This window comes from Streptomyces sp. NBC_01463, assembly GCA_036227345.1.
Taxonomy (GTDB): Bacteria; Actinomycetota; Actinomycetes; order Streptomycetales; family Streptomycetaceae; genus Streptomyces.
The window spans coordinates 2,703,883-2,761,553 of the sequence record CP109468.1 but is presented as its reverse complement, the minus strand read 5'-3'; the positions used below and the strand labels follow the sequence as shown (position 1 = coordinate 2,761,553).

General features: G+C 71.4%; 50 protein-coding genes and 1 riboswitch (2 of these 51 only partly in view). Of the genes, 33 read left to right on the top strand and 17 right to left on the bottom strand.

The genetic code is table 11. From position 1 onward, the window contains the following. A protein-coding gene (locus OG521_11955; protein WUW21461.1) for a response regulator transcription factor crosses the window boundary here: on the top strand, nt 1-6 show its 3' portion. Its footprint begins 645 nt before the window's first position; only the last 6 of its 651 coding nucleotides appear in the window; the start codon falls outside the window, past its left edge; it ends in the stop codon at nt 4-6. Nucleotides 7-30: 24 nt separating this feature from the next. Here the strand turns inward: OG521_11955 and glgX are convergent, their stop codons facing one another. Beyond that, nucleotides 31-2,295 carry a glycogen debranching protein GlgX gene (gene glgX / locus OG521_11950; GenBank protein WUW21460.1) on the bottom strand — a complete coding sequence of 755 codons (2,265 nt, stop codon included), beginning with the start codon at nt 2,293-2,295 and terminating at the stop codon, nt 31-33. A gap of 153 nt (nt 2,296-2,448) precedes the next feature. Between glgX and OG521_11945 the strand changes: the two genes are divergently transcribed. From OG521_11945 to OG521_11920, 6 genes are all read left to right on the top strand, one after another. Then, nucleotides 2,449-3,681 carry an Ig-like domain-containing protein gene (locus OG521_11945; protein ID WUW21459.1) on the top strand — a complete coding sequence of 411 codons (1,233 nt, stop codon included), beginning with the start codon at nt 2,449-2,451 and terminating at the stop codon, nt 3,679-3,681. A gap of 268 nt (nt 3,682-3,949) precedes the next feature. Next, nucleotides 3,950-5,203 carry an Ig-like domain-containing protein gene (locus tag OG521_11940; protein WUW21458.1) on the top strand — a complete coding sequence of 418 codons (1,254 nt, stop codon included), beginning with the start codon at nt 3,950-3,952 and terminating at the stop codon, nt 5,201-5,203. 249 nt (nt 5,204-5,452) lie between these two features. Then, the gene (locus OG521_11935; GenBank protein WUW21457.1) at nt 5,453-6,220 is read left to right on the top strand and encodes an enoyl-CoA hydratase-related protein; all 768 of its coding nucleotides are present in this window, start codon (nt 5,453-5,455) and stop codon (nt 6,218-6,220) included. A 251-nt stretch (nt 6,221-6,471) separates the two neighbouring features. After that, entirely contained in the window at nt 6,472-6,987 is a 516-nt protein-coding gene (locus tag OG521_11930) for an ATP-binding protein (GenBank protein WUW21456.1), read from the top strand. Between the two features lie 395 nt (nt 6,988-7,382). Further along, nucleotides 7,383-8,189, top strand: a complete 807-nt coding sequence (locus OG521_11925) for a polysaccharide deacetylase family protein (protein WUW21455.1) — start codon at nt 7,383-7,385, stop codon at nt 8,187-8,189. Continuing rightward, complete coding sequence (locus OG521_11920) at nt 8,189-9,382, top strand: beta-propeller fold lactonase family protein (GenBank protein WUW21454.1); 1,194 nt, start codon at nt 8,189-8,191, stop codon at nt 9,380-9,382. Before OG521_11925 ends, OG521_11920 begins: the two co-directional genes overlap by 1 nt. A gap of 28 nt (nt 9,383-9,410) precedes the next feature. Here the strand turns inward: OG521_11920 and OG521_11915 are convergent, their stop codons facing one another. Beyond that, the gene (locus OG521_11915) at nt 9,411-10,049 is read right to left on the bottom strand and encodes a GNAT family N-acetyltransferase (GenBank protein WUW21453.1); all 639 of its coding nucleotides are present in this window, start codon (nt 10,047-10,049) and stop codon (nt 9,411-9,413) included. A 142-nt stretch (nt 10,050-10,191) separates the two neighbouring features. On the opposite strand from OG521_11915, the gene OG521_11910 reads away from it, so the two are divergent. Continuing rightward, on the top strand, nt 10,192-10,401 hold the full coding sequence (locus tag OG521_11910; protein WUW21452.1) for an EF-hand domain-containing protein: 210 nt from the start codon (nt 10,192-10,194) through the stop codon (nt 10,399-10,401). Here OG521_11910 and OG521_11905 read toward each other — a convergent pair. After that, a complete protein-coding gene (locus tag OG521_11905) occupies nt 10,367-10,924 on the bottom strand; it encodes an STAS domain-containing protein (protein ID WUW21451.1) in 558 nt (185 codons plus the stop codon). The two genes, OG521_11910 and OG521_11905, sit on opposite strands and share 35 nt — an antisense overlap. Before the next feature lie 238 nt (nt 10,925-11,162). Here OG521_11905 and OG521_11900 point away from each other — a divergent pair, with 238 nt between their 5' ends. Next, entirely contained in the window at nt 11,163-12,125 is a 963-nt protein-coding gene (locus tag OG521_11900; GenBank protein ID WUW21450.1) for a CopD family protein, read from the top strand. Nucleotides 12,126-12,186: 61 nt separating this feature from the next. Here OG521_11900 and OG521_11895 read toward each other — a convergent pair whose 3' ends face one another. Together OG521_11895 and OG521_11890 are read right to left on the bottom strand one after the other, a co-directional pair. Next, complete coding sequence (locus OG521_11895) at nt 12,187-13,683, bottom strand: carboxylesterase family protein (protein WUW21449.1); 1,497 nt, start codon at nt 13,681-13,683, stop codon at nt 12,187-12,189. Nucleotides 13,684-13,914: 231 nt separating this feature from the next. After that, on the bottom strand, nt 13,915-14,895 hold the full coding sequence (locus OG521_11890) for a terpene synthase family protein (protein ID WUW26651.1): 981 nt from the start codon (nt 14,893-14,895) through the stop codon (nt 13,915-13,917). Between the two features lie 777 nt (nt 14,896-15,672). Here OG521_11890 and OG521_11885 point away from each other — a divergent pair. The 4 genes from OG521_11885 to fxsT all read left to right on the top strand — a co-directional run bounded on the left by OG521_11885 (nt 15,673) and on the right by fxsT (nt 24,091). After that, the gene (locus tag OG521_11885; protein ID WUW21448.1) at nt 15,673-16,953 is read left to right on the top strand and encodes a hypothetical protein; all 1,281 of its coding nucleotides are present in this window, start codon (nt 15,673-15,675) and stop codon (nt 16,951-16,953) included. Between the two features lie 69 nt (nt 16,954-17,022). Continuing rightward, nucleotides 17,023-18,624 carry a hypothetical protein gene (locus tag OG521_11880; protein ID WUW21447.1) on the top strand — a complete coding sequence of 534 codons (1,602 nt, stop codon included), beginning with the start codon at nt 17,023-17,025 and terminating at the stop codon, nt 18,622-18,624. Beyond that, the gene (locus OG521_11875; protein WUW21446.1) at nt 18,621-19,661 is read left to right on the top strand and encodes a MoxR family ATPase; all 1,041 of its coding nucleotides are present in this window, start codon (nt 18,621-18,623) and stop codon (nt 19,659-19,661) included. The genes OG521_11880 and OG521_11875 overlap by 4 nt, the downstream gene beginning before the upstream one ends. Beyond that, on the top strand, nt 19,658-24,091 hold the full coding sequence (fxsT, locus tag OG521_11870; protein ID WUW21445.1) for an FxSxx-COOH system tetratricopeptide repeat protein: 4,434 nt from the start codon (nt 19,658-19,660) through the stop codon (nt 24,089-24,091). The genes OG521_11875 and fxsT overlap by 4 nt, the downstream gene beginning before the upstream one ends. On the opposite strand, the gene OG521_11865 is transcribed toward fxsT, so the two are convergent. The 7 genes from OG521_11865 to gcvT all read right to left on the bottom strand — a co-directional run bounded on the left by OG521_11865 (nt 24,088) and on the right by gcvT (nt 33,180). Continuing rightward, nucleotides 24,088-25,824: an HEXXH motif-containing putative peptide modification protein gene (locus tag OG521_11865; GenBank protein WUW21444.1), complete on the bottom strand. Its 1,737-nt coding sequence runs from the start codon at nt 25,822-25,824 to the stop codon at nt 24,088-24,090. The two genes, fxsT and OG521_11865, sit on opposite strands and share 4 nt — an antisense overlap. A 516-nt stretch (nt 25,825-26,340) precedes the next feature. Then, on the bottom strand, nt 26,341-27,408 hold the full coding sequence (locus tag OG521_11860; protein WUW21443.1) for a caspase family protein: 1,068 nt from the start codon (nt 27,406-27,408) through the stop codon (nt 26,341-26,343). A 162-nt stretch (nt 27,409-27,570) separates the two neighbouring features. Next, on the bottom strand, nt 27,571-28,557 hold the full coding sequence (locus OG521_11855) for an alpha/beta hydrolase (GenBank protein ID WUW21442.1): 987 nt from the start codon (nt 28,555-28,557) through the stop codon (nt 27,571-27,573). Between the two features lie 139 nt (nt 28,558-28,696). Further along, complete coding sequence (locus tag OG521_11850) at nt 28,697-30,079, bottom strand: L-serine ammonia-lyase (GenBank protein WUW21441.1); 1,383 nt, start codon at nt 30,077-30,079, stop codon at nt 28,697-28,699. Nucleotides 30,080-30,315: 236 nt separating this feature from the next. Continuing rightward, nucleotides 30,316-31,575, bottom strand: coding sequence for a serine hydroxymethyltransferase (locus tag OG521_11845; GenBank protein WUW21440.1), 1,260 nt, complete (start codon nt 31,573-31,575; stop codon nt 30,316-30,318). Between the two features lie 19 nt (nt 31,576-31,594). After that, nucleotides 31,595-31,972, bottom strand: a complete 378-nt coding sequence (gcvH, locus tag OG521_11840; protein WUW21439.1) for a glycine cleavage system protein GcvH — start codon at nt 31,970-31,972, stop codon at nt 31,595-31,597. 92 nt (nt 31,973-32,064) lie between these two features. After that, nucleotides 32,065-33,180, bottom strand: coding sequence for a glycine cleavage system aminomethyltransferase GcvT (gcvT, locus tag OG521_11835; protein WUW21438.1), 1,116 nt, complete (start codon nt 33,178-33,180; stop codon nt 32,065-32,067). 143 nt (nt 33,181-33,323) lie between these two features. Continuing rightward, a riboswitch (glycine riboswitch) is annotated at nt 33,324-33,416 on the bottom strand. 167 nt (nt 33,417-33,583) lie between these two features. On the opposite strand from gcvT, the gene OG521_11830 reads away from it, so the two are divergent. The 11 genes from OG521_11830 to OG521_11780 all read left to right on the top strand — a co-directional run bounded on the left by OG521_11830 (nt 33,584) and on the right by OG521_11780 (nt 45,636). Next, nucleotides 33,584-34,270 (top strand): ATP-binding protein, encoded by a 687-nt coding sequence (locus tag OG521_11830; GenBank protein WUW21437.1) that lies wholly within the window; start codon nt 33,584-33,586, stop codon nt 34,268-34,270. Nucleotides 34,271-34,459: 189 nt separating this feature from the next. Further along, nucleotides 34,460-35,230 carry an enhanced serine sensitivity protein SseB gene (locus OG521_11825; GenBank protein ID WUW21436.1) on the top strand — a complete coding sequence of 257 codons (771 nt, stop codon included), beginning with the start codon at nt 34,460-34,462 and terminating at the stop codon, nt 35,228-35,230. A 154-nt stretch (nt 35,231-35,384) separates the two neighbouring features. After that, a complete protein-coding gene (locus OG521_11820; GenBank protein ID WUW21435.1) occupies nt 35,385-36,191 on the top strand; it encodes an enhanced serine sensitivity protein SseB C-terminal domain-containing protein in 807 nt (268 codons plus the stop codon). Between the two features lie 417 nt (nt 36,192-36,608). Next, the gene (locus OG521_11815) at nt 36,609-37,607 is read left to right on the top strand and encodes an ABC transporter permease (protein ID WUW21434.1); all 999 of its coding nucleotides are present in this window, start codon (nt 36,609-36,611) and stop codon (nt 37,605-37,607) included. Between the two features lie 69 nt (nt 37,608-37,676). Then, nucleotides 37,677-39,443 (top strand): ABC transporter substrate-binding protein, encoded by a 1,767-nt coding sequence (locus OG521_11810; protein WUW21433.1) that lies wholly within the window; start codon nt 37,677-37,679, stop codon nt 39,441-39,443. 140 nt (nt 39,444-39,583) lie between these two features. Next, complete coding sequence (locus tag OG521_11805) at nt 39,584-40,594, top strand: ABC transporter permease (protein WUW21432.1); 1,011 nt, start codon at nt 39,584-39,586, stop codon at nt 40,592-40,594. Further along, complete coding sequence (locus tag OG521_11800; protein WUW21431.1) at nt 40,591-41,685, top strand: ABC transporter ATP-binding protein; 1,095 nt, start codon at nt 40,591-40,593, stop codon at nt 41,683-41,685. The genes OG521_11805 and OG521_11800 overlap by 4 nt, the downstream gene beginning before the upstream one ends. A gap of 68 nt (nt 41,686-41,753) precedes the next feature. Next, entirely contained in the window at nt 41,754-42,959 is a 1,206-nt protein-coding gene (locus OG521_11795) for a dipeptide ABC transporter ATP-binding protein (protein WUW26650.1), read from the top strand. Nucleotides 42,960-42,977: 18 nt separating this feature from the next. After that, a complete protein-coding gene (locus OG521_11790) occupies nt 42,978-43,637 on the top strand; it encodes a trimeric intracellular cation channel family protein (GenBank protein WUW21430.1) in 660 nt (219 codons plus the stop codon). Between the two features lie 73 nt (nt 43,638-43,710). Then, a complete protein-coding gene (locus OG521_11785) occupies nt 43,711-44,577 on the top strand; it encodes a thioesterase family protein (GenBank protein ID WUW21429.1) in 867 nt (288 codons plus the stop codon). 66 nt (nt 44,578-44,643) lie between these two features. Further along, nucleotides 44,644-45,636 carry a YafY family transcriptional regulator gene (locus OG521_11780; protein ID WUW21428.1) on the top strand — a complete coding sequence of 331 codons (993 nt, stop codon included), beginning with the start codon at nt 44,644-44,646 and terminating at the stop codon, nt 45,634-45,636. Here OG521_11780 and OG521_11775 read toward each other — a convergent pair. Then, nucleotides 45,584-46,447 carry an alpha/beta hydrolase gene (locus OG521_11775; protein ID WUW21427.1) on the bottom strand — a complete coding sequence of 288 codons (864 nt, stop codon included), beginning with the start codon at nt 46,445-46,447 and terminating at the stop codon, nt 45,584-45,586. The genes OG521_11780 and OG521_11775 overlap by 53 nt on opposite strands. Before the next feature lie 43 nt (nt 46,448-46,490). After that, nucleotides 46,491-47,132: a TetR family transcriptional regulator gene (locus tag OG521_11770; protein ID WUW21426.1), complete on the bottom strand. Its 642-nt coding sequence runs from the start codon at nt 47,130-47,132 to the stop codon at nt 46,491-46,493. Between the two features lie 134 nt (nt 47,133-47,266). Here OG521_11770 and OG521_11765 point away from each other — a divergent pair, with 134 nt between their 5' ends. From OG521_11765 to OG521_11755, 3 genes are all read left to right on the top strand, one after another. After that, on the top strand, nt 47,267-47,428 hold the full coding sequence (locus OG521_11765; GenBank protein ID WUW21425.1) for a hypothetical protein: 162 nt from the start codon (nt 47,267-47,269) through the stop codon (nt 47,426-47,428). 70 nt (nt 47,429-47,498) lie between these two features. Next, entirely contained in the window at nt 47,499-47,846 is a 348-nt protein-coding gene (locus OG521_11760; GenBank protein ID WUW21424.1) for a DUF4190 domain-containing protein, read from the top strand. A 141-nt stretch (nt 47,847-47,987) separates the two neighbouring features. Continuing rightward, nucleotides 47,988-49,157: a cysteine desulfurase gene (locus OG521_11755; GenBank protein ID WUW21423.1), complete on the top strand. Its 1,170-nt coding sequence runs from the start codon at nt 47,988-47,990 to the stop codon at nt 49,155-49,157. A 24-nt stretch (nt 49,158-49,181) separates the two neighbouring features. Here the strand turns inward: OG521_11755 and OG521_11750 are convergent, their stop codons facing one another. Then, nucleotides 49,182-49,859 carry an N-acetylmuramoyl-L-alanine amidase gene (locus OG521_11750; GenBank protein ID WUW21422.1) on the bottom strand — a complete coding sequence of 226 codons (678 nt, stop codon included), beginning with the start codon at nt 49,857-49,859 and terminating at the stop codon, nt 49,182-49,184. A 61-nt stretch (nt 49,860-49,920) separates the two neighbouring features. Here OG521_11750 and mnmA point away from each other — a divergent pair, with 61 nt between their 5' ends. Beyond that, a complete protein-coding gene (gene mnmA, locus OG521_11745) occupies nt 49,921-51,051 on the top strand; it encodes a tRNA 2-thiouridine(34) synthase MnmA (protein WUW21421.1) in 1,131 nt (376 codons plus the stop codon). 92 nt (nt 51,052-51,143) lie between these two features. On the opposite strand, the gene OG521_11740 is transcribed toward mnmA, so the two are convergent. Both OG521_11740 and OG521_11735 read right to left on the bottom strand, forming a co-directional pair. Then, nucleotides 51,144-51,944, bottom strand: coding sequence for an alpha/beta hydrolase (locus tag OG521_11740; GenBank protein ID WUW21420.1), 801 nt, complete (start codon nt 51,942-51,944; stop codon nt 51,144-51,146). A gap of 107 nt (nt 51,945-52,051) precedes the next feature. Then, nucleotides 52,052-52,387: a DUF427 domain-containing protein gene (locus OG521_11735; protein ID WUW21419.1), complete on the bottom strand. Its 336-nt coding sequence runs from the start codon at nt 52,385-52,387 to the stop codon at nt 52,052-52,054. A 77-nt stretch (nt 52,388-52,464) separates the two neighbouring features. On the opposite strand from OG521_11735, the gene OG521_11730 reads away from it, so the two are divergent. The 5 genes from OG521_11730 to OG521_11710 all read left to right on the top strand — a co-directional run. Next, the gene (locus OG521_11730; protein WUW21418.1) at nt 52,465-53,004 is read left to right on the top strand and encodes a TIGR00730 family Rossman fold protein; all 540 of its coding nucleotides are present in this window, start codon (nt 52,465-52,467) and stop codon (nt 53,002-53,004) included. A 39-nt stretch (nt 53,005-53,043) separates the two neighbouring features. Beyond that, complete coding sequence (locus OG521_11725; GenBank protein ID WUW21417.1) at nt 53,044-53,733, top strand: SDR family oxidoreductase; 690 nt, start codon at nt 53,044-53,046, stop codon at nt 53,731-53,733. 69 nt (nt 53,734-53,802) lie between these two features. Next, nucleotides 53,803-54,828 (top strand): methionine synthase, encoded by a 1,026-nt coding sequence (locus OG521_11720; protein ID WUW21416.1) that lies wholly within the window; start codon nt 53,803-53,805, stop codon nt 54,826-54,828. A gap of 30 nt (nt 54,829-54,858) precedes the next feature. Continuing rightward, entirely contained in the window at nt 54,859-57,069 is a 2,211-nt protein-coding gene (gene ligA, locus OG521_11715) for an NAD-dependent DNA ligase LigA (GenBank protein ID WUW21415.1), read from the top strand. Nucleotides 57,070-57,339: 270 nt separating this feature from the next. Then, on the top strand, nt 57,340-57,671 hold the beginning of the coding sequence (locus OG521_11710) for a bifunctional diguanylate cyclase/phosphodiesterase (GenBank protein WUW21414.1). Its footprint extends 1,819 nt past the window's final position; the window shows 332 of its 2,151 coding nt (coding positions 1-332); it begins with the start codon at nt 57,340-57,342; the stop codon falls past the right edge of the window.

Sequence of the window (57,671 nt, the reverse complement as noted above, 5' to 3'; positions counted from 1 at the left end):
GGCTGACCGCCTCCCGGCCCCCGTCCCGCGTCAGGACCTCACCCGCAGCAGCAGGACCGACCGCGCCGGCACCGTGAGCGATGCGTCGCCCCGGTGGACCGTGCCGGGCGCGGCGGACTGGTCCTCCAGCGAGGTGTCCAGGACCAGTTCGTAGGCGTCCGCCCACGGCGGACCCGGCAGCAGGAAGTCCGCCGGCCGGTCCCCGGCGTGCAGGACCGCCAGGAAGCTGTCGTCGGTCACCTGCTCGCCCCGCGCGTCCCGGCCCGGGATGTCCCGCCCGGAGAGGTAGAGCCCGACCGTCGCCGCCGGCGCGTACCAGTCCTCCTCCGTCATCTCCGCTCCCTGCCGGGTGAACCACGCCAGGTCCCGCAGCCCGTCCGGGGCCTGCGCCCGCCCGGAGAAGAACGCCCGGCGGCGCAGCACCGGATGGGTGTGGCGCAGCTCCAGCACCCGGGCCGTCAGCTCGGTCAGCTCCCGCCACTGCGGCTGCTCCAGGAGCGACCAGTCCAGCCAGCTGACCTCGTTGTCCTGGCAGTAGGCGTTGTTGTTGCCGCCCTGGGTGCGGCCCATCTCGTCGCCCGCGACGAGCATCGGCACACCGGTCGACAGCAGCAGCGTGGTGAGGAGGTTGCGCAGCTGGCGGCGGCGCAGCGCGTTGACCGTGCCGTCGTCGGTCTCGCCCTCGGCGCCGCAGTTCCAGGCCCGGTTGTCCGACGTCCCGTCCCGGTTGCCCTCGCCGTTGGCCTCGTTGTGCTTCTGCTCGTAACTCACCAGGTCGCGCAGGGTGAACCCGTCGTGCGCCGTGATGAAGTTGACGGAGGCGTACGGGCGGCGGCCGCCCCACGCGTACAGATCGCTCGACCCGGTCAGCCGGTAGCCGAGATCCCGTACGTCGGGCAGCGCACCGCGCCAGAAGTCGCGGACGGCGTCGCGGTAGCGGTCGTTCCACTCCGTCCACAGCGGCGGGAAGGCCCCCACCTGGTAGCCGCCGTTGCCGACGTCCCACGGCTCGGCGATCAGCTTCACCCGGCGCAGCACCGGGTCCTGGGCGATCACCGCGAGGAACGGGGACAGCATGTCGACGTCGTGCATCGAGCGGGCGAGCGCCGCCGCCAGGTCGAAACGGAATCCGTCGACGCCCATCTCCGTCACCCAGTACCGCAGCGAGTCCGTGATCAGCCGCAGCACGTTCGGCTGCACCACGTGCAGGGTGTTGCCGCACCCCGTGTAGTCCGCGTATCTGCGGGCGTCGGGCTGGAGCCGGTAGTAGCCGCGGTTGTCGATGCCGCGGAGCGACAGCATCGGACCCAGCTCGCCGGCCTCCGCGGTGTGGTTGTAGACGACGTCGAGGATCACCTCGATGCCCGCGTCGTGCAGGGCACGGACCATCCGCTTGAACTCGCCGACCTGCTGGCCGGCCGTGCCGCTCGCGGAGTATCCGGCGTGCGGGGCGAAGTAGCCGATCGAGTTGTAGCCCCAGTAGTTGTGCAGCCCGCGCCGCAGCAGATGGTCCTCGTGGGCGAACTGATGCACCGGGAGCAGCTCCACGGCCGTCACCCCGAGGCGCTTCAGATGGCCGATGGCCGCGGGGTGCGCGAGCCCGGCGTAGGTGCCGCGCAGCTCCTCGGGGATCCCCGGGTGGCGTGCGGTGAAGCCGCGCACGTGCAGCTCGTAGATGACGGAGTCCGCCCAGGGCGTCTTGGGGCGGCGGTCCTCGGCCCAGTCGTCGTCATCGTGGACGACCACTCCCTTGGGGACGTACGGAGCGGAGTCCCGTTCGTCGCGCACGGTGTCGGCCACCTGCTGCTGGGGCCAGTCCCTCACATGGCCGTACACCTCCGCCGGAAGGGTGAAATCGCCGTCCACGGCCCTGGCGTACGGATCGAGCAGCAGCTTCGCCGCGTTCCACCGGGCGCCCGTCCACGGATCCCAGCGGCCGTGCACCCGGTAGCCGTACCGCCGGCCCGGCCGCACCCCGGGCACGAAGCCGTGCCAGACCTCGTGGGTCAGCTCGGTCAGCGCGAGCCGCGTCTCCGTGCCGTCCTCGTCGAAGAGACAGAGCTCGACGGCCTCCGCCCCGCCGGCCCAGAGGGCGAAATTGGTGCCCGCGACCCCGTCGGGGCCTACCCGGAAGCGGGCTCCCAGCGGCATCGGGGCCCCCGGCCACACGGCGGGCGGCCGCTGTGCCGGCTCGGCGGACCGCCCGGTTCCGGCGGCGGGCGCCCGCTCCACCGCGGACCCGGCCGGTCGCGTCTCCGTCTTCGGCACTGCCTCCTGCTCGGCTGCGCTCGACACCTGCTCGCCTCCCGCGGCTCGTGGGACCGGCACCGAAAGGGGGGCGCGCGGCGTCCCGGCCGCGGCTCCCCGAGTGTGGTCGTCCCCTCTGTTCTGCCCACGACGGGGCCCGCACTCACGTTTCCCCCGGCCCGCCCCCGTCGTTGGGGGGACGTGAACCACGTAGCGAAGAAGGCAGGGGCGAGCCCGGCGACCGTGAAGGCCCGGTCGGGACTGCTCGCCGTACTGGCCGTACTGGCTGTTCTGACCGGCTGCTCGGGTACGGATTCGATCATCGGCGGGAAACCCCGCTCCCCGCAGGAGGCCATCCGGATCACCCCGCGGGACGGGGCCGAGGACATCGGGCCGGACGGCCGGGTGGAGGTGAAGGTGCCCGACGGGCGGCTGGAGAGCGTGCGGGTGATGCGGATCGAGGACGCCCAGCAGCAGGAGGTGCGGGGCCTGATCGCCGAGGACGGGCTGTCCTGGTCGCCGCAGGGGACGTCCGGCCGGCTCGGACTCGCCGCCAAGTACAGCGTCGACGCGGTGGCGGTGGACGGCTCGGGCCACCGCTCGGCCCGCCACACCACCTTCACGACGGTGGTCCCCGAGCACCGCTTCATCGGCTACTTCAAACCGGAGAACCGGTCGACGGTCGGCACCGGCATGATCGTCTCCTTCGCGTTCAACCGGCCCGTCACCCGCCGGGCGGCCGTGCAGCGGGCCATCCGGGTGACGGCCGATCCGGCGGTCGAGGTGGCGGGGCACTGGTTCGGCGACAAGCGCCTGGACTTCCGTCCCGCCGCGTACTGGCAGCCGGGCACCGAGGTGACCGTCGAGGTCGGGCTGCGTGACGTGGAGGGCGCGCCCGGGGTGTTCGGCAGCCAGCGCAAGACGGTCAGGTTCACCATCGGCCGGGAGCAGGTGTCCCGGGTGGACTCGGCGGCGCACACGATGGAGGTGCGCCGGGACGGGCAGCTGGTCTCCACCGTCCCGATCACCGCGGGTTCCCCGACGACGACCACGTACAACGGGAGGATGGTCGTCAGTGAGATGCACGAGGTGACGCGGATGGACGGCCGGACCGTCGGCTTCGGCGGCGAGTACGACATCAAGGACGTCCCGCACGCGATCCGGCTCACCGAGTCCGGCACCTTCCTGCACGGCAACTACTGGTCGGACGAGGACATCTTCGGCTCGACCAACGTCAGCCACGGCTGCATCGGGCTGCGGGACGTGCAGGGCGGCAGCGGCTCCACCCCGGCCGGCTGGTTCTTCGACCGGACGCTCATCGGGGACGTCGTCGAGGTCGTCAACTCCAAGGACAAGAAGGTCGCGCCGGACAACGGGCTGGGCGGCTGGAACCTGGACTGGAAGGCGTGGAAGGCGGGTTCCGCACTCCGTTGACACCCGGGGGCGCACTCCGGCGCGTACGGACGGCGCGGCCGCAACGGCCGCGCCGTCCGCCGTACCGGGGTCCGCGACGGCCGCACCGCCTGCGACCAGGTGAACTCCTGGGACCAGTTGGGACGGAACGGTGACATTACGGAGGAGATCTGCCCGCAGTCGGTGTGATTATCTTTCGCTGAGCGCGCACGTGTAGCGCGCGGGGGCGGGAGCCTGCACGCTCCCAGGGTCTTGGCGGGGCCAGGCCGTGCGAGGGGAGACGACCACATTGAACGGGCAGCCGATATCGGGGGCATCGGCCGGGGCCGACAGCAGGAGGCGGGGGCGTGGGGCCACCGGTCTGCTGGCTCTGGTGCTGGGTGCGCTGCTGTTGCTGGTGACGGCATGCGGCGGGGGCGACACCGACGGCGGGAGCAAGGGCGGCAAGGCCGCCGGGGCGAGGACGGACGACACCGCGGCCTCGCAGGCCGTCGTGAACATCGTGCCGAAGGACGGGGCCGACTCGGTCGCGACGAGCGGTGCGCTGAAGATCTCGGCCGAGCAGGGGAAGCTGGCCACGGTCAAGGTCTCGGACCCCAAGGGTGCCGAGGTCGAGGGGAAGATCGCGGCGGACGGCGCGAGCTGGGAGCCGGACCAGCATCTGGCCTCGGCCACCAAGTACAAGGTCCACGCGGTCGCCAAGGACACCAAGGGCCGTGAGTCGGCGAAGGACACCACCTTCACCACGCTGGTCCCGAAGAACACCTTCATCGGGCAGTACACCCCGGAGGACGGTTCCACGGTCGGCGTCGGCATGCCGGTCTCGATCCACTTCACCCGGGGCATCACCGACCCGGAGGCCGTCGAGAAGGCCATCAAGGTGACGGCCGAGCCCGCGGTCGAGATCGCGGGCCACTGGTTCGGCAACGACCGCCTGGACTTCCGGCCCGAGGACTACTGGGCCGCGGGCACCAAGGTGACCGTCAAGCTCAACCTCGACGGGGTGGAGGGACGCCCCGGGGTCTACGGCAAGCAGGCCAAGACCGTGTCGTTCACGATCGGCCGCCGGCAGGTCAGCACCGTCGACGCGAGTTCGCACCGGATGAAGGTCGTCCGCGACGGCAGGCAGATCAAGGACATCCCGATCTCGGCGGGCGCCCCGGCCACCACCACGTACAACGGCCAGATGGTCATCAGCGAGAAGCTCCGGGTGACCCGGATGAACGGCGACACCGTCGGCTTCGGCGGCGAGTACGACATCAAGGACGTGCCGCACGCGATGCGTCTGTCCACGTCGGGCACGTTCATCCACGGCAACTACTGGGGCGGATCGGGCATCTTCGGCACCACCAACACCAGCCACGGCTGTGTCGGTCTGCAGGACGCGCGCGGTGCCGGTGACCCGAGCACCCCGGCGGCATGGTTCTTCAACAGTTCCCTGATCGGCGACGTCGTGATCGTCAAGAACTCCCACGACAGCACGATCCCGCCGGACAACGGCCTCAACGGCTGGAACATGTCCTGGTCGGAGTGGACCAAGTAGGTCCCACCCGTACGGAACAGGTAAGGGCCCGGTGCTGTGACCAACAGCACCGGGCCCCCGTGCGTTAGCGCCGGTTGAGACCGACCGGCAAGCGGGGGGCGGCGTCGCGGGGCTGGGCACGCGCATCTGCGGCGTTGTCGTCAATCAACAACGCTCCGCGTTGCCTCAATCCTCCGCCTTGCAGCTGCACGCGCCCAGCCCCGCTCCTTCTTCCGCCCCCCGCTTGCCGGTCGGTCTAACCTGCCTCCCATGACCGTAACCCTCGAAGTAAGCGGCGGCGTCGGCACGATCCGGCTGGACCGGCCGCCGATGAACGCCCTGGACGTCGCCACCCAGGACCGGCTGCGCGAGCTCGCCGAAGAGGCGTCGGGGCGCGACGACGTGCGTGCCGTGGTGCTCTACGGCGGCGAGAAGGTGTTCGCGGCCGGCGCGGACATCAAGGAGATGCAGGCGATGGACCACCCGGCGATGGTCGTCCGGTCCAAGGCCCTGCAGGACTCCTTCACCGCGGTGGCCCGGATCCCCAAGCCCGTCGTCGCGGCCGTCACCGGCTACGCGCTCGGCGGCGGCTGCGAGCTGGCCCTCTGCGCGGACTTCCGGATCGCCGGGGACAACGCGAAGCTGGGGCAGCCCGAGATCATGCTCGGGCTGATCCCCGGCGCGGGCGGCACCCAGCGCCTGGCGCGTCTGGTGGGCCCCGCCAAGGCCAAGGACCTGATCTTCACCGGCCGCCATGTGAAGGCCGAGGAGGCCCTCGCCATGGGGCTGGTGGACCGAGTGGTGCCCGCCGCCGAGGTGTACGAGCAGGCGCACGCCTGGGCGGCGAAGCTGGCGAAGGGGCCGGCGCTCGCACTGCGCGCCGCCAAGGAGGCCGTCGACGCCGGACTGGAGACGGACATCGACACCGGACTCACGATCGAGCGGACCTGGTTCGCCGGACTCTTCGCCACCGAGGACCGCGAGCGCGGTATGCGCAGCTTTGTGGAAGAGGGTCCGGGCAAGGCCAAGTTCCTCTGACCGAACGACAGTTGGGAACGGCTACCGGAGCGTTCATCCGTGCGGGCGGATTAGCTGAGCCTTAAGGCAACCTTAAGGCTCGGCGTCCCGTCCGCGCGGGCAAACCCGTTCGGGTGCGATGTCCGTGCAGGTCAGCAGGGGTGTCAGTAGGGGCATTCTGTCAGCGGCATATGCCTGAAGCCCTCTGCGGAATGACTGATTCCGGGTCGGGGATTCCTCGGGAACGGCCCCGGACGGCCTGCCGTGCGGCCATGATGGTGTCCATGGCGGGCCTGGAGGGTGTGGAGCAGCCGCGACAGCGCAGCAGCGCGACAGCGGCACGGAGGATGCCGGCCGTCGAGGACGAACAAGCGTTCAAAGCGCTGGAGTTGTTCGGAAATCCGACGGAGGACGAGGTCCGGCTGCCCTCCCGTCCCGAGTCCGCCGCCACCGCCCGCCGGCTCACCTCCTGTGTGGTGCTGCGTCAGTGGGCGCTCTCCCCGCAGACCGCCGAGCACGCCGTGCTCCTCGTGTCCGAACTGGTCGGGAACGCCGTGCGTCACACCGGCGCCCGCGTCTTCGGGTTACGGATGCTGCGCCGGCGCGGCTGGATCAGGATCGAGGTGCGCGACCCCTCGCGCGGACTGCCGTGCCTGATGCCCGTCCAGGAGATGGACGTCAGCGGACGCGGTCTCTTCCTGGTCGACAAGCTCTCCGACCGCTGGGGCGTGGACCTGCTGCCGCGTGGCAAGACGACCTGGTTCGAGATGCGGATCTCCGACCGCTGACCCGCTCCGACCGCCCCGGGATGCACAGAAGCCCCCGGATCGGCCGTGGTGCGGCGCTGCGGGGGCTTCTGTGTGGGGACCGTGAAATGGGGGGTGTGTTCACGGCCGCTTATGACGACCTGGCCCGGGTCGATGGGGGTCGTGTCCCCGACTATGACAGACGGACGACTCCATCGCCAAAGCCGCAACGCGCACATTACTGGTCGTAACCAGACATTTTCGCAATGAATCATAGGTGTGCTGGGTCACTCGCCTGGAAAACAGTGAATATTCAGTGGATTACCCGGGTGATTCATTGATCGTCCGTGGGGTGGGTGTGCGCATCCGTGCGACCTCCTCGGTCGATAAGGGGTCAATTGTTATTTTCCTGACATCTCGCCCCTAATGTTCTGCACATGAACGCCTCCGACCGACCGGTGCACCGCCGCAGCGCCCTGCGCGCAGGAGCCGGGGCCGCCCTGGCGGCGGCCCTCGCCGCCGGCTGCGCGGACCCGGACGCCGCCGGTACACCGGCGAAGCCCCTCACCACCCCCGCGCCGAAGAAGCCGGCCGCCACCACCGGCGCCCACGCCCCCGCGCCCGCCCCCCACCGCATCCCCGGACAGCCGGCGCAGGTCGACCACGGCCCCCGGGACCGGGCGCGCGTGGCCCTCACCTTCCACGGCCAGGGCGACCCCGCCGTCGCCCGGACCGTCCTGGCCGAGGCCGAACGCGCGCAGGCGAGGGTCACCGTCCTCGCCGTGGGCAGCTGGCTCGACGAACACCCGGAGATGGCCCGCCGGATCCTCGACGGCGGCCACGACCTCGGCAACCACACCCAGCACCACGTCGACATCTCCTCGATGGGCGAGGAGGAGGCGTACGCGGAGATCACCGGCTGCGCCCAGCGGCTGCGCCGGCTCACCGGCTCCATCGGCACCTGGTTCCGGCCCTCGCGCACCCGGTACGCCACCCCCCTCGTCCAGCGGCTCGCCGCCCGGGCCGGATATCCGCACGTCCTCTCCTACGACGTGGACTCCCTCGACTTCACCTCGCCCGGCGCCGCGGCCGTCACCCGCAAGGTGACCGGGGAGATCCGCAACGGATCGGTGGTGAGCCTGCACTTCGGCTACGCGGACACGGTCGCCGCGCTGCCCCTCCTCCTCACCGAACTCGACCGCCGCGGACTGCGCGCGGTGACGACCACGGAGCTGCTGACCTGATGCCTCCCACCACCACACGCGCCGCGGCCCTGCTCGGGGGCGTCCTGCTCGCCGTACTCACCGGCTGCGGCACCGCCCCCGCGGACAGGGCGGCGTCGGACGCCCCCTCCGAGGCCGCCGCCCCGCCCGCCCGGCCGAGGCACGTCACCCCGCCCGCGCCGCCCGGACTGCCCGGCATGCCGCCGGTGCTCGACGCCCGGAACGTGTACGCGGCCGACGGCCCCGGAAAGCTGTCACCGGTCGTCAGGGACTTCCCGTCCCGGGTCTACGTGCCCAACACCAACTCCAACACGGTTTCGGTCATCGACCCCGCCACGTACAAGGTCATCGAGACGATCCCGGTCGGCCGGCAGCCGCAGCACGTCGTCCCGTCCTGGGACCTGAAGACCCTCTGGGTCAACAACGACGTCGGGGACAGCCTCACCGCGATCGACCCGGCCACCGGGAAGGCGGGGAGGACGGTCGGTGTCTCCGACCCGTACAACCTCTACTTCACCCCGAACGGCAAGTATGCCGTCGTGATGGCCTCCATGGACCGCGAGCTGGTCTTCCGTGACGCGCACACCATGAAGACCGTCAAGGCCGTTCCGGTCGGCTGCGCGGGGGTCAACCACGCCGACTTCTCGGCGGACGGCCGGTACTTCATCGTCTCCTGCGAGTTCTCCGGCGACCTGCTGAAGGTCGACACGGCGAGGATGAAGGTGGTGGGCCACCAGAAGCTGCCGTTCAAGGGCGCCATGCCGCAGGACGTGAAGCTGTCGCCCGACGGCAGCACCTTCTACATCGCGGACATGATGGCCAACGGCATGTGGGTGCTGGACGGGAAGAAGTTCACCGAGCCGAAGCTGCTGCCCACCGGCAAGGGCTGCCACGGGCTCTACGTCAGCCGCGACGCCAAGGAGATGTACATCTCCAACCGGGGCGAGGGCTCGGTCTCCGTGTTCGACTTCGCGCAGAGGAAGCTGGCGAAGAAGTGGCACCTGCCGAACGGCGGCAGCCCGGACATGGGCGGGGTCTCCGCGGACGGCAAGGTCCTCTGGCTGTCCGGGCGTTACAACGCCGAGGTGTACGCGATCGACACCACCACCGGCAAGCAGCTCGCCCGGATCCCTGTGGGCAGCGGACCGCACGGCCTCGCGGTCTACCCGCAGCCCGGCCGCTACTCCCTCGGCCACACCGGGGTCTTCCGCTGAGCCCGGCCAGCCCCCGGCGGCCGGTGGCTCAGCCCGCGACGAACAGCGCCTCCGCGCCCACCGGCCGGTAGCCCGCCGCCTGGAACGTCCGCACACTGCGGGCGTTCCCCGGCGACTGCTGGGCCCACACCACCGCGTCCGCCACCAGTTGCCGGGCCGCCCGCGCCAGCCGCTCGCCGAGCCGCCGCCCGCGCGCCTCCTCGGCCACCTCGATCGCGGCCTCCCAGCGCCCTGCGACACCCCGGCCGAGGATCAGCACCCCGCCCTCGGTGCCCCAGACCCGCACCTCGTCACGGAACTTCATCGCCCGCGCCACCCGGGGATGTCCTGGATCGCGGATCTCCCGCAGCTCCAGCTCCGGCGCACCCGGCAGCGCGGGGGCGACCGTGAGCAGGTCGACCGTGTTCATGTGCCGGCCGGTCCGCGCCAGCAAGGCGCCCAGGAAGGACGGATTCATCGTCGCGGCGAGCGCGTCCCCGGGGGTGGCGGCCAGGGTGTCCCGGACCCACCGCGGGTCCTCGTCGGTGAAGACCACCGAGTGCGCGGTGAACGCCAGCACGCCCGCGTCCCGGGTGTTCGGCTGCCGCAGCACGGTCGTGGAGCCGTCCGGCGGCGGGAAACGTCCGTGCGCCGCTGCCTCCAGGATCCGGGCCAGTGCCTCGCTCATCGCGCCGTGTGCTCCCCGCTCGGGCCACCGGCCGCCGGGCGGCGGACGGCCCACCCATGATCGACTACCGGCCGCCGCGAGGGCCAGCCGTCACGCCCGATAATCTGGCTCCCGTCAGACAGTCATACGAAGGGGCGGAACAGTGGCGGACATCGAGTCGGCGCGCAAGGCATTCGAGCGGTTCGACCTGAACGGCGACGGGCTGATCTCGGCTGCCGAGTACAAGAGCGTCATGGCTCAGCTGGGTGACCCCTACGTCAGCGAGCCGGTCGCGCAGGCCGTGATCAACTCCCACGACGCGAACGGGGACGGGCTCCTCACGTTCGACGAGTTCTGGGCCGCGCAAGGCTGAGTTCCCCGGACCCCCGGCCTGCGGGCCGGGGGGCGCGGGACAGCGCCGAAGGCGGGTGCGCGGGGCCGACCTCCGTGCCCGGCCGGGAGCCGGTGGCCGCGGCGGACTCCGCCGCACGCGGGGCGTCGTCCGGGGCGGCCGCCCGGCGGAACGCCTCGTCCGGGGTGGCCACCGGACGGAACAGGTCGTGCAGCCGGCCCGCCCGCAGCAGACGCAGGATCCGCGGGCAGCCGCAGACGAGCCAGAACCGCCCGTCGCGGTCCAGCGCACGCCGGCGGGCCCGGCACAGCAGGTTCAGCCCCGAACAGTCGAGAAAGCTGACCTCCGTCAGGTCGACGACGAGCTGCGGTGTGTCCTGCGAGGTCGCCCCGTCCAGGGCCGGTCCGATGAGTGCGGCTGTCGCGATGTCGATCTCGTCGCGCAGTGCCACCACGGTGCGTCCGTCCCGGCGGTACACCCGGCCGCACGGTTCGGGCAGCGGGGCGCATACGGAGGGTGCCGTGGAAACCGGCGTCTCGGTCATTGATGCCTCTCCTCGCAGCGCCGGGCCTCGTGTGGGGGTACCCGGGGCCCGCATGACAGTCGGTGGGGTGACGGTCGGTGAGGTGACAGTCGGTGAACCTAGCCCGAGGGTCCCGCCGGGTGGTGGTGCAGAAACGTTCGCGCTTTCCCTAATGCCCTCTTCCGGGTGAAGGACTGGCGTTCCCATGGACAGCAGTCGGCGATTTGTGTGCTTGTCACTCAGGAAAGGGGGGTGAGTGGTGATCCCGTCCCGTGCCCCCCGACCGGCCCGCCGCGGTTCCGTGACGCTCGTACTCGTCGTCGCGGGGGCCTGCCTGCTCGCCGTGGCGGCCGCGCTGCTGGGCGCGACGGCCGTGGCGTACGGCACCGGCGAACTGCGCATCCCCGGCGCCGGAACCGCCACCCTGCTGCGCACCGCCCTCTTCGCCGCCCTCGCGGTGCACACCGGCGCCCTCGCGGCGGGCGCGCTCGTCCGCTCCGTGCCGGACCGCCCCCCGGCCGTCGCGCGCGACTGGGCGACCGCGGCCTCCGTCATCGGCGCGGCCGCGGCGGCGGGACAGATCGTCCGGCTCGCCCTGGTCAGCGACCTCGGCCCGGTCGGGACCTACGGGACTCGGGAGGGCGGACTGCTCCTGCTGACCGCCAACGGCTTCGCCCTGGCGGCCTGTTGCGCCGCGAGCAGGCGCCCCGCGCTCGCCGCCCTGCCGCTCGCCGTGGTCGTCGTCGCGGAGGCGCTGCGCGCCCACCCCGAGGCGTACAGCCCCCTGGCGGGCGCCGCGCTCACCACTCTCCACCTCACGGCCGCTTCCCTGTGGACCGGCGGGCTCCTCCACGTCCTGCGCACCATGCGGCTGTGGCGGGCGTCCCCGGCCGCGGCCCGCGCCCTGCTCGGCCGCTACGCGCGCCCGGCCGCGTGGCTGTACGTGGCGCTGGCGGTGACCGGGACGTGCAGCGCCCTGCGCCGGCTGCCGCTGGACGTCGTCCTCACCTCGGCCTACGGACGCACCCTGCTGGCCAAGCTCGCACTGCTGGCCGTCGTGAGCGTGCTGGCGCTGGTGGCGCGACGACGGCTGGCGAGGGACGCGGACCCGGCGGGCGCCGAGCGGTCCGCGCGCCGCGAGGCGGCCGCCCTGGGAGCGGTCGTGCTGGTGTCGGCGGTGCTGACGGTCGTCCCCGACCCGCACTGGATCGGCACCCGCTGACTACGGCCGTCGTGGACGCTCTCGGGGAGCGTTCCGGAAGCCCAGGCGGCGTCCGGCACGTCTAAGGGCTGTACGGTGCCCAGCCGCGCCGTTCGTCCTCGCGCGGGGCGCGCACCACCCGCGGGGCGCCCGGGCCGAAGCGCATCACGGGGCGCGAGGCGTCCCAGGCGGGCCAGCCGGGGTCCCCGGTCTCCGCGAACCGCACCCATGCCGCGTGCATCGCGTCGGCCAGGTCCTGCGGGGCGTCCTCGCCGGCGAGCGCCACGGCGTCCGGTCCGGCCAGGTTGTCGAAGACGAAGCCGATCTCCAGCCCGTGGCAGGCGCCCAGCCGCAGCACGGGGGAGGGCCAGCCGAACTCGTAGAAGTGCGTGCTGCCCGCGGCGTCCTTCCGGGAGTCGGCCAGCCGGTTCAGCGGCACGCGCAGCAACAGGTCCGTGGCGAGCGCGCCCAGCAGTTCACCGGGGGTGGCACCGGGCCGGTTCGCCCGGTAGGTGCGGGCCGTCGCGCCCGGCACCCGGAACTTCCACAGCGCCAGCCGGAGTCTCGTCCGGGAGAGCCGTTCGGTCAGCCCGCTGGGTACGAACCAGAGCCGGTACTCCTCGGTGTTCGACCCCAGCAGCAGATCGACGCCGGACGCGGATCCGTCCCGCAGCGCCTCGGCCGGATCGCGCACCAGGAGTTCACCGTCCACGACGATCTGAAAGGAGTTGCCGCCGGTCAACGGGGAGCCTCCGGCGGTCACTTCGGTCTGTGCGGCCAGGAGCGCGGCCGGATCGACGGCGGCCAGATCCCGCGCCGTCGCCGCCACTCCGAGCCGTTTCGCGATCAGTTCGGTGGTGCGTCGGCCCGCCGCCAGGGGTACCGCCGAGGGAGCCCCGCTCTGCAGGACGGCCCGGCGGACGAGACCCCGGGCCCGGTCCGTGGCGAGCAGGGCGGCGATGCTGATCGCTCCCGCCGACTCGCCGCACACCGTCACCCGGTCCGGATCGCCGCCGAACGCCGCGATGTTGTCCCGCACCCAGCCGAGGGCCGCGAGCTGGTCCAGCAGCCCCCGGTTGGCGGGCGCGTCCGGGAACACCCCGAAACCCTCCATGCCGAGGCGGTAGTTGACCGTCACGCACACCACACCGTCGCGGGCGAAGGCGGCGCCGTCGTAGAGCGGCACGGCCGACGAGCCGTGCAGCAGCGATCCGCCGTGGATCCAGACGAGGACGGGCAGCCCGGTGCGGGCGGGGTGCGGCGTCCACACGTTGAGGTTGAGGCAGTCCTCGCCCGCCACCTCGGGATCGGGCAGCAGCCGGTCCAGCGGCGGGGCGTACGGCCGCTTGGGTGCGGTCGGGCCGAAGCGCGCCGCGTCCCGCACGCCCTCCCACGGCTCCGGCGGCGCCGGCGCCCGGAACCGGTGGGCGCCCACCGGCGGGGCCGCGTACGGGATGCCGCGGAACACGGCGGTACCCCGCTCGTACGTGCCGCGGACGGTGCCGTGCGCCGTGCGGGCGAGCGGGGCGAGCGGGGCGGCCGGGCCGGCCCCGGATATCGGGGGAGGTGCGGTGGTCATGGGATGGCGCCGGCCCTTCCGCGAGTGTCGGGCGGGGCTACCAGCACAGCACGGCCGGGCGTGCCCGGCCACGCGTGGGCGACCGCGGAAGGCCCGTACGCGCCGGGACGGGCCACTTCCGGCCCGGAGGCTTTCCGGCCGCTCGGCGGCGGTCGGAGAGCCCCCGGGCGGCCGGACGGGAAATGTCCGGAAAACGCTGTCGCGGACGCGTGATTCTGTGGCGTGCGCCGGTCAGGCTGCGAAGTTCCGGGACATGGAGTCCTGTTCGTCGATCTCCATGAGGTCCGGACGGGTGTAGCGCTCCGCCCGTGCGTGGTAGTCGAAGTCCCCGCGTACGAGGCCCCGGTAGTCGCGGACGCACCGCTCAAGGGCGGCGCGCGGGAGACCCTCGATGCCGGCCGCCTCCAGCTCCTCGGCGAGCTCCTTCTCGGCCCGCTGCACCCGGTCGGCGATGCGTGCCAGCAGCATTCCGGCCTCGTCGACGGCCTCCTGGAGCGTGCCGCCGCGGTCCCGCTGGATCAGCCGGACCGTGTTGTGCTCATAACCGAGTAAGGCCTCCTTCTCGAAGGAGCAGATGTCATTGCAGAGACCCGAATGATCGGCCACCGCATTGCGCAGGGCGATATACGCGGGAAGGCTGCGGGCGGATTCCGGCAGATCGATTCCCGCGGTGATCTCGTGCAGATCGAGGAAGGGCTGCATGGCCACCGAGTCGCGGCGGTGCTTCACGAAGTCGGCGGTGCTCGGCACATGCCCCGCGGCCCGGTCGACCGCCTCCGCGTAGTACGTCCACAGCCAGGCCGCCGTATCGCGGCGGAACTGCCGGATCCAGCGCGCCGACCGGTCCGTGCAGGTGCGGACCAGGAGTTCGTCCAGTGCGTGCTCCATGGGACCGGCCGGCGCCCGGGCACCGTCCAGCACGTCCACCAGATGCGCGATCGCGCTCTCGCACACCCGCGGATCGCGGCCTGCCGGACCGTCGTCGAACTCGTCGTCGACCAGGAAGGCCCAGAAGAGCCACTGGCAGAAGAGGTCGAGGTGTTTCTGCGAGGCCTCGGGGAATATCAGGGATATCCAGAGTTCGGGCCGGGTCCGGATCATCTTCTTCCGGGCCACCGGTGACAGGACGAGGTCACTGGCTTCCGCCCATTCCCAAGCGGCCTGTTTGGTTTTCTCTACTCCCGGATGGCATCCGGCGCTCTCGAACGGCATATGGAATTCTGGAAGCGCGATCTTGCTCATGGTGCACCTCTTCGAGACGGTACGAACAGGGGGAGGGGATGCGCGAGGGGACCGCGCACGCACGGGGCCGGGACGGCGGCGGTGAACGCGGCTCTGCCGATCGGCGCCCCGGCAGAGCCGTGTCATCGGGGACAGCTGTCCGCACCGGCGCGGGAGGGATGGTGCGGCCGCGATCCGGCTGCGGCGGCGGACCGCCGCAGGGGTGGACTCAGAGCCGGCGGGGCGGGTGGTCGCTACGGGGAGGACGTGGCGGTCTTTGCCTGCCATGGCCGGGCCCGACGGCCGGATCCCGCCGACGAGGCGTCATGGGAGGGGCGGCTGTCATCGCTGTCCTCTTTCCTCCGCAGGGCCGGGCCGTCGAAGCCGGACCCCATGAGGCCCAGGGCAGCGGACCGCCTGACGTGCACGGCGATCGCGTCACCACTCGTCACGACCAGTGAACTCCCAGTATGCGGGCGTGTGAAGTCGCTTGTGACCGAAAATGTGTGATCGTCAGGAACCTCTGCTCGGTTATGAGCAGTTGGTGCACTCCTGGGTTCGGCCGGGCGATAGATGAGTGTGGTGGGGGATGGCCGGTTCGGCCCTTCGCGGCGCCGGCCCGGGTGCGCTCGCGTCCGCAGGACCCGGCCAGCCGGCGTGGCCGGACGGCGCCGCGGGCGCACGATCCGCCGCACGTGCGACCCCGGGGTCCGTAGAATCGTCAAGTGGCGTGCGTTGAAGGACAGTTCGAGCAGGGGGCAGCGGACGATGGTCACACTTCTCTTCGTGCACGGCACCGGCGTACGGGAGCCGTCCTACACCCAGGCACTGGAGGGCATCCGGGCCGGTCTGTCCGGGGTCCGGCCCGACGTACGGGTCGAACCCTGCGACTGGGGCTCCACGCTCGGGTCCTACCTGAGGGCGGGCGGCGTGTCGATCCCCGGCTACCCGGAGTACCTCGCGGCGGCCCGGGAGGCGCAGGAGGGCGAGGCGGCGGCCGAGCCGGACCCGCCGTTCCCCGGCGGCTTCGAGGAGGACGCCGGAGCGGGCGAGGACCGGCTGCGCTGGGCGATGCTGTACGCCGACCCGTACGCCGAACTCGGCGTCTACGCCCTGTCGGGGAACGCGTCCACCACCGGCGCCCCCGCCCTCTTCACCCCGGGTGTGGTCTCCGGCGGCGACCGGCTCCTGGAGGCGCTGTCGCATCTGGCGGAGTCCGGCGAGGTGTCCGAGGCGTGGCGGGCGTTCGTGTCCGGCCCCACGGTCGCCGAAGCGGCCGCCGCCCTGCTGGCCGCCCCGGAACTGCGCCGGGCCGCCGCCGTCGCGCGTACCGAGGGCGAAGCCCTTCCCCGGCTCGTGGCCCGCGCTCTCACCGCCTGGGCGATGGCGCGGTCGTCCCGGGGGGCCGGCATGTTCCCGGTGCCTGAGCGGGACGGTCTCGTGGACCTCCTCACGTACGAACTCGGGGGCGACACAAAGGGGTTGAGCGAGGCCCTCGTCTCCGCCCTCGGATACTCGGCACGGCTCTTCGAGCGCTCCGTCGGCTCCCGGATGCTCGTCGCCAGGCGCGCCCGGCTGAGCCACGGCTCGGTGGGCTTCTTCGGGGACATCGTCAGCTATCTGGCACGGGGCCAGGCGGTGCGTGACCAGGTGGCCGCCACGGCGCGGACCTTCGCCGGCCGGGGGCCCCTGGTCCTGCTCGGGCACAGCCTGGGAGGGATCATCGCCTTCGACCTGCTGACGGCCGGGGCCCCGGCCCCCATTGCCGACATGCTGGTGACCGTGGGTTCGCAAGCGCCGCTGCTGTACGAACTGGACGCGCTGCCGTCCCTTCCCTACGGCACCGGACTGCCCGAGGCGTTCCCCCGATGGCTGAACATCCACGACCGCCGGGACCTGCTCTCCTACCTGGCGGCCGAGGCCTTCGGGAACGATCCGCGCATCACCGATGTCCGGGTCGACAACCGGCAGCCGGTCTCCGCGGCCCACAGCTCCTACTGGGCCAACGCGGACTTCTACCGGGTCTTGGGTGATGCGCTTCCGGCCTGATCGCGGACCCCATACCCTGGGCCACCCCTTTCTGTTCGAACGCACGTGACGGCGAAAGCGAGGACGCACGTGAGCACGGGAGGATTCGACAGCGTCCAGCACCGTGTCCTGCGTGCGGTGATCGCGGCGCTGGAGGACCCGGCCGGGCGGCTCATCAACGACAGCAGCCGGGACCTGTGGCGTCAGATGGTCCACCAGCACATTCCGGGTCTGACGCCCGCGAGCTTCACCGTGACGCGCCAGGAGTTCGTCAGCATCGTCTACGGCTGTGCCCCGCTGGACGACGGCATGGACCGCCTCGTGGAGGCCACCTGCCTGGTCACGCCCGCGCTGGAGCCGGCGTTGCTCCTCCTGCTCGCGCAGTGGAAGGCGCGGCTGGCGTTTCCGGGACCCGACTGGGAGCCGCTGCGGCGCGTGCTGGATGTGCCGGTGGCCGAATTCGGCGCCCTGGTGGAGCGGGCCACCGACGGTCTGGCGCGCCTGCCGGAGAACTGCTCCACGCCCTGGGAGGCGTTTCTCCACCTGGCCGACCACAACGGCCGCCCCGGCGAACTGATGCCCGCCATGGCCTTTCTGGAACACCTCTCCCTCTTCCCCGAAGTGGCGTCGGGCGTAGGTGAGTTGCGCAGCTGGAACGATCACTTCGCCGAACTGTGGGACCTGGCGGCACCGCTGGCGACGCTGAGGGACGGCCTCAGGGACGCGGTCGCGCCCCGGGTCGAGGAGGCCGCCGACACCCCGCGCGAGGGTCCCGGCGGCACGGCCAGACCGCTGATCAGGATCTACGTCAAGGTGGAGCCCGACCGCACGCCCCACAGCGGCGCGGGCAGGCGGCGGATGGTAAGGAGTCCGCGCTACTACGTGTCGGCCTGCGTCAGATATCCGGATTCGAACGCCCTCCAGCGAGATCCGCACACCGAACCGCTGGAACCCGTGACCCGATCTCAACTACCCTATGAAGTGGCCAAGTTGCTCACTCATATGACGCAGTTGCGCCACTCCCGCGCGGACAACGCCGCCTTGGAGATCTTTCTCCCGGCGGAGCTCCTCACGGAGCCCGTGGAGTGGTGGGACCGTGATCCCTCGCTGGGCTTCCCCAACGCCCTGCTGAGTCGATACCGGGAGATCATGCTGCACAGCCTGGAGCGCGTACAGCGTCCCACCTTCCACAACGCGTGGCGCGCCCGCTGGGCGCACTGGCGGACCGGTGGCGGCCAGGGGCAGATGCACGAATGTGCTCCGGAGGGGCTGACGGACGCCGAGCACCTGGCCCTCCTGGACGCCAAGATAGGGCGGGACGACGACGTGATCGGCATGGTGCTCAGCCGCCCGCCGCACCGCGAGAGCGAGCTGGGGCTGCGGGAGCTGGGGCTCGCCCTGGACCTCGGGGTGCCGATAGTCGTCTACCACCGGGCGGATCCCGCGTCAGCGGTGTTCCGGAGCATTATTCGTGAAAGCTTGGCCAATGAGGGGCTGGCACACCTTCCCGGAAGTGCGCAACAGTGGAAGTCCGACGTTGCCGTCCGTTCCGCGGTCGCAGACGAGTCAAGTGCGGTGCGGGAGCGCGATGTTGACGCGATCCGTTCGATGAGCATGATCTGGGACGACCCCGAGCATCTTCTTGAGGGCGGGCAGAACGCTCCCGCCACCTTTGTAGGGGGGACCGAGTGAACGCGGCGGACAACGACGGCCGGCTGTACCGGGGTACCGGAGACCCCTTACCGGACCAGCCGTACGAGAAGCGCACCTGGCCCGAGGGACCGCCCTGGCGGACCTTCCGCGGCACGGCGACGATGCCGCAGCCGCCGGACGACGACGAGGCCGACCGCCGGCTCGGCCCGCCCGGACGCCGGCGCGCCCCTCGCGCCGAGGAGCTTCGCCTGGTCAACGCCGCGCTCCTGCTGCGCAGACCTCTGCTGGTCACGGGCCGGCCGGGAGTGGGCAAGTCGGGCCTCGCCTACCGGATCGCCCGCGAGCTGAGGCTCGGACGGGTGCTGCACTGGCCCGTCACCAGCCGTACGACACTGAGTTCCGGCCTGTACGAGTACGACGCCATCGGACGTGCGCAGGCCACCCAGGACGGCGGCGAGGGCAGCGGCCGGCCGGGCATCGGCAACTATGTGCAGTTGGGGCCCCTGGGTACGGGGATGCTTCCCTACCGGCTGCCGCGCGTCGTCCTCATCGACGAGATCGACAAGTGCGACGCCGATCTGCCCAACGACCTGCTGACCCTGTTCGAGGACGCGTGGTTCGAAGTGCCACCCCTCGTACGGGTGAAACAGACGGAGGCGACGACCACCGTCCATACGGCTGATCCCGACCGCACCGCGACGGTCGAGAACGGTCTGGTCAGGGCTCATGTCTTCCCCGTGATCATCATGACGTCGAATGGCGAACGCGAGTTTCCCGAAGCGTTTATGAGGCGCTGCCTCCGGCTCGACATTCCGGACCCCGACGCGGAAACGCTGGGAGAACTCGTCTCCGGCCATTTCGGGGACCTCCTCGGGGACAGCCAGGACGCGCTGATCCGTGATTTCCTGCGGCGGAGCTCCCGGATGGGTGGGCTGGCCGCCGATCAGTTGCTGAATGCCGCGCATTTGGCGACATCGGGCCTCTACCAGCAGGACGGAAGCGACGCCGGCGAGTGGCAATCGGTCCTCGCCGCCATTTGGCATCCGCTGGGCGGTGAAGGGGCGGATTCGGGGTGACCGGGGATTCTTCGAGGGCCGCGGGCGCGGGTGCGCAGCACCGCCGCGACGGTCCGATGAGCCCGCCCGACGGCGGACCGCTGCCACTCGCCGCCCTGTATCCGTGGGAAGTGGCCGACTCGCTGTGGCTGGCGGCGAACCACCCCGGACTGGCAGCGGGCGAGGCGCCGGCGGACACCGACGGTGACGAAGGCGAACCCCCGGAGCCCGCCCCCGGGGGACCGGACGACAACCGTGTGAGTGAGCCGGAGCAGCCGGACCGGGAGGAGGAGTCGCAGCCCGCGGCGCAGCAGCCATCGGGGCCCGGGGCGCTGCCGTCCTCCGTGCAGGACGACGGACCACCGCCCCTCGCCGGGCCGGATCCGGCCGAGCTGCCGGCGCTCGGGCCCGGGGCCGGTCTGCCCGCGGCCTCGTACCTGCGGACAGCCGTCGCTCCCCGCGCGGGCGAACGCCCTCCTCGTGACCGGCTGAGCCTCGGCCGTGCCCTGCGACCGCTGCGCTCCTTCGTCGCGTCCGCCCATGCGGAGGTCCTGGACGAGGCCGCGACCGCGGAACGGATCGCGCTCGCCCCGTTCCTGCCGCCGGTGCTCACGCCCGAGCCGGAACGGCAGCGGAGCGCGGTTCTCGTGGTCGACAGCGCCCCGCACATGACCATGTGGCGACCGGCCGTGAAGCACTTCCGGACGATGCTGAGCCGGTACGGCGGCATGCGCGACGTGAAGACGGTGACGCTCGACACCGCCGACGCCGCGCGTCCGCTGCTGCGCGGCCAAGGCCGGGCGTCGCACCCCCAGCCGCCGCGGAGTCTCGTCGATCCGACGGCGCGGCAGATCGTCTTCCTGGTGACGGACGGTGTCGCGCCCGCCTGGCGTTCCGGGGCCGCGCAGCGACTGGCGGCGCTCTGGGGCCGGCACCAGCCGGTCGTGGTGCTCCAACTGCTGCCGCAGCGCCTGTGGTCCAGCACCGGGCTCTTTCCCGTGCGGGTGCGCCTTCGCGCCCAGGGGCCGTGGTCCGCCAACGCGCAGATGCACTGGGAGCCCGCCGAGCCGCTGGCCGCGCCCCTCCCGCGTACCCCGTCCGACCAGGTCGTTCTCGTCCCGGTGCTGGAACTGGGCGCGCAATGGCTCGGCCCGTGGGCCCGGTTCGTCGCGGGGACCACGCCGCGCTGGGCGGACATGGCGGCGATCCTCACGAGTGCCGGACCGCTGTCCGCTCCCGAGCCGTCACCCGTTCAGAGGCTCACCGCCACCGAATTGGTGGCGCGGTTCCGCACCAAGGCTTCGGCGGAGGCGTTCGCGCTGGCCACACGCCTGGCGGCCGTCCAACTGGACCTCGAAACCATGTCCGAGGTGAAGCGGCAGGTGATGCCGCGAGCCTCGCAGGCGCATTTGGCGGAGTTATTGATCAGCCCGCTCGTCGATCCGCTTCCCGGCTGCGACGGTGCGTCCTACGTATTCGTTGACGGCGCACGCGAGGAGTTACTCGCGGCAGGAAGCAGAACGGCCACCGAGAGGGCACTGAAAAAGGCTGCGGAGTTCCTGGCCCCGCGCAATGAGGCGGCACGTGAATTCCTTGGCTACCTCCATGGATCACAGGAGTCGCCGCACCGTGAGGAAGCGCTCACGACCGTCGAGTCCACCACGGAGAATCTTCGCTTCCGGCAGGCCGAACATGCGGCGCTGCAAGCGATTTCCGGAAACCACCTGCACCGCGCCCGGCGCCTCGGCGAGCACATCGGCGCCGGTCCGCCGGCCGCCGCGAACACGCCCGGATCCGAGACCCCGCGCAACGCTCCGCGGCCTCCGCCCGATGAGACACTCCCCGACGACCCCGACAGTACGACCGCCCTTCCTGGAGGCTCAAACGTGACTACGGTCCCCCCCTCGCCGGTGACTCAGGTCCCGCCAGTACCGGCGGGAGGCGGTGCGCGGCCGCCCATGCCGGCCGTCTGGGGCAACATGCCACCGAGGAACCTCGTATTCACCGGACGCGAAGAATTGCTCATCAATCTGGAACGCGGCCTGCGTGACGGGCCGACCGCAGTGCTCCCGCACGCACTGCACGGAATGGGCGGCGTCGGGAAGTCGCAGCTCGCGCTGGAATACGTATACCGTCATGCCGCCGAATACGAAGTGGTCTGCTGGATCCCCGCGGAGCGGCCCACACAAATTCAGCAGGCGTTTGTCGAGCTGGCCAGGCGGCTCCACCTGCCGGTGAGCAGCGAGGCGATTACCGCGGTGCCGGCCGTGCTGGAGGCGCTGCGCACCGGAAATCCGTACGGTAAATGGCTTCTGGTGTTCGATAACGCCGAAAGTCCGGCCGCGGTGCAGGAATACTTCCCGAGCACTCCGCCGGGCGGACCGGTAGGCTCCGTAATCGTGACATCGCGTAATCCCCAGTGGAACACCTTGGCCCACCCGTTGGAAGTCGATGTGTTCGAGCGGGAGGAAAGTATCCAGCTGCTCCGGCGGCGCAACCCCGATCTGTCCACGGAGGACGCGGACATGCTCGCCGAGGTGCTCGGCGACCTGCCGCTCGCCGTGGAGCAGGCATCGGCGTGGCGTGCGGAGACGGGCATGCCTCCGGCCGAATATCTGAGGGTGTTCGAAGAGAAGAGCGCTGAGCTGATGGCGGTCTCCCCGCCGACTCAGTACGAGAAGACCGTCGCCACCGCGTGGAACGTCTCCCTCGACCATGTCGAGGGAAAGAACGCCGGAGCCATCCAGCTCCTGGAGCTCTGCGCCTATTTCGCGCCGGAACCGGTCTCCAGGCAGTTCTTCGCCAACGCGGTCTCCGAACCGATCGCCCCGGAGCTGGACCGGATCTTCACCGACCCGATCCGGCTCAGCCGGGCCATCCGCGAGATCAGCCGCTACTCCCTGGCGAAGATCGACCACCGCACCAACTCGATCCAGATGCACCGGCTCGTCCAGGCCGTGCTCGAAGCCCGCATGGCGGAGGACCAGCGCCGCACGTTCCGGCACGGAGCACACCTGCTCCTCGCGGCGAACGCCCCCAGCGACCCGCGTGCCCCGCAGAACTGGACGCGCTTCGGCGAGCTCTACCCCCACGTCATCGCGTCCCAGGCGTCGCTCTCGCCCAACCGCAACGTGCGCCAGATGGTCTACAACGTCGCGGAGTACCTCTTCTACTGGGGCGATCACGAAGCGGCCCTGGACTTCTCCAGCGAGACGTACGAGCACTGGTGCCGGCTCTTCGGCGAGGACGACCAGCAGACGCTGATCCTGGGCCGCCACGTGCGCTACATCATGTGGACGATGGGCCGCTACCCGCAGGCCGCGGCCCTGGGCGAGCGGATGCTCGCCACGCTGGAGGAGGCCGGCCCGGACCTGGAGGAGGAGTACCTGCGCGTCAAGGGCCAGGTGTCCGGCGACCGCAGAGCGCGCGGCGACTTCCGGGGCGCGCTGGAGTTCGACGAGGAGGTCTACCAGCGGGCCGTCAGGTCGTACGGCGACGAGGACCCCGAGACCCTGCTCCACGCGCACAACCTCGCGGTGACCCGACGTGGCAACGGCCTCTTCCGCGAGGCCCGGGAGCTGGACGAGGCGAGCTGGCGCACCAAGGTGCAGATGTTCGGCGCGGACGCGCCCACGACGCTCAACTCCGAGGTCTGCCTCGCCCTGGACCGGCAGGAACTCGGGGAGTACGCCGCGTCGGAGAAGGCCTGCGAGGAGGCGGTCGAGACCTTCCGCAGCACCTTCGGGGAGTTCCACCCCTCCGCACTGCGGGCGGTGGCGCGGCTCGGAGTGGCGCAGCGCAAGGCGGGCCACCACGAGGCCGCGCAGGCCAGCACGGAGACCGCCAGGACCGCGCTCATCGACCGGTACGGCGAGCGCAGCCCCGACGGCCTGCAGGCCTCCCTCAACCTCTCCATCGACCTGCGGCAGAACGGCAGGCTCCAGGAGGCGCTGGAGCTCGGGGAGCGGACGAGGGCGCTGTACGCCGAGGTGTTCGGCAAGGACCATCCGCACACCGTCGCGGCCGACGCCAACCTCGCGGTCACCCTGCGGCTGCTCGACCGGGTGGACGAAGCGCGGAAGCTGAACGAGTCGGCGCTGGCCCGGTTCCGGGCACCGCTCGGCGACACGCACCCGCACACGCTCATCTGCGCCATCAACCTGGCCAATGACCTCTTCGCCCAGGGCGATGCCGCCGCGGCTCTGGAACTCGACCGGAAGACGACGGCGGCGCTGATCGAGAAGTTCAGCGAGTCCCACCCCACGGTGCTCGTGCTGCGGGGCAACACCGCCTCGGACCTGAGGGCGCTGGGCCGTACCGGCGAAGCGGAGGAACTGCACCGGAGCGCGGTGGACGCGATCAACGAGCAGCTCGGCCCGGACCACCGGGCCAGCGCGGACACGCTCGCCTGGCGCAGGGCCAACTGCGACATCGACCCCATGACGATCTAACAGCTGCCGGACGGACCGGTACCGCCCTGGCCGAGCCAATCGGCCAGGGCGGTCGGGTCCGGCGTACGCGATGAGATCTCCCGGACGGCGGAGTGGACGCCCGCGACCAGCTCGGGCATCACGGTCAGCGCCCTGACCGCCTCCGGCGAACGTCCGGCATCCGCCAGGGCCAGCCCCAGCCCCGTCCATGTCGCGGGACCGGCCGGCGCGTTCCGGATCTCCCGCGAGTAGAGCCGCCACGCCGCGGTGAACTCGGCGCAGGCCCAGAGCACATCGGCGGGGCCTGCCCCGGCGAGCCCGGGCACGTGATCGCCCTGGCTGTCGCGCATCTTGTCGAGTGCCGCCGGGTCGGCCAGCCGGACACGCACCAGCATGGCCCGCGCGTCGAGGTGCCGCGCCCCCGACTCCCTGATCTCCGGGTGCGGCCGCGGCGGCAGCGCGGGCGGCCGCTTCCGGCCCGCACACCAGGCGGCCGACAGCACCGCCAGATCGTCCGGGTGAGGCCGTACGTGGGCGGCCCGCCAGGTCGCCCGGTGGTCGGCGGCCATCCGGCGCGCCAGGGTCACCTCGGCGCCCTCGCCGGTGCGGCCGTGCAACCGGACCACGGCGCCGTGCAGGGCCTGCAGGGCGTCCCGTCCCGCCGCGGTCAGCGCCGGGTCGGTGGCGAGAGCGGGCACGACCTCGGTCAGCCGGCCGAGCCACAGGGCGCTCTCGAAAGCGGCCAGGCCGCCGTCGGGCCCGGCGAGCCGGGCGGCGCAGGCACTCCAGAACCGCGCCACCGCCGTGAAGGCGTAGGCGCCCTGGAGCATGCCCCCGAGCGGTCGCGGGTCATCGCGCCAGGGAGCGTAGTAGAGCCGCTGCGGCGCGCCCGGAGGCGCGGGCTCGTGCAGCGGGTACAGATGCATCAGCGCGCTGAGCTTGCTGTGCTGCAGTTCGTGCGCCAGCGTGGCCGCGCAGAGGGGCGCCGTGTCGGGGACGGACGACGCCAGCCCGCCGACGCCGTGCCCGCTGCTGACGCTGCGCACCCGGAAGCGCTCGTGCGCCGACATCGGCTGGAGGGAGCGCAGCAGCACGGCGGCCGCGTCGGCCGTCGGCGGATCCATGGCGGCCAGCAGCTCGTACGACTCCTGGAGCAGCCTGCTCCAGGAGTCGTACGCGCCGTGCGTCAGCCGCTCGGCCGCACCGTCGGGCATCGGGGCGATGCGGTGGTGGCCGAGATCGTCCAGGGGGATCCGGCGGGCGGCCCCCGCGACGAGAGGCGACCGGCGCTGGGGCAGCCAGTCACTGGACGGGTGCTCCGGGACGGAGGGCAGCCGCAGCTGCCCGTACGCACCCACGAGCGTGATCCGGCCGTGCGCCGACCGGACCTCGGTCACTGTCCAGACATTCCGGTGCCGGTGCGCCGAGGGCAGCCGGGCCAGCCCCAGGGTGGGCAGCCAGATCTTCTCCTGGAGGGCGGGGACGGGGAAGCTGAAGGTGAGGCCCGCCCGGGCGGCGGCCACGGCGGCCAGGGTGTGCAGATGTCCGGCCTCCGCCCACAAGGGCGTGTCAGCAGGGCCGTTGGAGCGCAGCCGGGTCAGCAGCCGGGTCAGCCACAGCCCGGTCTCGGGGAGCAGGAGCAACTCCTCGACCGCCGCCGGATCACGGCGCTGTGCCGCGGCGAGCAGATCCCAGGCACGTTGGGCGCCAGGAAGCCGGCCGGTCACGCCGTCCAGCGGACTGAGCGCGTCCATCAGGAGGTCGAACAACAGGAGGCGATGGCTGTATTCGGCACGTGACAGGGCGGCGAGTGTGGCGGGACTGCCTTCGCCGCGGGCGAGTTCGCGGAATTGCCGAGGTGTCAGTGAATGCCGCGACTCCACTTCGTGCGGTGAGTCAGGGCGCATATGCTCCCTCTGCCGTGGCACCGGATCGGAGCGGACCGGGGTGTCAGACGGTCCAGCTGTTCTCCCCGCCGGTGGACAGGCTTCTGGCCGACCGCCCGACTTCCTCCAGCAGCCGCTTCTTGGCGGCCGCTCTGTCGTCGTCCGGTCGAGCGCGCAACGCCTCCAGGGATGTGCCAGTGAGATCAGGCAGATCCGATATGGCGGCGCTTTTCGGCTTTGCCACTGCCGTGAAACCTCCCCCGAATCAGTGCGACGCGATGTTCGACCCGCTCTTACATGATGTCCTACGCATGGACCGCTGGAAACATCCTCAACCGGTCAGCCTGTGCCCGCGCGGGCCTGAAGTGGCTGAATCACGAAGCGTCAATTCATGTCCAGAGCAGGTGGAGTAAACCACTCCGGATATGCCCGGAAGACCTCCAGCAGATCATCGAGCGCCGTCGTCCCGGGATCGGCCAGGGACACCGCCGACCACAAGTGCGTCAATCCGTCACCGAATGCCAGACAGGTTTCGACGAGGTCCAGGATCTCCAGGAGCATGACTCCCGACCGGGCGACACTTCCCGCGATCTCGGGCGGCAGCAAGGCGATGACCTGGCTCCGGGACTCCGGCTGTCGCATGACCCCCACGGCTGCCAGCGCGTCCCGCAGACGGCGTTTGTCGGACAGATCGAGTTTCCGCCCCGGCACCTTGTGCTGGACGGCAGTCCTCCTGGCCTCCCCGTCCCCTTCGAACCAGAGCGAGGTCGTCGTCCCGAAGCGGCCGCGCAGCGCGTCGGCCAGCGGCCGGGGCGACAGCCGCCAGTCGGGGTGCTCGTGCAGCAGCCGCAGAGCCTCCGTGCTGAACACCCCGGCGTTCATTCCATTGCGCGTGGCTTCCCCCGGACCGCAGGCGAACAGCACGTGCTGGTCCGCCTGACGGCGCTCGGTCCAGCGGGGTATGGGGTCCGGCCGCAGGACTCCCGCCGTCGTCGCCGGGTCCGCGTACGTCTGGCAGGCGTCGAACAGCCAGAGCTGGCGCGGATGCCCCGGGGCCCCGTCGGAGCGGAACATGGCGAGCACGGCCTCGACGTCCAGGCAGCGCAGGTCCCGGTGGTGCGCATCCGAGTAGAGCAGCCTGCGGTTACGGTCGGCGTCGATGAGACCGTGCCCCGACCAGACGACGAACAGCCAGTCGCTGCGCTCGTTCGCCAGCTCCCGGGTCAGCACCTGGTGCACGGTGTTCCGGTCGGCCGGACGACAGGGCAGACCGCACTCGTCGGCGAGCCGCCGGTTGTGCTCCAGGGGCGAGAGGAGGAGCGTCAGCGAGTCGTCGCCCACCCCGAGTTCACGCAGCCACCGCGCGTACCCCAGCGCGTCACGTACCGGCCCGTCGAGGTTCCAGGCCGATCCCGCCTCGTAGGACTCCACCCCGACCACGAGTGCCCGCATGGGCGGCCCCCTTCGCTCGGCTGAGGGCCATTGTGGACCAAGTGACCTTTCAAGGAAGGCAGTCGGGGCAACCGGCGGGAAGTCGGACAGGGCGGATGACGGACGGACGACAGGACGGATGACGGGACGGCGCCGGCCGGTTCGGCCCCGTCCGGGGCGGGTTCAGCCCGGCAGCGACCCGAGCCAGTCCGTCAGGATCCGGTTGACCTCGTCGGGCCGCTCCTGCTGGATCCAGTGGCCGCAGCCGTCCAGGATGTGCGAGGAGAGCAGGCCGGGCAGCGTCGCGGGATAGGCGGCGATCGCCTCGGCCAGCCAGGTGGTGGACGCGTCCAGGGAGCCGCCGATGAAGAGCGAGGGCTGGGTGACGGGCGCTCCGTCGAACTCCGCCAGATCCTCCCAGTCCCGGTCCATGCTGCGGTACCGGTTGAGCGCGCCGCTCAGGCCCGTACGCTCGAACTCGCCTGCGTAGTAGTCGAGTTCCTCATCGCCGAGCCAGCCGGGCCGGGCCGCGGGGAACCGCTCGCGCAGGGTCCCGCCACGGGCGGCGAAGTGCGGGTCCGGGGCCTCGGGTGCGGGCATGGTGTCGGCGGAGAGCGCGGCGTAGAAGCCCGCGAGCCAGCCGCGGACGTCCGGCTCGATCTCCGCCTCCGCCCGGCCGGCCTCCTGGAACCGGGAGACGTAGAACTCCTCGTCCCCGCCCATCCGCGCGAAGACCTCGCTGGGCCGGGGACCGCCGCGCGGGGCGTACGGCACGCTGAGCAGCCCGACCGCCCGGAAGACGTCCGGCCGCACCAGGGCGGAGTTCGCCGCGATCGTCGCACCCCAGTCGTGCCCGACGATCACCGCACCGCTCTCGCCGAGCGCCTCCACCACGGCGACGTTGTCCTCGACCAGTTCGAGCATCCGGTACGCGGCGACGTCCGCGGGCCGGGAGGAGCGGCCGTAACCGCGCACGTCCACGGCGACCGCCCGGTAGCCGGCGGCGGCCAGCGCCGGGAGCTGCCGGCGCCAGGAGAACCAGGACTCGGGGAATCCGTGCACCAGCAGCACCAGCGGCCCCGTGCCCTGTTCGACCAGGTGGACGCGGCCGGCGGGCGAGGGCACCACACGGTGTGTGAGGCCGGGGGCGCGGTCGGGCTGCTGCGACATGCTTCTCCTCCATGGCGGTCGTCCGTCCGGCACCGGCAGGCATCGGACGTCCGGCCCGGACCCCGATCATGTGCCGCCCGCGGGAGCCGCCGCGAGTCCTGTTGCCGCAACGGCAAACGGACCGCCCGCGCGGCGGACCTCAGCACTCGATGATGTTCACCGCGAGCCCGCCCCGCGCCGTCTCCTTGTACTTGACGCTCATGTCGGCGCCGGTCTCCTTCATGGTCTTGATGACCTTGTCGAGGGAGACCTTGTGGCTGCCGTCGCCGCGCAGCGCCATCTTCGCCGCCGTGACGGCCTTGACCGCCGCCATGCCGTTGCGCTCGATGCACGGGATCTGGACGAGGCCGCCGACCGGGTCGCAGGTCAGGCCGAGGTTGTGCTCCATGCCGATCTCGGCGGCGTTCTCGACCTGCTCGGGGGTGCCGCCCAGGACCTCGGCGAGGGCGCCGGCGGCCATGGAGCAGGCGGAGCCGACCTCGCCCTGGCAGCCGACCTCGGCGCCGGAGATCGAGGCGTTCTCCTTGAAGAGCATGCCGATGGCTCCGGCGGCCAGCAGGAAGCGGACGATGCTGTCGTCCTTCTCCGCCTCGGTGGCGCCGCCGGCCGCGAAGTTCATGTAGTAGTGCAGCACCGCCGGGATGATGCCGGCCGCGCCGTTCGTCGGGGCGGTGACGACCCGGCCACCGGCGGCGTTCTCCTCGTTGACCGCCATCGCGTAGAGGGTGATCCACTCCATCGCGTGGGTCTGCGGGTCGCCCTCGGCGCGCAGCTGGCGGGCGGTGTTCGCGGCGCGGCGGCGGACCTTGAGGCCGCCGGGCAGGATGCCCTCGCGGGACATGCCGCGGGACACGCACGCCTGCATGGCGCGCCAGATGTCGAGCAGGCCGGAGCGGATCTCGTCCTCGGTGCGCCAGGCGCGCTCGTTCTCCAGCATCAGGGAGGAGATCGAGAGGCCGGTGTCCCGGGCGAGGCGCAGCAGCTCGTCGCCGGTGCGGAAGGGGTGCCTGAGCGCCGTGTCGTCGGGGACGATCCGGTCCTCGCCCACCGCGTCCTCGTCCACGACGAAGCCGCCGCCGACCGAGTAGTACGTCTTCTCCAGGAGCGGGGCGCCCTCGTGGTCGTACGCGAAGACGGTCATGCCGTTGGCGTGGTACGGCAGCCGCTTGCGGCGGTGCAGGACCAGCTGCTTGTCGGCGTCGAAGGCGATCTCGTGCATGCCGAGGAGGTTGATCCGGCCGTTGGAGCGGATCGCCTCGACCCGGTCGTCGGCCGTCTCGACGTCGACGGTACGGGGGGACTCGCCCTCCAGGCCGAGCAGGACGGCCTTGGGGGTGCCGTGGCCGTGGCCGGTGGCGCCGAGCGAGCCGAAGAGTTCGGCGCGTATCGAGACGGTGTGGGCGAGCAGGCCCTCGTTCTTCAGCCGGCGCGCGAACATACGGGCCGCGCGCATGGGGCCGACCGTATGGGAGCTGGACGGGCCGATGCCGATCGAGAACAGGTCGAAGACCGAGATGGCCACGGGTGACTCCTAAGGGGTTGGTAGACGCCGTTGTCTGCCGGGTGGTGCGGTACGGGCCGGGTCGCGGCCCGAAGAGCGGGGGCAAGGGGGTGTCTCGCCGGTCAGGGCCGGACAGGGGGCCGTGCCAGGCGTCGTGCCCCGGCCCTGACCGGCGAGACACCCCTGGGGATGGGGCACCGCGCTCACTGTTCAGTGTGCGCGGTGCCCCTCCCCGATACGCAAACGTGCCGGTCGGACTACTTGAGACCGGGGTACAGCGGGAACTTCTCGGCGAGCGCGACGACGCGGTCCTTCAGGTCGTCCGCGTCGTAGGACGGCTTCAGCGCGGACGCGATGATCTCCGCGACCTCGGTGAAGTCCTCGGCCTGGAAGCCGCGGGTGGCCAGCGCCGGCGTGCCGATGCGCAGACCCGAGGTGACCATCGGCGGCCGCGGGTCGTTCGGGATGGCGTTCCGGTTGACCGTGATGCCCAGCTCGTGGAGCCGGTCCTCGGCCTGCTGGCCGTCCAGCTCGGAGTTGCGCAGGTCGACGAGGACCAGGTGCACGTCCGTACCGCCGGACAGCACGGAGACGCCCACCTCGGTGACGTCCGGCTGCACCAGACGCTCGGCGAGGATGCGGGCGCCGTCCAGGGTGCGCTGCTGGCGCTCCTTGAACTCCTCGCCCGCCGCGATCTTGAACGAGACCGCCTTGGCCGCGATCACGTGCTCCAGCGGGCCGCCCTGCTGACCCGGGAAGACCGCCGAGTTGATCTTCTTGGCGAGCTCCTGGGTGGAGAGGATCACGCCGCCGCGCGGACCGCCGAGGGTCTTGTGCGTGGTGGTGGTGACGACGTGGGCGTGCGGCACCGGGTTGGGGTGCAGGCCCGCGGCGACCAGACCGGCGAAGTGCGCCATGTCGACCATCAGGTACGCGCCGACCTCGTCCGCGATGCGGCGGAAGGCGGCGAAGTCCAGCTGGCGGGGGTAGGCGGACCAGCCGGCCACGATCAGTTTCGGCTTGGACTCCTTGGCCAGGCGCTCGACCTCGGCCATGTCCACGACGCCGGTGTCGTCGACGTGGTACGGGACCACGTTGTAGAGCTTGCCGGAGAAGTTGATCTTCATGCCGTGGGTCAGGTGACCGCCGTGCGCCAGGTTCAGGCCCATGATCGTGTCGCCCGGCTTCAGCAGCGCGAACATCGCGGCGGCGTTCGCCTGCGCACCGGAGTGCGGCTGGACGTTCGCGGCCTCGGCGCCGAAGAGCGCCTTGATGCGGTCGATCGCGATCTGCTCGACCACGTCGACGTGCTCGCAGCCGCCGTAGTAGCGGCGGCCGGGGTAGCCCTCGGCGTACTTGTTGGTCAGGACGGAGCCCTGGGCCTCCATGACCGCGACCGGAGCGAAGTTCTCCGAGGCGATCATCTCGAGGGTGGACTGCTGACGGTGGAGCTCGGCGTCGACAGCGGCGGCGACGTCCGGGTCCAGCTCGTGGAGGGAGGAATCGAGAAGCGACATCAGGTGGTCCCTTGGGGTCTCAGTTGCCGGAGAACGCGGTGTACTCGTCGGCGGAGAGCAGGTCCTCCGGCTCCGCCGCGACGCGTACCTTGAACAGCCAGCCGCCTTCGAAAGGAGCCGAGTTCACCAGCGACGGGTCGTCCACCACGTCCTGGTTCGAGGCGGTGACCTCGCCGGTCACCGGCGAGTACAGGTCGCTGACCGACTTGGTCGACTCCAGCTCGCCGCAGGTCTCGCCCGCGGTCACCGTGTCACCGACCTCGGGGAGCTGGGCGTAGACGACGTCACCGAGCGCGTTGGCCGCGTGCTCCGTGATGCCGATCGTGGCCACACCGTCCTCGACGGCCGACAGCCACTCGTGCTCCTTGCTGTACCGCAGCTGCTGGGGGTTGCTCATGACCTGAATTCTCCTGTACGCGGGGGAGTGCTGATGAACGGTGGTCTTACGGTGTGAGACGCGACTGCGTCACGTCCCGACGCGGGCGGCCGCTACTTCCGGCGCTTGTAGAACGGCAGCGCCACGACCTCGTACGGCTCGTGGCTGCCCCGGATGTCCACGCCGACACCCTCGGCGCCGGGCGTGGCGTGCGCTGCGTCGACGTACGCCATGGCGATCGGCCTGCCGAGCGTGGGCGACGGGGCGCCCGAGGTGACCTCGCCGATGACCTGGCCGTCCGCGACGACGGAGAAGCCGGCGCGCGGCACCCGGCGGCCCTCGGCCACCAGGCCGACGAGCTTGCGCGGCGGGGCGGTCTCGGCGCGCTCGGCGGCCGCCTCCAGGGCCTTGCGGCCCACGAAGTCGCCCTCCTTCTCGAACTTCACGACCCGGCCGAGACCGGCGTCGAACGGGGTCAGCGCGGTCGTCAGCTCGTGCCCGTACAGCGGCATGCCCGCCTCCAGGCGCAGCGTGTCGCGGCAGGACAGCCCGCAGGGGATCAGGCCGCGCGAGGCACCGGCCTCGGTGAGCGCCCGCCACAGCTGCTCGGCGTGCCGGGGAGCGACGAACAGCTCGAAGCCGTCCTCGCCGGTGTAGCCGGTACGGGCGATCAGCGCGGGGACCCCGGCGACCGTGCCGGGCAGCCCGGCGTAGTACTTCAGACCGTCCAGGTCGGCGTCGGTGACGGCCGCCAGGATGGCGGGGGACTCGGGGCCCTGCACCGCGAGCAGCGCGTACGCGTCGCGGTCGTCGCGCACCTCGGCGTCGAAGCCCCCGGCGCGGGCGGTCAGCGCGTCGAGCACGATCTGCGCGTTGCCCGCGTTGGCGACGACCATGTACTCGGTCTCGGCGAGGCGGTAGACGATCAGGTCGTCCAGGATGCCGCCGTCCTCGGCGCAGATCATCGTGTAGCGGGCGCGGCCCACCGAGACGGTGCCGATGTTGCCGACGAGCGCGAAGTTCAGCAGGTCCACGGCGGCCGGACCGGTGACGGTGATCTCGCCCATGTGGGACAGGTCGAACAGGCCGGCCTTCGTGCGGACGGCGATGTGCTCGTCGCGCTCACTGGCGTACCGCAGCGGCATGTCCCAGCCCGCGAAGTCGGTCATGGTCGCACCCAGCGAACGGTGCAGGGCATCGAGGGCGGTGAGACGGGGGGCGGTGCTCATGGATGAAGGCTCCCAGGGCATGACGACGAGGACGATCCCTCCCCATCTGTCATCGGAACCTGAGAGGTTCGCCGAGAGGCCCCGGAGGGGTTTCGGCTTGCACCTTGGGTGGAGCCGCAGCGCGACTCGCTTTTCAGATCTGCCTCATCCACGCGGTACGGGGCCTGAGAGATTCAAGGGAGGATCTTGCTCCTTCGGCGCCCGGCACGGGGCCGGGACTCTCCCGCGCGGATTCGAGCGGCCTTTATGCAGTTGACCGGGTCATCATCGCACGCATTGCGGGAGAGTGGGGTGCCGGTACCGATGGCGGTATCCCACGGGATCCGGCGGGTCGTACGGTTGTGCCGCATTACCTTTTCTTTACACTTCTTGGGCAGGTGGGTCAGCCGACAGGGGGAGGGCGATGACGTTGCAGCGGTACGCGACGACCGCGGGGGTCGCGCACGGCGCACTGCCCGCGCAGCCGGGTGCACCGGCCAGGGAGCGGGTGGGCCCGCACGCGCCCGTCGTCCGGGACCTGCGGGAGCGGGCCGGGCGCAGCCCGCGCGGCCTGCACTTCACGGCGGGCGACGTGGTGGTGGTCTCCGGACTGCCCGGCAGCGGCAAGTCGACCCTGATCGGGCGGACCGTCTCCGCCCGCGCCATCGACTCCCAGGACACCAGGGACCGCTGGGCCGCCCGGCTGCCCCGCTTACTCCCGTACGCCCTCTACCGCCCGCTCGTCCGCGTCGCCCACTACTGGGGGCTGTGGCGGGTGCTGCGCTCCGGCGCCTCCGTCGTCGTGCACGACTGCGGCACCCAGGCCTGGGTCCGGGGCTGGCTCGCCCGGGACGCCCGGCGGCGCGGCCGCATCCTGCACCTCGTGCTCCTCGACGTCACCCCGCAGGCGGCGCGGGAGGGCCAGCGCGAGCGCGGGCGCGGAGTCTCCGGATACGCGTTCGCCCGCCACCGCAGGGCCGTGGGACGGCTGCTGCGCGACACCGAGTCGGGTCTGCTGCCCCTCGGATGCGCCTCGGCCGTACTGCTGGACCGTGAGGCGGCGGGACTGCTGACGCGCATCACATTCGCAGACGCACAGAGTGAGGTCTGAGACGGGGCCGTCCGATGGCTGGACAGCGCCGGTGCGGCGTTAACCTCTAGGTCCTGTCCGGAGCTCCCTGTCGTCCGCGCGGAGCGCGGGCGCAGCGGTGGCCGGTGCCTGCGTGCCGGGCGCCGGGGCGCGGACGGGGAACTACCAGACAGGACCTGCGGCCGCACGACACGGGGCGAGAGGGAGACAGTGGACATTCCGGCACCGGCCCGGACCCATCCGCAGGGCGGATGGCCGGCCAACGAGCTCGAAGAAGTGCTGAGCGCCTCGCTCGGCAGCCCGGAGGCGGGCGGCCGGCTGGTCGAGGTGCTCGGCCGCAGCCACCTCTGGGTGCCGCTGCCCAACGGCGGCGGTCCGGACGCCACCGACCTCGACCTGCCGACGCTCGACATCGAGGGCGCGCCCTACGTGCCCGTCTTCAGCTCCGAGCAGCAGTTCCTCGCCTGCGTCGGCTCCCACATGTCCTTCACCGTGGCTCCCGCCCGCGAGTTCGCCCGCGGCCTGCCCCCGCAGCTCGGCATCGCGGTGAACCCCGGCGGCGCGGTCGGCATGCCGCTGCCGCCGCCCGCCGTGGCCGAGCTCTGCCGGGCCGGACGCACGCCGCTGGACGGACCGTCCAGCGGCGGCCGGGTCCGGCTGTACGAACCGGACTGGCAGGAGGAGCCCGTCGACTTCCTCTCCGCCGCCGCCGGAGAGTTCGAGGACAGCGGCGTCGTGCTCAGCGCCCGCCGCGCCCTGGCCAGCATCGAGGGCGGCGACCCCGTCCTCTTCGTCGGCATCGAGTTCTCCACCTGGGACGGAGCGGGCCGCAACGCCCCGATGGACGCCCTCGGCCGGGCCCTCGGCCGCGTCGAGGTGCCGTGGCCGGTCAATCTGGTGCTGCTCGACGTGGCCCAGGACCCGGTCGCCGACTGGATGCGCGCCCGGGTGCGGCCGTTCTATCAGCGCCCCGCCGAGTAACGGGCGGTACGAGGGCACCGGCCCGTGCCGTCAAGTCGGTGTCAGGGCCGCCGCATAAGCTGGTTTGATGGCTGGTGCCTCGGCACCGTGCCGTACCCGTGAGCCCCGGGAGCGGCAGGCCGACACAGTGGATCGAAGAGGGGCGGGACCCAGGGTGAGTGCGTCAGGCACCGCGGCGGCCGGTCAGGTCGAGCACATGCTGCGCCAAGTGACGCCCGGGCGCTACGACGCGTACGAGGCTCTCCTCCAGGCGCTGGCGGCCGACCGGATCTGGATGCTGCTCTGGCACGGCCGGGCCGGCTCGCCCGACGCCCAGTACGGCAACATGGAGATCGAGGGCCTCGGCTACGCCCCCTGCGTCACCTCCGCCCAGGAGCTCTCCGCCAGCGGCTGGAGCCGCGACCACGAGGTCGTGGGCGGCCGTGACATCGCCCGCGCCCTGTTCCCCGACCGCTGGGGCATCTGGCTGAATCCGCACGCGCCGGGCGGCGGCGTCGGCATTCCCTGGCTGGACCTGCGCCGGATCGCGACCGGCCTCGACCGGATGCCCGCCGGTCCGCTGCGGATCAGCGACCCCGCCATCGAGATCCCGCAGTTCTACGCCCAGCTCACCCAGCACGCCCACCACACCCCGGCGATCCGCTCGCTGCGCCGCGCCTGGGTGCAGCCGGCGCTCGGCGTCCCGTACCTCGCCATCGGCCTCGATCTGTACGACACGAGCCGGCCGTCCGTCGACGCCGTGCGGGCGATGATGCAGCAGTCCGTCGGCGCGGTCCCGGAGGGGCTGCCGGTCTCCACCGTCGCGATGGCCGACGAGTACGACCCGGTCGCGATGTGGCTGCGCGCCAACACCCGGCCGTTCTACGACCGCGAGCCGCACGCCCCGGCCGGCCGTGGCGCGGCCGTCGCTCCGGGTTACGGCTACCCGCAGACCCCCGGCCCCGCGCCGCGCGCCTACTGACCCCGCCCCGGCCCGTGCCGCGGACCGGACATACGGCTCCCCGGCGGACAAGACATCCGCGGTGGTCACCCAAATAGCCACCCAATAGCGCCCGTTGGGCGTCATGTCCGTTCTGGTGGATTAGCGGCGGAGTAGTCCGCTCACTCGATCAAGCTGTCCGGATAACGGAAGCTCACTGACCGCATCACGTTTGAGCAAACATTCCCCGCCAGGTCTGGCGGGTGATCGCAACCGCGTTGAAGACTCCCGGCTAGTGGGGATCGTCGGCCCTTTGTACGAGGTTGCACCGACGGTCGTTCCGCAGACGCATTCGCATCGAACACATCAGCCGCAGTAAGCGCCGCGGCTGACACGCGCCAGGCCGTTACCGCGGCGAGTAGGGGCCGGCCACCGCCGGCGGGAGGGGTCAAAGGCACTGTGACCGCACCGATCGAGACCACCGGATCGGCTGCCGAGGCGCAGCCGGAGGCAGTACTCACGGGAGTCAAACAGAGCCAGATCGAGGGCCGTTCGCTCGGACAGATCGCCTGGTCGCGCTTCAAGCGCGACAAGGTGGCAGTGGCCGGCGGCATCGTTGTCATCCTGCTGATCCTGCTCGCCGTGCTCTCCAAGCCGATCCAGGCCGTCTTCGGTCTGGACCCCAACGAGTTCCACCAGGACCTCATCGACCCCGCGCTGCTCGCGCCCAAGGGCGACTGGGGCGGCATCAGCTGGAGCCATCCGCTCGGCGTCGAGCCGCAGTACGGCCGCGACATCATGTCCCGCATCATCGAGGGCTCCTGGGTGTCCCTGGTCGTCGCGGTCGGAGCCACGCTGCTCTCCGTGGTGATCGGCGTCTTCTTCGGTGTGATCTCGGGCTTCTACGGCGGCTGGGTGGACACCGTCATCAGCCGCATGATGGACACCTTCCTGGCCTTCCCGCTGCTGCTCTTCGCGATCTCCATCTCGGCGGCGCTGCAGGACGGCGCGTTCGGCCTGGAGGGACTGCCGCTGCGGATCGCCGTACTGATCTTCGTGATCGGCTTCTTCAGCTGGCCGTACATGGGCCGTATCGTCCGCGCCCAGACCATGAGCCTGCGCAATCGCGAATTCGTCGAAGCCGCACGGTCGTTGGGTGCGCGCGGACCCTTCATCCTCTTCCGGGAGCTGCTGCCGAACCTGGTGGCGCCGATCCTGGTGTACTCGACGCTGCTGATCCCCTCGAACATCCTCTTCGAGGCGGGGCTCAGCTATCTCGGTGTCGGTATCGCGCCGCCGCAGTCCTCCTGGGGCGGGATGCTCACCAACGCGATCGACTTCTACCGGAACGACCCGATGTACATGATCGTGCCGGGCGTGGCCATCTTCGTCACGGTCCTGGCGTTCAACCTGCTGGGAGACGGGCTGCGTGATGCGCTCGACCCCCGTAGTAAGTAGTGCCCGGGCGCTCGTCACAACGACGTGCGACATGCCACGGCAACCATCGATTGAGGGGGATTTCCTCAGGTGAAGACCAGAAAAACGACAGCGTTGGTCGCCACGGCTGTGGTCCTGATGCTGGGAGCGTCCGCGTGCAACGGCTCCAAGGACGACAACGGCGGCGGCAAGGGCGGCAGCGGTGGCTCGGGAGCCACTGACGCCGCGTTGACCTCGATCGTCAACAAGTCGGACAAGAAGGGCGGTACCGTCAAGCTCGAGATGTCGGACGAGCCCGACTCGCTCGACCCGGGCAACACGTACTACGGCTGGGTGCAGAACTTCTCCCGCCTGTACGGCCGGACGCTGACGTCCTTCAAGCCGGCTGCCGGCAAGGAGGGTCTGGAGATCGTCCCGGACCTCGCCGAGAGCCTCGGCAAGGCGAGCCCGGACGCGAAGACCTGGACGTACACGCTGAAGAAGGGTCTCAAGTTCGAGGACGGGACCCCGATCACCTCGAAGGACGTCAAGTACGCCGTCGAGCGCTCCAACTTCGCGCCGGAGGCCCTGTCCAACGGCCCGACGTACTTCAAGGCCCACCTCGCCGGTGGCGACAAGTACAAGGGTCCGTACAAGGACAAGAACCCGGACGGCATCGCCTCCATCGAGACGCCGGACGACACCACGATCGTCTTCAAGCTGAAGGACGCCTTCGCGGACTTCGACTACCTTGCGACCTTCTCGCAGACGGCCCCCGTGCCGGCCGCGAAGGACAAGGGTGCCGACTACGTGAAGCACATCGTGTCCTCGGGCCCGTACAAGTTCGAGTCGTACGACGAGGGCCGCGGCGCGACCCTGGTGCGCAACACGAACTGGGACCCGAAGACGGACCCGATCCGCCCGGCCCTGCCGGACAAGGTGTCGGTCCGCTTCAAGGTGAAGCAGGAGACGGTCGACAACAACCTGATCTCCGACAACATCACCGTGGACGGTGCCGGTACCGGTGTCGCCCCGGCGACGCAGCCGGACGTGCTCACCAAGCCCGACCTGAAGAAGCAGACCGACAACTCGTACGCGGGCGCCACCTCGTACATCGGTCTGAACGTCAACGTCGCGCCGTTCGACAACATCCACTGCCGCAAGGCCGTGCAGTGGGGCATCGACAAGGCGTCGGTCCAGGCCGCGCAGGGTGGCGACCCCAAGGGTGACGTCGCCACGACGCTGCTGCCGCCGACCGTCAACGGCTACAGCAAGTTCGACCTGTACGAGTCCGCCGGCCACAAGGGCGACGAGGCGAAGGCCAAGGACGAGCTGAAGCAGTGCGGCAAGCCGAAGGGCTTCTCCACCAAGATCTCGGCCCGCTCCGACCGCCCCGCCGAGATGGCCATGGTCACCGCGGTGCAGGCCTCGCTCAAGAAGATCGGCGTCAACGCCGAGATCAAGAGCTTCCCGGCCGGCAAGTACTTCTCCAACTTCGCGGGCAACCCGAGCTACGTGCACGCGAACAAGCTCGGCATGATCATGAGCGCCTGGGGTGCTGACTGGCCGACCGGCTTCGGCTTCCTGGACCAGATCATCAACGGCTCGGCCATCAAGCCGTCCGGTGGCAACAACGTCCAGGAACTGAACGACCCGAAGATCAACAAGCTGCTCAACGACGGCATCGCCAACACCGACGACGCCGCCCGCGCGAAGGCCTGGGGTGACGTCGACAAGGCGGTCGCCGAGGGCGCGACCGCAGTGCCGCTGATCTACCGCAAGAACCTGCTGCTCCGTCCGAAGTCCGCGACGAACGTCACGGTCACCCAGGCATACCTCGGCATGTACGACTACGTGCTGATGGGTTCCGCCAAGTAGTTACGGTCCGCTCCCCGGGCCGCGCACGCGGCCCGGGGAGCGCATCCCCGGCCCCCGGAAAAATCCTGAAAGGCAGGTGAAGGCACGGTGTCGGCACGCACGGGTCACCCCCGGCGGACAGACACCGGCGCCGGATAGCTGTGGCTGCGTACATCATCCGACGCGTCTTCGGCGCGATACTGCTGCTGTTGATCGTCAGCGCAGTCACCTTCGCGATCTTCTTCCTCGTCCCCCGGCTCGCCGGGCAGACGATGGACCAGCTGGCGGCCCAGTACGTGGGCAAGGACGCCAATCCGCAGTCCATCCTCGCGGTCAAGCAGAACCTCGGCCTCGACCAGCCGCTCTACATCCAGTACTGGCACTTCATCAAGCAGATCTTCGTCGGCGCCGACTACACGTTCGGCCCCGAGGTCTCGCACTGCGGTGCCCCGTGCTTCGGATTCTCCTTCAAGAACCACGTCGAGGTCTGGCCCGAGCTGACCGCCCGTATCCCGATCACGTTCTCGCTGGCCATCGGCGCGGCAGTGATCTGGCTGATCAGCGGTGTCGCGATCGGTGTCGTCTCGGCGCTCAAGCGGGGCTCGATCCTCGACCGCTTCTTCATGGGTGTCGCCCTCGCCGGCGTCTCGCTGCCGATCTTCTTCACCGGCATGCTCGCGCTGGGTGTGTTCACCGTGCAGTGGCCCGTCTGGGAGAACATCACCTACGTCCCGTTCACGGACAATCCGCTGGACTGGGCCTGGAACCTGCTGATCCCGTGGTGTTCGCTGGCCTTCCTCTACTCCGCGCTCTACGCCCGTATCACCAGAGCCGGGATGCTGGAGACGATGGGCGAGGACTACATCCGTACCGCCCGCGCCAAGGGCCTCCGGGAGAGCCGCGTCATCGCCAAGCACGGTCTGCGGGCCGCGCTCACCCCGATCGTGACGATCTTCGGCATGGACTTCGGCCTGCTGGTCGGCGGCGCGGTCATCACCGAGCAGGTGTTCTCCTTCCAGGGCCTCGGCTTCTACGCCATCGACGGGGTCAGGGGCAACGACCTGCCCATCGTGATGGGCGTGACGCTCATCGCGGCCTTCTTCATCGTCATCTGCAATCTGCTGGTGGACCTGGTGTACGCCGCCATCGACCCCAGGGTGAGGTACTCGTGACCGACGTTTCCAAGTCACAGAACGCGGCGGTGGGCGAGTCCGTCCCCGCCCCGCGGGCCGGCGGGGACGACGCCTTCCTCTCCGTACGGGACCTGCGCATCCACTTCAAGACCGACGACGGGCTGGTCAAGTCGGTCGACGGGGTCAGCTTCGACGTGAAGCCCGGACAGACCCTCGGCATCGTGGGCGAGTCCGGCTCCGGCAAGTCCGTCACCTCGCTCGGCGTGCTCGGCCTGCACCGCACGGCCCCCAACGCCCGTATCTCCGGCGAGGTCTGGCTGGACGGCGAGGAGCTGATCGGCGCGTCCGACGACCGCGTGCGCGAACTGCGCGGCCGCAAGATGGCCATGATCTTCCAGGACCCGCTCTCCGCCATGCACCCGTACTTCACGGTCGGCGGTCAGATCGTGGAGGCGTACCGCGTCCACAACAAGGTCAGCAAGAAGGTCGCCCGCACCCGGGCCATCGAGATGCTCGACCGGGTCGGCATCCCCGAGCCGCACAAGCGGGTCGACTCCCACCCGCACGAGTTCTCCGGCGGTATGCGCCAGCGCGCCATGATCGCGATGGCGCTGGTCAACAACCCGGAACTGCTCATCGCCGACGAGCCGACCACCGCGCTGGACGTCACCGTCCAGGCGCAGATCCTGGACCTGATCCGGGACCTGCAGAAGGAGTTCGGCTCCGCCGTCATCATGATCACCCACGACCTCGGGGTCGTCGCCGAGATGGCCGACGAGCTCCTGGTGATGTACGGCGGCCGGTGCATCGAGCGCGGCCCGGCGGAGAAGGTCTTCTACGAGGCCCAGCACCCGTACACCTGGGGCCTGCTCACCTCGATGCCGCGCATCGACCGCGAGGAGACCGACCGGCTGATCCCCGTCAAGGGCCAGCCGCCGTCGCTGATCAACGTCCCGAGCGGCTGCGCCTTCAACCCGCGCTGCCCGTACGCGGACATCCCCAAGGACAACCTCACCCGCACCACGCGCCCCGAGCTGGAGCTGGTCGGCGACGGGCACTTCTCCGCCTGCCACATGGCGCAGGAGGAGCGGACCCGGATCTGGACCGAAGAGATTGCGCCGAAGCTGTGAGCGAGGCGCGTGAGGTGAGCGACGTGAGCGAGAAGAAGGATCCGCCGGTGCTGGAGAAGGACGCGAGGATTCCGGAGCAGGCGACCGCCGCGCGCGAGCCGCTGCTCCGGGTCGAGGGCCTGGTGAAGCACTTCCCGATCCGCAAGGGCCTGCTGGGGCGCCAGACCGCGGCGGTCAAGGCCGTCGACGGCATCGACTTCGAGGTGTACCCGGGGGAGACCCTGGGCGTCGTCGGCGAGTCCGGCTGCGGCAAGTCGACGATGGGCCGGCTCATCACCCGGCTGATCGAACCGACCGGCGGCAAGGTCGAGTTCGAGGGCCGCGACATCACGCATCTGTCCATGGGCAAGATGCGGCCGATGCGCCGTGACGTCCAGATGATCTTCCAGGACCCGTACTCCTCGCTGAACCCGCGGCACACGATCGGCACGATCGTCAGCGCGCCGTTCAAGCTCCAGGGAGTCGAGCCCGAGGGCGGACTGAAGAACCACGTCCAGGAGCTGCTGTCGCTGGTCGGGCTCAGCCCCGAGCACTACAACCGCTACCCGCACGAGTTCTCCGGCGGCCAGCGCCAGCGCATCGGCATCGCCCGCGCGCTCGCCCTGCGCCCGAAGCTCGTCGTCGCCGACGAGCCGGTCTCGGCCCTGGACGTGTCGATCCAGGCCCAGGTGGTCAACCTGCTCGACGACCTCCAGGACGAGCTCGGGCTCACGTACGTGATCATCGCGCACGACCTGTCGGTCATCCGCCATGTCTCGGACCGCATCGCCGTCATGTACCTGGGCAAGATCGTCGAGCTGGCCGACCGCAAGTCGCTGTACTCGGCGCCCATGCACCCGTACACCAAGGCCCTGATGTCCGCGGTGCCGGTGCCGGACCCGCGGCGGCGCGGTGTGAAGAGCGAGCGCATCCTGCTCAAGGGCGACGTGCCCTCGCCGATCTCGCCGCCCAGCGGCTGCCGCTTCCACACCCGGTGCTGGAAGGCGACGGAGATCTGCAAGACGCAGGAGCCGCCGCTGATCGCGCTGAAGACCGGCCACCAGGTCGCCTGCCACCATCCGGAGAACGCCGAGGACCAGGCGCCCGGCGAGCAGGTGCTGGCCGCGGCCAGGGAAGCGGTCGAGCTCGTCGCGGTGGCGAAGGCGGAGGCGGCGCCCGCCGTCGCGCCGGAGTCCGGGACGGCGGCCGGTGCGGAGTCCGACGCGGTGGCGGAGCCCGACGCTCCGACACCCCCGAAGGCCCCCGAGGCCTCGGAGGACGGCACCAAGGAGTAATACCGGCACAATTGCCCGGTGCTCAACGAACTGTTCACGCCCTCCGTCCAGCATGCGCTCGACATCGTCGGGATCTTCGTCTTCGCGATCTCCGGCGCTCTGCTCGCCGTACGCAAGAACTTCGATGTCTTCGGCATCGCGGTGCTCGCCGAGGTGACCGCGCTGGGCGGAGGGCTGTTCCGTGACGTGATCATCGGCGCGGTGCCGCCCGCCGCCTTCACGGACCTCGGGTACTTCACCACCCCGCTGCTCGCCGCCGGTCTCGTCTTCTTCCTCCACCCGCACGTGGAACGCATCCAGGTCGGTGTCAACGTCTTCGACGCGGCCGGTCTCGGACTCTTCTGCGTCACGGGGACGGTGAAGGCGTACGACTACGGCCTGGGCCTCACCGCGTCGGCGGCGCTCGGCCTGACCACCGCGGTCGGCGGCGGTGTGCTGCGCGACGTACTGGCCAACGAGGTGCCGTCACTGCTGCGCTGGGACCGCGATCTGTACGCGGTGCCCGCCATCGTCGGGGCCACCATGATCGTGATCTGTATCCGTTTCGAGGCGCTCAACGCCTTCACCAGCGGCGCGGCCGTGATCACGGCGTTCGTGCTGCGCCTGCTGGCCCTCCGCTTCCACTGGCGCGCCCCCCGCGCCTACAACCGGCGCTCGGCCACGGCCGAGGAGGGGTAGAGGGCGGTCGCCGTCATCTCCGCGACCCCAAAAAGCTACCGCTCAGTAATACATTCGGTGTACCGTGCATGCCATGGCACAGGCAGCAGAGCAGGCGGCACCGACCGCGCAGGCGACCGTCGGGGACAGCGAGTTCGACCGGGACACCGCCGTCACCCTCCGCGCGGAAGGCGTCTACGACGCCGAGCTCTCCGCGGGCTGGACGATCATCCACGCGGTCAACGGCGGCTATCTGCTGGCCATGCTCGGCCGCGCACTCGGCGAGGCCCTTCCGCACCCGGACCCGTTCTCCGTCTCGGCGCACTACCTCACCGCCTCCGTGCCCGGCCCCGCGGTGATCCGCACCCAGACCGTCCGTACCGGACGCACCCTCTCCACCGGCCAGGCCTCCCTCTTCCAGTACGCCGAGGACGGCACCGAGGTCGAGCGCATCCGCGTCATCGCCACCTACGGCGACCTCGACGCCCTGACCGACGACATCCGTACGTCGGCCAAGCCGCCGGCCATCCCGCCCCGCGAGCACTGCCTCGGCCCGGGCGACGGCCCGGCCCCGATCCCCGGCAGCTCCGCGATCACCGAGCGGCTCGACATCAAGCTCGACCCGGCGACGCTCGGCTGGGCCGTCGGACAGCCGTCCGGCAAGGGCGAGATGCGCGGCTGGTTCGGTCTCGCGGACGGCCGTGACGCCGACCCGCTCTCCCTGCTCCTCACCGTCGACGCGCTGCCGCCGACCTCGTTCGAGCTCGGGCTCAAGGGCTGGACCCCGACCATCGAGCTCACCACCCACATCCGCTGCCGTCCGGCCCCCGGCCCGCTGCGCGTCTCCATCACCACCCGCAACCTCGCGGGCGGCTTCCTGGAGGAGGACGCGGACGTCTGGGACAGCGCGGACCGTCTGGTCGCCCAGTCCCGCCAGCTGGCCCGCGCCCCGCGCAGCTGACACCGCGCACCGGCCGGCAGGGGAGACGCCGGTCCGGGGGGTGTCCGCCCGGGAGATGCTGGTGCGGTGAAATCCGACCGGCTGCTCTCGATCCTGCTGCTGCTCCAGACCCGCCGACTGGTGCCCGCCACCGAGCTGGCCGAGCGCCTCGACGTCTCCGTACGCACCATCTACCGGGACGTCGAGGCGCTCTCCGCGTCCGGCGTCCCCGTCTACGCCGAACGCGGCCGGCACGGCGGCATCGCCCTGCTGCCGGGATTCCGCACCGATGTCACGGGCCTGACCGCCGACGAGTCGCGCGCCCTGTTCGTCCTGGCGGCGGACGGCGCCCACGCCGCGCTCGGGCTCGACGAGGCGATCGGCTCGGCGCTGCGCAAGGTGATGGCGGCGCTGCCCGCCCCGTACCGCCCCGCCGCCGAGGCGACCAGCCGCCGGATCCTCGTCGACCCGGTGCGCTGGATGAGCGGCCCGCGCGCCGCAGTCGACATCGCCGACCTGCACGACGCCGTGTTCGCCGACCGCCGGCTGCGGCTGCGCTACCGGCACAGCGGCACGCGCAGCGCCCGCGGCTACACCGTCGACCCGTACGGCCTGGTCGTGAAGGCGGGCGTCTGGTACCTGGTCGCCGACCGTGACGGGGAGCCCCGGCTCTTCCGCGCCGACCGGGTGCGCGAGGCCGTCCTCACCGAGCACCCCGTGGTCCGGCGGCCCGGAGTGGAACTGGCCGCGGTCTGGGAGGAGCTGCGCCGGCAGGTCGAGGAGCGGCAGGGGGAGGTCACCCTGCGGGTACGGGTGCACCGCTCCCGGCTGGACCTGTTCCTGCGGCTCAACGCCGCCGCGCTCGCGGGGAAGCCGCGGCCCGAGAGCCCGGACGGGGAGTGGCTGCGCGCCGAACTCGCCGTGGAGTCGGTGGAATGGGCGCGCTCCCTGCTGTCGTTCGGCCCGAACGTCGAGGTCCTGGCCCCGCCGGAGGCCCGCACGGTCCTCGCCGCCCACGCGGCCGCGGTCATGGCGCTGTACGGGGATCCGGATCCGGGGGAGTCCGCAGGAACCGGCTGAGCGCGGCGGTCAGTTCGGCCGGGGCGTCCTCCTGGACGAGATGCCCGGCCCCCTCGATGATCCGCAGCTCGCAGCCCGGGACGAGCGCGGCCAGCTCATGGCCGCGGGCGACCGGGATCCAGCTGTCCTCGGCGCCCCAGCAGATCAGTACCGGCTCGTCGATCTCCCCGTACCGGTGCTGGATCTCGTCGGTGAACCGCTGGTCGTTCTGGCTGATCTGCCGGTAGAAGGCGGGCTGCCCGGCCTCGGTGCACCAGGGCGCGACGAGCCGGTCCAGGACGGCCGGAGCGGGTCCGCGGTGGCCGGCCGAGCTCACGTACTCCCGGACCAGTGCCCGGTGCAGCGCGGGCGTCAACTGCGCGAACACCTCGGCGTGTTCGCCGAGCAGCCGGTACGTGGGGGAGCCCCAGGGCGCCAGTGCCACCGGGTCGACCAGTGCGAGGCGGCGGTAGCGGGCGCCGTGCAGCAGACGGGCGCGCAGGGCGACGCAACCGCCGAAGTCATGGGCGGCCACGGCCGGTTCGGGCAGCTCCCAGTGGGCGAGGAGCTCGGTGAGGACCCGTGCCTGGGAGCCGAGCGACACGTCCTGGCCCTCGAACTGCGCGGACTCGCCGTACCCGGGCAGGTCCCAGACGAACACCCGGTGCTCCTGCGCCAGCGCCCGGGCCACACCGCGCCAGACGTACGAGGAGAAGGGCGTGCCGTGCACCAGCACGACGGGCGGCGCCCCGGCCCGGCCGAGGGCGGCCCAGCGGACCTCACCGGCGGAGCTGTGGAACGTACGGTCCAGGACCCATGTCGCGTCGCTCATGCACGGCAGCCTAGGGGCTGTCCCGCGACCGGACCGGGGCGGATCAGGTGGCGGCGTCCGGCGCGGGCCCGTCCAGCCAGTGCAGCCGGCCGAGGGTGACCAGCCGCAGCCGGCGCCGGGCGACCCGGGCCACCTGCCCGTCCCCGTCCGGGCCCGCGTCGAGCATCGCGGACGCGGTGATCACCATGTGGTCGACATAGAGGCCGCCGAGCATCAGGAGATCCTCCTCGCTCCAGCCCCGTGACTCCGGCTCCCCGGCGAGCGCCGCGGCCACCTCCTCGGCGAACCGCCGCAGCTGGGCGGCGATGGCCTCGCGGACCGGGCCGACCCCGCCGTGCTGCTCACGCGCGATGAACCGGAAGTGGGCGGGCTGCTCACGGACATGGCGCGTTATCAGCTCGACGCTGCGGTCGAGGCGGACCTCGCTGTCGCCCGTCTCGGCGAGGATCGCGCCGATCATCCCGTGCAGGCTCCCGAGCGTCTGCTCGACGAGCGCCACCCCGAGGGCGGGGATGTCCTCGAAGTGCCGGTAGAAGGCCGTCGGTGTGACGCCCACCGCGCGGGTCACCTCACGCAGTCCCAGGCTGCTCAGGCTCTGGTGCTCCAGCAGCCCGAGGGCGGCGTCCAGCAGGGCCTGGCGGGTCCTGAGCTTCTGGGTCTGGCGGATGCCGGCGGTGTGACTCATGCCATTCAGTAAACAACTGTTCTCCGGGACGGGGAAGGGCCGTGCGGGTCTAGACTCAGGAGTCAGTGAACAGTCGTACTCCCAAAGTGTGTGCACCGGAGCGGGAAAGCCCGGCGCATACGGAAAGGCCGGACATGATCGTCCTCGTCGTCGCCCTGCTCCTGCTGGGGATCGTGCTGGGAGCGGTGTCCCAGATCCCGCTTCCCCTGACCCTCGTCCTCGGCGCCCTGATCGGCTGCTGGCTGCTGGTCTTCGCCGTGCGCGAGCGCACGGGTGCGCGCCGCCGCCCGCAGTGACGCCGGCCCGCCCGGCACCCAGGTCATCGACCGCCACCGATCCGCATCCCGATCCGAAGGAGTCCGCACCATGACGCTCACCGCATTCGCCCGCCGATCCGCCCCGGAGACCGCGGACGGCGATCCGCGGACGCCCCACGCCGCCGTGTCCCCGGAAGCCGCCCCCGCGGCCCGCCGCTCCACCCGGGACGCCGACGGTCTCGCCGTGGCCTCCTTCGTCCTCGGTCTCGTCGGCCTGCTGGTGATGAACATCCTGCTGGGGCCGGCGGCCATCGTGATGGCCCTCGTCTCCCTGAGCCGCTCCACCGCCCGTCGCGGCCGCGCCCTCCTCGGGCTCGCCCTCGGCATCGCCGACCTCGTGGTCCTGGCCTTCCTCGTCTCCGGGAACGGCGTCGTGGCCTGGAACTTCGGCGGCTGACCGGCCGCACACCGATGGCTCTCCCCGCCGGATCGGGCTCCGGAACGGGGCGGGTGGGACGCCGCCGTTCGCGGTGCGCGGGCCCGGGACACCATGCGCCCGCCGTACGCCCCGCCGCAGGCTCGTAGAATCGAGCCCACCATGGCTTACCTCGACCACGCCGCGACCACGCCGATGCTGCCGGAGGCGATCGCGGCGATGACCGCGCAGCTCGCTCTCACCGGCAACGCGTCCTCACTCCACGCCGCCGGGCGCCGGGCCCGCCGTACCGTCGAGGAGTCCAGAGAGACCCTCGCCGACGCCCTCGGCGCCCGCCCCAGCGAGGTGGTCTTCACCTCCGGCGGAACGGAGTCGGACAACCTCGCGGTGAAGGGCCTGTACTGGGCCCGCCGCGACGCCGACCCCCGCCGTACCCGGGTCCTGGCCAGTCCCGTCGAGCACCACGCGGTGCTGGACGCCGTCGACTGGCTCGCCGAGCACGAGGGCGCGACCGTCGAGTACCTCCCCGTCGACCGGTACGGCCGCGTGCACCCGGACGTGCTGCGCGAGGCGCTGGTCCGGGACCCCGACGATGTCGCGCTGATCACCGTGATGTGGGCCAACAACGAGATCGGCACCGTCCTGCCGGTACGCGAACTGGCCGCGGTGGCCCGCGAGTTCGACGTACCCATGCATGCCGACGCGGTACAGGCCTTCGGGCAGCTCGAAGTCGACTTCGCCCGGTCCGGGCTGGCCGCGATGACCGTCAGCGCGCACAAGATCGGCGGCCCGTCCGGCGTCGGCGCGCTGCTGCTCGGCCGCGAGTACACCCCCGTGCCCGTGCTGCACGGCGGCGGGCAGGAGCGCCATGTGCGCTCCGGCACCCTGGACGTGCCGGCCATCGCCGCGTTCGCCGTCGCGGGGCGGCTCGCCGCCGACGGGCGCGAGGAGTTCGCCCGGGAGATCGGCGGACTCCGCGACGAGCTGACCGCGGCCGTCCTGGCGGTGGTCCCCGACGCCCTGCTCGGCGGCGACCCGGCACCCGGCGGGCGTCTGCCGGCCAACGCGCACTTCACCTTCCCCGGCTGCGAGGGCGACTCGCTCCTGCTGCTGCTGGACGCCCAGGGCATCGAGTGCTCCACCGGTTCCGCCTGCACGGCCGGGATCGCCCAGCCGAGCCACGTGCTGCTGGCCACCGGCACCGATCCGGACCTGGCCCGCGGCACCCTGCGCTTCTCGCTCGGTCACACCTCCACCAAGCAGGACGTCGAGGACGTCGCGCGGGTGATCGGCCCGGCGGTGGAGCGGGCGAGGACGGCGGGGCTCAGCTGACGGCGCCGCCCCGGCCGGCCGGTCTCAGGGTCTCGCCGCCCGGACCAGCTTCATGTAGCGGTCCCAGTCCCAGTGCTTCCCCGGGTCCGTGTGATCGGCTCCCGGCACCTCCACGTGCCCGATGATGTGCTCGCGGTCCACCGGGATGCCGTACCGCGCGCATATCGCCGCGGTCAGCCGGGCGGACGCCCCGTACATCGCGGCCGTGAAGCCCTGCGGGCGGTCCACGAAGCCCTCGTGCTCGATGCCCACGCTGTGTTCGTTGTACGAGCGGTTGCCCGCGTGGAACGCCACGTCCAGCTCGCGGATCATCTGCGTCACATGACCGTCCTTGCGCACCACGTAGTGCGCCGCCGCCCCGTGGTCCGGATCCTGGAACGCCCTGACCGCGCTGCTGAAGCTGCCCTGTGTGACATGGATGACCACGCGCTCGATGTCGTAGTCGTCGGGGCGGTCGGCCCGCCGCCAGTTCTCCTCGGAGGCAGCTGTCCAGGTGGCACGGGCGTAGTCCACCGCACCCGGCGTGCGCGGCTTCTCCACGCCGGGCAGCCGCCACCAGGCCCGCTTCAGCCGGTCCCGCGCCAGCGCCGCCGTGCCCGCCGCCGTGACGACGCCGCCGATCAGCACCGCGCGCCGGCTGATGCCGGTGCCCGTCCCCGATCCCGCGGGGCCCTTGGCGCCCGCCGTCCCCTTGGTCCCCATGTGATCGACAACGCTTATCCGCGAGCTTTCGGTTCCCGCCGACCCGTACCCTGGTGGAGCTATGACTCAGACTTCCCAGCGCCCCCTCCGTGTGCTCGCCGCCATGTCGGGCGGTGTCGACTCCGCCGTCGCGGCGGCCCGTGCCGCCGAGGCGGGCCATGACGTGACCGGGGTGCACCTCGCCCTCTCCGCGAACCCGCAGTCCTTCCGGACCGGGGCCCGCGGCTGTTGCACCATCGAGGACTCCCGCGACGCCCGCCGCGCCGCGGACGTCATCGGCATCCCCTTCTACGTCTGGGACCTGGCGGAACGCTTCCGCGAGGACGTCGTGGAGGACTTCGTCGCCGAGTACGAGGCGGGGCGCACCCCCAACCCCTGCCTGCGCTGCAACGAGAAGATCAAGTTCGCCGCGCTGCTCGACAAGGCCCTGGCCCTCGGCTTCGACGCGGTGTGCACCGGCCACTACGCCACCGTCGTCCTCGGCGACGACGGCGGCCGTGAGCTGCACCGCGCCTCCGACATGGCCAAGGACCAGAGCTACGTCCTCGGCGTCCTGGACGAGCGCCAGCTCGCCCACGCGATGTTCCCGCTCGGCGACACCCTCACCACCAAGGACGAGATCCGCGCCGAGGCCGAGCGCCGCGGTCTCGCCGTCGCCAAGAAGCCCGACAGCCACGACATCTGCTTCATCGCCGACGGCGACACCCAGGGCTTCCTGGCCGACCGCCTCGGCGGCAAGGCGGAGGGCGACATCCTCGACGAGTCCGGTACGAAGCTCGGCACCCACGAGGGCGCCTTCGGCTTCACCATCGGCCAGCGCAAGGGCCTGCGCATCGGCCACCCGGCCGCCGACGGCAAGCCGCGCTACGTCCTGGACATCTCCCCGGTCGACAACACGGTGACGGTCGGCCCCGTCGAGGCCCTCGACGTGACCGCGCTCACCGCGATCCGGCCCCGCTGGTGCGGCACACCGCCGTCCGGACCCGGCACGTACACCGCCCAGCTGCGCGCCCACGGCGGCGAGACCGAGGTGACGGCGGAACTGACCGACGGCACCCTGCACGTCTCCTTCAGCGAGCCGGTACGGGGCGTGGCCCCCGGCCAGGCGGTCGTGCTGTACGACGGGACGCGCGTGGTCGGCTCGGCGACGATCGCGACGACGGTGCGTCGGGAGACCGCGGCGGCCGGCTGACCGCCACCGCGGGTGCCCCGCGCGGGAACGCCCGACCCCTGTACGGGCGTGGCCGCGCGGGGTGTTCTCGGCCCCCCGGCCCGCCCGTGTGCTCAGGACGCCTGGTGTGCGTACACGTCCCTGGTGAAGAACTCCGCCAGCACCGGGGCGATCGCCTGCGGTGCCAGTTCCCCGGCCTGTCCCGTCAGCGTGCGGTGCCGGCCCCGGGGGAGCGCGTCCGCGAGCAGATGGGTCGAGGTCCTCGTGGCGGCGGGGCTGAAGCCGCCGCAGACCACCAGCGTCCGCGCCGTCACCGCGGCGAACCGGTCGGCCGGCACCGCGCCGTTGCCCAGCACCGCGTCGTCGTAGGCGAGTGTGTGTGCCACGGACTCCAGGGTCCGCCACAGCGGCGCACTCCGCATCCTGGCGATCATGTCGGCCGCGACGCCCGTCGCGGTCAGGAACAGCTCCACCGCCCCGCCGCGGTCCCCGGCGGACAGCAGCCGGTGCAGCCGGGCCGTGCAGCCGGCCTTGAACAGCAGGCCCGCGGCGCCTTGCGTGTACGGCGGCTCGTACACCGCGAGCCGCTCCAGCGGCAGTCCCGCCGCCTGGGCCTCCAGGGCCAGCGCACCGCCCGACCCGACGCCGAACACCGAAGGCCGGCCGCCCGTCACCTCCGCGAGCGCGGCCAGATCCTCGGTCTCGCGCTCCACCGCGTACGGCGAACCGTCACCGCTGGCCCCCCGGCCGCGCCGGTCGTAGGTGACGACGTCGAAACGCGGGGCGAGGAGCCGGGCCAGCGGGGCCTCGGTCTCCGCGGTGCCCAGCGCCCCGCCCACCAGGATCAGCGGCGGTCCTTCGCCCCGGCGCCGGTACGCGATCAGGGTGCCGTCGCGGGAGAGAGTCTTGTCCATGTGGAGGTGGACTGCGGGGCGTGCGGAAACTCATCGCTCTCCGCGAGAACTTTCCGAACTTTCTCTTCTCCGCAGCTCAGAACGGTTGTTGACGGTGGGGCGAGCCGTTACGCGGCCAGGACCTCGGTGTCGTAGAAGCAGAAGTGGTCCTTGATCGCGGCCACTTCGTCCTTCGGCTCCGGGTACGCCCAGACCAGATCGGCCGCCTCCGGCCGCGACCAGTAGGAGGCATCCCCCTTGAACGGACAGTGGGTCCGGGTGCCCGACGCCGTCAGCAGTTCGGTGCGCACGTCATCGGGCGGCAGGTAGTAGCGGACCGGACAGCCCGTCTCGCGCAGCACGAGCGGGCGGCTGCTCTCGGCGAGCAGCACGCCGTCACGGACCACGCGTACATGGTCGGCGGACGGCTCGACGGTGATGAGGTGTCCTCGGGTGGCAGTCATGTCTTCCTCAGCCGCGTGGGCCGCCGGTTTCTTCCCCGGTTTCCGCCCATTCGGTGCCGGGCTCTACCGTGGCACCCATGAAGATCTGCGTTTTCCTCTCCGCCGCCGACCTCGACGACCGCTACACCGTGCCCGCCCGCGAATTCGCCGATCTCATCGGCCGCGGCGGGCACACCCTCGTCTGGGGCGGCTCGGAGAGCGGGCTGATGAAGGTCGTCGCCGACGGTGTGCAGGAAGCGGGCGGGAAGCTCGTCGGAGTGTCCGTGGACTTCCTCGCCGCGAAGGCGCGGACCAACGCGGACGAGATGGTGATCGCGCGCGACCTCGCCGAGCGCAAGGCCCTGCTCCTGGAGAAGTCCGACGCCGTCGTCGTCATGGTGGGCGGCACCGGGACGCTCGACGAGGCCACCGAGATCCTGGAGCTGAAGAAGCACGGAAAGCACGGCAAGCCGGTCGTCCTGCTCAACACGGCGGGCTTCTACGACGGTCTGCGCCAGCAGTTCCAGCGCATGGAGGACGAGGGCTTCCTGCCGCTCCCGCTGACCGAGCTGGTGTTCTTCGCGAAGGACGGCGTCGGCGCGCTCGCCTACCTGGAGGAGTGGGCCGGCCTGCAGTGACGTGCCGGGGGTGAAGCGGCGGGTGCGACGATGGGGGGCATGTCCACTCACCTCATCACCGGTGCCGGTTCCGGCATCGGCGCAGCCGTCGCCCGCCGTCTCACCGAGCGCGGGGACGATCTCGTCCTGCTGGCCCGTGACGCGGGCCGCGCCAAGGAACTGGCCGCCCTCCACCCCGGCGCCCGCACGATCGTCGGCGACCTGTCCAACCCGGACCGGCTCTCCTGGGCCTTCGCCCAGCAGCCCGTGCCGGAGCGCCTCGACTCGCTGCTCCACATCGCGGGCGTCGTCGAGCTCGGCCGCGTCGGCGAGCTCACGCCCAAGGCGTGGCACGTCCAGCTCAACGCCAACCTCGTCGCCCCGGCCGAGCTGACCCGCCTCTTCCTGCCCCAGCTGCGCGTCGCCCAGGGCCACGTCCTGTTCGTCAACTCCGGGGCCGGGCTCGCCGCCCACGCCGAGTGGAGCGCGTACGCCGCGAGCAAGCACGGACTGAAGGCGCTCGCCGACTCGCTGCGCCACGAGGAGCACGGCAACGGGGTCAGGGTGACGTCCGTCTACCCCGGCCGCACCGCCAGCCCCATGCAGGCCAAGGTCCACCAGCAGGAGGGCAAGGAGTACGACGCCTCCCGCTGGATCGACCCGGAGTCCGTCGCCACCACGATCCTGATGGCGCTCGACCTGCCGCGCGACGCCGAGGTCAACGACCTCACGGTGCGGCCCGGCCACTGACGGCCCGGGGGCTCACCGTGCGCCCCGGCCGCTGACGGCCCGGGCGGCGGACCGCCGTAGGCTTCCCGCGTGAGCGAGAAGAGCAAGTTCAGCGGGTGCCCGGCCACCGGAATCGGTTCGATGCCCGGAGGGGACGCCCGGGAGGCGGCGAAGACCGTCACCGGCTCCTTCGGGGACGGCCAGGGCGTGCCGTACCTGGCGGAACTGCCCGCACGGGGACCCGGTGCGGACATGATCGGGCGGACCATCGGGCTGCTCGTCGAGATGTACGGACACGTCGAGCCGAGCGGCTGGCGCATCAGCGACCGGCCGGGCCGCGACACCCGCCGGGCCCGGTCCTGGCTCGGCGAGGACCTCGACGCCCTGGAGGAGTTCACCCAGGGGTACGAGGGCCCGCTCAAGGTGCAGGCCGTCGGCCCGTGGACGCTGGCCGCGGCCCTGGAGCGCCGCGGCGGCGAAGCCGTCCTCGGTGACCCCGGCGCCTGCCGCGACCTGGCGGGCTCGCTCGGGGAGGGGCTGCGCGACCACCTCGCCGAGGTGCGGCGCCGGATGCCCGGGGCCCGCGTGATCCTCCAGCTCGACGAACCGTCCCTCACCGGCGTCTTGCTCGGCCGGATCCGGACGGCGAGCGGCTACCGCACCTACCGGGCCGTGGACCGGCAGGCCGTGGAGGACACCCTGCGCGAGGTGCTGGGCGTGGCCGGCGAGGCCGCCACCGTCGTGCACACCTGCGCCCCCGACGTACCGTTCGCGCTGCTGCGCCGGGCCGGTACGGACGGGATCTCGTTCGATTTCTCGCTGCTCACCGAGCGTGAGGAGGAGGCGATCGGGGAAGCGGTCGAGGGCGGGACCCAGCTGTTCCTGGGAGTGGTGCCGGGCACCGACCCGGCCTCGGGCGGATTGTCCGACCCGGGCGGTAGCGTCATGGGTGTCAGGACGCTGTGGCGCAGGCTGGGGCTGAATCCGGGGACTCTGACCGAGTCCGTCGCGATCACTCCCTCGTGCGGTCTCGCGGGTGCGTCGCCCGCGTACGCACGAGCCGCGCTCGCCCACTGCGCCCGGGCCGCGAAATCGCTCGCAGACAACCCTGAGTAACGGGGCACTGGGTAACGGGAGGACGGGACGATGGCCGGCGAACAGCAGACGTCACTGCCAGGCGAACAGGACACGACGGTGCCGGCGGAGGCACGGGAGCGGCACGCGCTCCTCGCCGAGCAGATCGAGGAGCACCGCTTCCGTTATTACGTGAACGACCAGCCGGTCGTCAGCGACGCCGAGTTCGACCGGCTGATGCGCGAGCTGGAGGCGCTGGAGGACAGCCACCCGCCGCTGCGCACGCCCGACTCGCCGAGCCAGAAGGTGGCGGGGCCCTACCGGACGGAGTTCACGTCGGTCGAGCACCGCGAGCGGCTGCTGTCCCTGGACAACGCCTTCGACGACGAGGAGCTGGCCGCCTGGGGCGAGCGCGTCGCCCGGGACGTCGGCGCCACCGGCTACCACTACCTCTGCGAGCTCAAGATCGACGGCCTCGCGGTCAACCTCACCTACGAGCACGGGCTGCTGACCCGGGCCGCGACCCGCGGCGACGGCCGCACCGGCGAGGACATCACGCCCAACGTCCGGACGATCGCGGAGATCCCGCACCGGCTGAAGGGCGACCGCATCCCGGCCCTCGTCGAGGTCCGCGGCGAGGTCTTCTTCCCGATGGAGGGATTCGAGGAGCTGAACGCCCGGCTGGTCGAGGCCGACGACAAGCCCTTCGCCAACCCGCGCAACGCTGCGGCCGGTTCGCTGCGCCAGAAGGACCCCAAGGTCACCGCCTCCCGGCCGCTGCACATGGTGGTCCACGGCATCGGCGCCCGCGAGGGCTTCGAGATCGACTGCCTGTCGCACGCCTACGAGCTGCTCCACGAGTGGGGGCTGCCCACCGCCAAGTACAACAAGGTGGTGGACTCCCTCGCCGGGGTACGGGAGTTCATCGCCTACTTCGGCGAGCACCGGCACTCCGTGGAGCACGAGATCGACGGCGTCGTCGTCAAGCTCGACGAGATCCCGCTCCAGGGCCGGCTGGGCTCGACCTCCCGCGCACCGCGCTGGGCGATCGCCTGGAAGTACGCCCCCGAAGAGGTCAACACCAAGCTCGTCAACATCCGGGTCGGCGTCGGCCGCACCGGCCGCGTCACCCCGTACGCCCAGGTCGAACCGGTCGAAGTGGCGGGATCCGAGGTCGAGTTCGCCACCCTCCACAACCAGAACGTGGTCCGGGCGAAGGGCGTCCTGATCGGCGACACGGTGGTGCTGCGCAAGGCCGGTGACGTGATCCCGGAGATCCTCGGCCCGGTCGTCGACCTGCGCGACGGCACCGAGCGGGCCTTCGTCATGCCCACCCACTGCCCCGAGTGCGGGACGGAGCTGCGGCCCATGAAGGAGGCCGACATCGACGTCCGGTGCCCCAACGCCCGCTCCTGCCCGGCGCAGCTGCGGGAGCGGGTCGCCTATCTGGCGGGCCGCAAGTGCCTGGACATCGACCACTTCGGCTATGTCGCGGCCGCCGCCCTGACCAGACCGCTGGAGCCCGCCGATCCGCCCCTGCGCGACGAGGGCGACCTCTTCGGGCTGACGGTCGAGCAGCTGCTGCCCATCCGCGCCTATGTCCTCGACATGGACAGCGGGCTGCCCAAGCGGGACCCGAAGACCGGCGAGGAGAAGATCGCGACGGTCTTCGCCAACCAGCAGGGCGAACCGAAGAAGAACGCCCTGGGCATGCTCGACGCCATCGCCGCGGCGAAGGAGGCACCGCTGGCCCGGATCCTCACCGGGCTCTCCATCCGCCATGTCGGACCGGTCGCCGCGCAGGAGCTGGCCCGTCAGTTCCGGTCCATCGACCGCATCGACGAGGCCACCGAGCAGGAGCTGTCCGACGCCGACGGGGTCGGCCCGATCATCGCGGCCTCCGTCAAGCAGTGGTTCGCCGAGGACTGGCACCGGGAGATCCTGCGCAAGTGGCGGGAGGCCGGGGTCCGGATGGAGGACGAGGGCGCCGGTGAGGACGAGGGGCCGCGCCCGCTCGAAGGACTCACCGTCGTCGTCACCGGCACCCTGACCGGGCACACCAGGGATGGCGCGAAAGAGGCCCTGCAGACCCGCGGGGCGAAGGTCACCGGTTCCGTTTCGAAGAAGACCTCCTTCGTCGTCGTCGGTGACAACCCCGGATCTAAGTACGACAAGGCGATGCAGCTGAAGGTGCCCGTGCTCGACGAGGACGGTTTCGCGGTGCTGCTCGAACAGGGCCCCGATGCCGCCCGCGAGGCCGCGGTGCCGCCCGAGGAGCAGTAGGAGGGGCGGCCGGCGGGGCCGCGGTGGCACGCCGGAGCGTGAGGAGGAGACGACACACGGTCGGATTCACCCGATCGGCGCATAGCAGATGCTGACGGACGGTCGGTTCGCATTCGGGCAAGAGCTGTAGACCGCTGCCCGTGGACGCCCTCCGCGGCCTACTGTTGGGAGATGCGCCCGCGGCACCCTGCCACCGCACGGGACGGGGCGCGCTGGCACGGAACGGAACCATCAGGTGACATCGGCACCGCCGGCTGTGAGAGGGACGGAATGAAACCGACCGAGAACGCCGCACCGGTGTCGCGGCTGCAAGGTTTCGTCGGCCTCACGCCCACCGTGGGTGCCGTCGTCGTGGCTCTCGCCACCGTCCAGCTCGCGGCCGGCTTCTACCGGACCGTGAGCGGCGGACACGCGCTCTTCCCGGACGGGACGGCCGGCTGGTCGCTCGCCGTCCTCACCGGAATCGTCGTCGGCCATCTCGTCGCGCTCGGCCGTGACCGCTGGTGGGGCGGCACCGGCTCCGGCGCGGCGCTCACCCTCGCCGTGCTCCTCCTCTACGGCTGGGTGCCCGCCGGACTGGTCAGCCTGGTCGTGGTCGTGCT

Excerpts from the sequence above, each read along its gene's own strand:
- OG521_11935 (WUW21457.1), top strand. The coding sequence starts at position 5,453 with ATGACCGTAACCCTCGAAGTAAGCGGCGGCGTCGGCACGATCCGGCTG.
- OG521_11930 (WUW21456.1), top strand. The coding sequence starts at position 6,472 with ATGATGGTGTCCATGGCGGGCCTGGAGGGTGTGGAGCAGCCGCGACAG.
- OG521_11925 (WUW21455.1), top strand. The coding sequence starts at position 7,383 with ATGAACGCCTCCGACCGACCGGTGCACCGCCGCAGCGCCCTGCGCGCA.
- OG521_11920 (WUW21454.1), top strand. The coding sequence starts at position 8,189 with ATGCCTCCCACCACCACACGCGCCGCGGCCCTGCTCGGGGGCGTCCTG.
- OG521_11915 (WUW21453.1), bottom strand. The coding sequence starts at position 10,049 with ATGAGCGAGGCACTGGCCCGGATCCTGGAGGCAGCGGCGCACGGACGT.
- OG521_11905 (WUW21451.1), bottom strand. The coding sequence starts at position 10,924 with ATGACCGAGACGCCGGTTTCCACGGCACCCTCCGTATGCGCCCCGCTG.
- OG521_11895 (WUW21449.1), bottom strand. The coding sequence starts at position 13,683 with ATGACCACCGCACCTCCCCCGATATCCGGGGCCGGCCCGGCCGCCCCG.
- OG521_11890 (WUW26651.1), bottom strand. The coding sequence starts at position 14,895 with ATGCCGTTCGAGAGCGCCGGATGCCATCCGGGAGTAGAGAAAACCAAA.
- OG521_11885 (WUW21448.1), top strand. The coding sequence starts at position 15,673 with ATGGTCACACTTCTCTTCGTGCACGGCACCGGCGTACGGGAGCCGTCC.
- OG521_11865 (WUW21444.1), bottom strand. The coding sequence starts at position 25,824 with ATGGACGCGCTCAGTCCGCTGGACGGCGTGACCGGCCGGCTTCCTGGC.
- OG521_11860 (WUW21443.1), bottom strand. The coding sequence starts at position 27,408 with ATGCGGGCACTCGTGGTCGGGGTGGAGTCCTACGAGGCGGGATCGGCC.
- OG521_11855 (WUW21442.1), bottom strand. The coding sequence starts at position 28,557 with ATGTCGCAGCAGCCCGACCGCGCCCCCGGCCTCACACACCGTGTGGTG.
- OG521_11845 (WUW21440.1), bottom strand. The coding sequence starts at position 31,575 with ATGTCGCTTCTCGATTCCTCCCTCCACGAGCTGGACCCGGACGTCGCC.
- gcvH (WUW21439.1), bottom strand. The coding sequence starts at position 31,972 with ATGAGCAACCCCCAGCAGCTGCGGTACAGCAAGGAGCACGAGTGGCTG.
- gcvT (WUW21438.1), bottom strand. The coding sequence starts at position 33,180 with ATGAGCACCGCCCCCCGTCTCACCGCCCTCGATGCCCTGCACCGTTCG.
- OG521_11830 (WUW21437.1), top strand. The coding sequence starts at position 33,584 with ATGACGTTGCAGCGGTACGCGACGACCGCGGGGGTCGCGCACGGCGCA.
- OG521_11785 (WUW21429.1), top strand. The coding sequence starts at position 43,711 with ATGGCACAGGCAGCAGAGCAGGCGGCACCGACCGCGCAGGCGACCGTC.
- OG521_11775 (WUW21427.1), bottom strand. The coding sequence starts at position 46,447 with ATGAGCGACGCGACATGGGTCCTGGACCGTACGTTCCACAGCTCCGCC.
- OG521_11770 (WUW21426.1), bottom strand. The coding sequence starts at position 47,132 with ATGAGTCACACCGCCGGCATCCGCCAGACCCAGAAGCTCAGGACCCGC.
- OG521_11765 (WUW21425.1), top strand. The coding sequence starts at position 47,267 with ATGATCGTCCTCGTCGTCGCCCTGCTCCTGCTGGGGATCGTGCTGGGA.
- OG521_11760 (WUW21424.1), top strand. The coding sequence starts at position 47,499 with ATGACGCTCACCGCATTCGCCCGCCGATCCGCCCCGGAGACCGCGGAC.
- OG521_11755 (WUW21423.1), top strand. The coding sequence starts at position 47,988 with ATGGCTTACCTCGACCACGCCGCGACCACGCCGATGCTGCCGGAGGCG.
- OG521_11750 (WUW21422.1), bottom strand. The coding sequence starts at position 49,859 with ATGGGGACCAAGGGGACGGCGGGCGCCAAGGGCCCCGCGGGATCGGGG.
- mnmA (WUW21421.1), top strand. The coding sequence starts at position 49,921 with ATGACTCAGACTTCCCAGCGCCCCCTCCGTGTGCTCGCCGCCATGTCG.
- OG521_11740 (WUW21420.1), bottom strand. The coding sequence starts at position 51,944 with ATGGACAAGACTCTCTCCCGCGACGGCACCCTGATCGCGTACCGGCGC.
- OG521_11735 (WUW21419.1), bottom strand. The coding sequence starts at position 52,387 with ATGACTGCCACCCGAGGACACCTCATCACCGTCGAGCCGTCCGCCGAC.
- OG521_11730 (WUW21418.1), top strand. The coding sequence starts at position 52,465 with ATGAAGATCTGCGTTTTCCTCTCCGCCGCCGACCTCGACGACCGCTAC.
- OG521_11725 (WUW21417.1), top strand. The coding sequence starts at position 53,044 with ATGTCCACTCACCTCATCACCGGTGCCGGTTCCGGCATCGGCGCAGCC.
- ligA (WUW21415.1), top strand. The coding sequence starts at position 54,859 with ATGGCCGGCGAACAGCAGACGTCACTGCCAGGCGAACAGGACACGACG.